The 48961-nt window shown below is 72.3% G+C and carries 50 protein-coding genes, 1 tRNA gene and 3 rRNA genes (1 of these 54 cut by a window edge); 35 read left to right on the top strand and 19 right to left on the bottom strand.

Translation table 11 applies throughout. The features are described from left to right. Positions 1–103 precede the first annotated feature (103 nt). The 5 genes from rrf to Ae331Ps2_RS12670 all read right to left on the bottom strand — a co-directional run bounded on the left by rrf (position 104) and on the right by Ae331Ps2_RS12670 (position 7758). Positions 104–220, bottom strand: a 5S ribosomal RNA gene (gene rrf, locus Ae331Ps2_RS12685). A gap of 104 nt (positions 221–324) precedes the next feature. Next, positions 325–3415 (bottom strand): 23S ribosomal RNA (locus Ae331Ps2_RS12680). Positions 3416–3730: 315 nt separating this feature from the next. Further along, positions 3731–5250: ribosomal RNA gene (locus Ae331Ps2_RS12675) — 16S ribosomal RNA — on the bottom strand. The 16S, 23S and 5S rRNA genes sit together here, the layout of an rRNA operon. Before the next feature lie 1204 nt (positions 5251–6454). After that, entirely contained in the window at positions 6455–7153 is a 699-nt protein-coding gene (locus Ae331Ps2_RS31975) for a hypothetical protein (protein ID WP_083695507.1), read from the bottom strand. 86 nt (positions 7154–7239) lie between these two features. Further along, positions 7240–7758, bottom strand: a complete 519-nt coding sequence (locus Ae331Ps2_RS12670) for a CvpA family protein (RefSeq protein ID WP_075308719.1) — start codon at positions 7756–7758, stop codon at positions 7240–7242. 136 nt (positions 7759–7894) lie between these two features. Between Ae331Ps2_RS12670 and Ae331Ps2_RS12665 the strand changes: the two genes are divergently transcribed. The 9 genes from Ae331Ps2_RS12665 to Ae331Ps2_RS12635 all read left to right on the top strand — a co-directional run bounded on the left by Ae331Ps2_RS12665 (position 7895) and on the right by Ae331Ps2_RS12635 (position 15428). After that, entirely contained in the window at positions 7895–8599 is a 705-nt protein-coding gene (locus tag Ae331Ps2_RS12665) for a response regulator transcription factor (protein ID WP_043276796.1), read from the top strand. After that, complete coding sequence (locus Ae331Ps2_RS12660) at positions 8596–10140, top strand: cell wall metabolism sensor histidine kinase WalK (protein ID WP_075308721.1); 1545 nt, start codon at positions 8596–8598, stop codon at positions 10138–10140. The genes Ae331Ps2_RS12665 and Ae331Ps2_RS12660 overlap by 4 nt, the downstream gene beginning before the upstream one ends. Positions 10141–10186: 46 nt before the next feature. Beyond that, positions 10187–11341, top strand: coding sequence for an AI-2E family transporter (locus Ae331Ps2_RS12655; protein WP_075308723.1), 1155 nt, complete (start codon positions 10187–10189; stop codon positions 11339–11341). A gap of 159 nt (positions 11342–11500) precedes the next feature. Next, entirely contained in the window at positions 11501–11701 is a 201-nt protein-coding gene (locus Ae331Ps2_RS34250) for a hypothetical protein (protein ID WP_337819616.1), read from the top strand. Between the two features lie 237 nt (positions 11702–11938). After that, complete coding sequence (locus Ae331Ps2_RS12650) at positions 11939–13150, top strand: PP2C family protein-serine/threonine phosphatase (RefSeq protein WP_337819617.1); 1212 nt, start codon at positions 11939–11941, stop codon at positions 13148–13150. Further along, complete coding sequence (locus Ae331Ps2_RS12645; protein WP_020621470.1) at positions 13147–14277, top strand: B12-binding domain-containing protein; 1131 nt, start codon at positions 13147–13149, stop codon at positions 14275–14277. Before Ae331Ps2_RS12650 ends, Ae331Ps2_RS12645 begins: the two co-directional genes overlap by 4 nt. Continuing rightward, the gene (locus Ae331Ps2_RS12640; RefSeq protein ID WP_020621471.1) at positions 14274–14636 is read left to right on the top strand and encodes an STAS domain-containing protein; all 363 of its coding nucleotides are present in this window, start codon (positions 14274–14276) and stop codon (positions 14634–14636) included. Before Ae331Ps2_RS12645 ends, Ae331Ps2_RS12640 begins: the two co-directional genes overlap by 4 nt. A gap of 62 nt (positions 14637–14698) precedes the next feature. Continuing rightward, positions 14699–14848: a hypothetical protein gene (locus tag Ae331Ps2_RS31970; protein ID WP_158071438.1), complete on the top strand. Its 150-nt coding sequence runs from the start codon at positions 14699–14701 to the stop codon at positions 14846–14848. Between the two features lie 34 nt (positions 14849–14882). Further along, positions 14883–15428 (top strand): Dps family protein, encoded by a 546-nt coding sequence (locus Ae331Ps2_RS12635; RefSeq protein ID WP_075308726.1) that lies wholly within the window; start codon positions 14883–14885, stop codon positions 15426–15428. A 64-nt stretch (positions 15429–15492) separates the two neighbouring features. Here the strand turns inward: Ae331Ps2_RS12635 and Ae331Ps2_RS12630 are convergent, their stop codons facing one another. Genes Ae331Ps2_RS12630 through Ae331Ps2_RS12620 form a run of 3 tightly spaced genes read right to left on the bottom strand, consistent with a single transcriptional unit; the run spans position 15493 to position 17117 of the window. Further along, positions 15493–16212 (bottom strand): metal-dependent transcriptional regulator, encoded by a 720-nt coding sequence (locus Ae331Ps2_RS12630; RefSeq protein ID WP_075308728.1) that lies wholly within the window; start codon positions 16210–16212, stop codon positions 15493–15495. A 28-nt stretch (positions 16213–16240) separates the two neighbouring features. Next, a complete protein-coding gene (locus Ae331Ps2_RS12625; protein ID WP_075308730.1) occupies positions 16241–16795 on the bottom strand; it encodes a TetR/AcrR family transcriptional regulator in 555 nt (184 codons plus the stop codon). Then, a complete protein-coding gene (locus tag Ae331Ps2_RS12620) occupies positions 16788–17117 on the bottom strand; it encodes a multidrug efflux SMR transporter (RefSeq protein ID WP_020621476.1) in 330 nt (109 codons plus the stop codon). The genes Ae331Ps2_RS12625 and Ae331Ps2_RS12620 overlap by 8 nt, the downstream gene beginning before the upstream one ends. 117 nt (positions 17118–17234) lie before the next feature. Between Ae331Ps2_RS12620 and Ae331Ps2_RS12615 the strand changes: the two genes are divergently transcribed. The 3 genes from Ae331Ps2_RS12615 (at position 17235) to Ae331Ps2_RS12605 (ending at position 19714) form a co-directional block, all read left to right on the top strand. Beyond that, positions 17235–18122, top strand: a complete 888-nt coding sequence (locus tag Ae331Ps2_RS12615; protein WP_198932116.1) for a nicotianamine synthase family protein — start codon at positions 17235–17237, stop codon at positions 18120–18122. Between the two features lie 102 nt (positions 18123–18224). After that, positions 18225–18650 (top strand): DUF4383 domain-containing protein, encoded by a 426-nt coding sequence (locus Ae331Ps2_RS12610; protein ID WP_075308732.1) that lies wholly within the window; start codon positions 18225–18227, stop codon positions 18648–18650. 317 nt (positions 18651–18967) lie between these two features. Further along, complete coding sequence (locus Ae331Ps2_RS12605; RefSeq protein WP_075308734.1) at positions 18968–19714, top strand: response regulator transcription factor; 747 nt, start codon at positions 18968–18970, stop codon at positions 19712–19714. 127 nt (positions 19715–19841) lie between these two features. Here the strand turns inward: Ae331Ps2_RS12605 and Ae331Ps2_RS12600 are convergent, their stop codons facing one another. Further along, positions 19842–20666, bottom strand: coding sequence for a transposase family protein (locus tag Ae331Ps2_RS12600; protein ID WP_075329690.1), 825 nt, complete (start codon positions 20664–20666; stop codon positions 19842–19844). A 663-nt stretch (positions 20667–21329) separates the two neighbouring features. Then, complete coding sequence (locus tag Ae331Ps2_RS12595; RefSeq protein WP_075329729.1) at positions 21330–21758, bottom strand: VOC family protein; 429 nt, start codon at positions 21756–21758, stop codon at positions 21330–21332. 276 nt (positions 21759–22034) lie between these two features. Here Ae331Ps2_RS12595 and Ae331Ps2_RS12590 point away from each other — a divergent pair, with 276 nt between their 5' ends. Both Ae331Ps2_RS12590 and Ae331Ps2_RS12585 read left to right on the top strand, forming a co-directional pair. Beyond that, on the top strand, positions 22035–22859 hold the full coding sequence (locus Ae331Ps2_RS12590; protein WP_075313495.1) for a transposase family protein: 825 nt from the start codon (positions 22035–22037) through the stop codon (positions 22857–22859). Between the two features lie 24 nt (positions 22860–22883). Then, positions 22884–23423: a class I SAM-dependent methyltransferase gene (locus tag Ae331Ps2_RS12585; protein ID WP_083695504.1), complete on the top strand. Its 540-nt coding sequence runs from the start codon at positions 22884–22886 to the stop codon at positions 23421–23423. A 190-nt stretch (positions 23424–23613) separates the two neighbouring features. Here Ae331Ps2_RS12585 and Ae331Ps2_RS12580 read toward each other — a convergent pair. After that, positions 23614–23686, bottom strand: a tRNA-Lys gene (locus tag Ae331Ps2_RS12580). A 227-nt stretch (positions 23687–23913) separates the two neighbouring features. Here Ae331Ps2_RS12580 and Ae331Ps2_RS12575 point away from each other — a divergent pair. The 7 genes from Ae331Ps2_RS12575 to Ae331Ps2_RS12545 all read left to right on the top strand — a co-directional run bounded on the left by Ae331Ps2_RS12575 (position 23914) and on the right by Ae331Ps2_RS12545 (position 30881). Beyond that, positions 23914–24465, top strand: a complete 552-nt coding sequence (locus tag Ae331Ps2_RS12575; protein ID WP_075308738.1) for a superoxide dismutase family protein — start codon at positions 23914–23916, stop codon at positions 24463–24465. Positions 24466–24573: 108 nt separating this feature from the next. Beyond that, positions 24574–25695 (top strand): tRNA dihydrouridine synthase DusB, encoded by a 1122-nt coding sequence (gene dusB / locus Ae331Ps2_RS12570; protein ID WP_075312469.1) that lies wholly within the window; start codon positions 24574–24576, stop codon positions 25693–25695. Positions 25696–25851: 156 nt separating this feature from the next. Further along, a complete protein-coding gene (locus Ae331Ps2_RS12565) occupies positions 25852–26742 on the top strand; it encodes a GGDEF domain-containing protein (protein ID WP_020625093.1) in 891 nt (296 codons plus the stop codon). A gap of 746 nt (positions 26743–27488) precedes the next feature. Then, positions 27489–29093, top strand: coding sequence for an LCP family protein (locus tag Ae331Ps2_RS12560; protein ID WP_139318850.1), 1605 nt, complete (start codon positions 27489–27491; stop codon positions 29091–29093). A gap of 98 nt (positions 29094–29191) precedes the next feature. Next, a complete protein-coding gene (phoU, locus tag Ae331Ps2_RS12555) occupies positions 29192–29848 on the top strand; it encodes a phosphate signaling complex protein PhoU (RefSeq protein WP_060713545.1) in 657 nt (218 codons plus the stop codon). Between the two features lie 98 nt (positions 29849–29946). Then, positions 29947–30147, top strand: a complete 201-nt coding sequence (locus Ae331Ps2_RS12550) for a dodecin domain-containing protein (protein WP_075308742.1) — start codon at positions 29947–29949, stop codon at positions 30145–30147. Positions 30148–30218: 71 nt separating this feature from the next. After that, the gene (locus Ae331Ps2_RS12545) at positions 30219–30881 is read left to right on the top strand and encodes a PhoU domain-containing protein (protein WP_020626046.1); all 663 of its coding nucleotides are present in this window, start codon (positions 30219–30221) and stop codon (positions 30879–30881) included. Positions 30882–30959: 78 nt separating this feature from the next. Here Ae331Ps2_RS12545 and pstB read toward each other — a convergent pair whose 3' ends face one another. The 6 genes from pstB to Ae331Ps2_RS12515 all read right to left on the bottom strand — a co-directional run bounded on the left by pstB (position 30960) and on the right by Ae331Ps2_RS12515 (position 36930). Next, entirely contained in the window at positions 30960–31739 is a 780-nt protein-coding gene (gene pstB, locus Ae331Ps2_RS12540) for a phosphate ABC transporter ATP-binding protein PstB (protein ID WP_060713548.1), read from the bottom strand. A 12-nt stretch (positions 31740–31751) separates the two neighbouring features. Continuing rightward, on the bottom strand, positions 31752–32870 hold the full coding sequence (gene pstA / locus Ae331Ps2_RS12535; RefSeq protein WP_020626044.1) for a phosphate ABC transporter permease PstA: 1119 nt from the start codon (positions 32868–32870) through the stop codon (positions 31752–31754). A gap of 1 nt (position 32871) precedes the next feature. Beyond that, positions 32872–33816, bottom strand: a complete 945-nt coding sequence (gene pstC / locus Ae331Ps2_RS12530; protein ID WP_043280504.1) for a phosphate ABC transporter permease subunit PstC — start codon at positions 33814–33816, stop codon at positions 32872–32874. Positions 33817–33936: 120 nt separating this feature from the next. Next, entirely contained in the window at positions 33937–35040 is a 1104-nt protein-coding gene (pstS, locus tag Ae331Ps2_RS12525; RefSeq protein WP_020626042.1) for a phosphate ABC transporter substrate-binding protein PstS, read from the bottom strand. A gap of 200 nt (positions 35041–35240) precedes the next feature. Further along, complete coding sequence (gene mshD, locus Ae331Ps2_RS12520; RefSeq protein ID WP_075312471.1) at positions 35241–36125, bottom strand: mycothiol synthase; 885 nt, start codon at positions 36123–36125, stop codon at positions 35241–35243. A 16-nt stretch (positions 36126–36141) separates the two neighbouring features. After that, complete coding sequence (locus tag Ae331Ps2_RS12515) at positions 36142–36930, bottom strand: response regulator transcription factor (protein WP_020626040.1); 789 nt, start codon at positions 36928–36930, stop codon at positions 36142–36144. Positions 36931–37132: 202 nt separating this feature from the next. On the opposite strand from Ae331Ps2_RS12515, the gene Ae331Ps2_RS12510 reads away from it, so the two are divergent. The 10 genes from Ae331Ps2_RS12510 to Ae331Ps2_RS12470 all read left to right on the top strand — a co-directional run bounded on the left by Ae331Ps2_RS12510 (position 37133) and on the right by Ae331Ps2_RS12470 (position 42692). Next, positions 37133–37963, top strand: coding sequence for a DUF2993 domain-containing protein (locus tag Ae331Ps2_RS12510; RefSeq protein ID WP_075308744.1), 831 nt, complete (start codon positions 37133–37135; stop codon positions 37961–37963). Positions 37964–37984: 21 nt separating this feature from the next. Continuing rightward, the gene (locus Ae331Ps2_RS12505; protein WP_075308746.1) at positions 37985–38416 is read left to right on the top strand and encodes a thioredoxin family protein; all 432 of its coding nucleotides are present in this window, start codon (positions 37985–37987) and stop codon (positions 38414–38416) included. A 71-nt stretch (positions 38417–38487) separates the two neighbouring features. Beyond that, on the top strand, positions 38488–38562 hold the full coding sequence (locus Ae331Ps2_RS34245; RefSeq protein WP_350662235.1) for a putative leader peptide: 75 nt from the start codon (positions 38488–38490) through the stop codon (positions 38560–38562). 63 nt (positions 38563–38625) lie between these two features. After that, on the top strand, positions 38626–39090 hold the full coding sequence (locus tag Ae331Ps2_RS12500) for a DUF4395 domain-containing protein (protein ID WP_060713556.1): 465 nt from the start codon (positions 38626–38628) through the stop codon (positions 39088–39090). A gap of 34 nt (positions 39091–39124) precedes the next feature. After that, positions 39125–39961, top strand: coding sequence for a sulfurtransferase (locus Ae331Ps2_RS12495; RefSeq protein ID WP_020626036.1), 837 nt, complete (start codon positions 39125–39127; stop codon positions 39959–39961). A 1-nt stretch (position 39962) separates the two neighbouring features. Continuing rightward, entirely contained in the window at positions 39963–40262 is a 300-nt protein-coding gene (locus tag Ae331Ps2_RS12490; protein WP_020626035.1) for a DUF1416 domain-containing protein, read from the top strand. Between the two features lie 80 nt (positions 40263–40342). Beyond that, on the top strand, positions 40343–40576 hold the full coding sequence (locus Ae331Ps2_RS31965) for a hypothetical protein (protein ID WP_020626034.1): 234 nt from the start codon (positions 40343–40345) through the stop codon (positions 40574–40576). Then, positions 40573–41217, top strand: coding sequence for an FABP family protein (locus Ae331Ps2_RS12480; RefSeq protein WP_371335639.1), 645 nt, complete (start codon positions 40573–40575; stop codon positions 41215–41217). Before Ae331Ps2_RS31965 ends, Ae331Ps2_RS12480 begins: the two co-directional genes overlap by 4 nt. 39 nt (positions 41218–41256) lie before the next feature. Next, positions 41257–41832 (top strand): allophanate hydrolase subunit 1, encoded by a 576-nt coding sequence (locus Ae331Ps2_RS12475; protein ID WP_043280506.1) that lies wholly within the window; start codon positions 41257–41259, stop codon positions 41830–41832. Further along, entirely contained in the window at positions 41829–42692 is an 864-nt protein-coding gene (locus Ae331Ps2_RS12470) for a biotin-dependent carboxyltransferase family protein (RefSeq protein WP_075308750.1), read from the top strand. The genes Ae331Ps2_RS12475 and Ae331Ps2_RS12470 overlap by 4 nt, the downstream gene beginning before the upstream one ends. Positions 42693–42695: 3 nt before the next feature. On the opposite strand, the gene Ae331Ps2_RS12465 is transcribed toward Ae331Ps2_RS12470, so the two are convergent. Then, positions 42696–44393: a hypothetical protein gene (locus Ae331Ps2_RS12465; RefSeq protein ID WP_075329728.1), complete on the bottom strand. Its 1698-nt coding sequence runs from the start codon at positions 44391–44393 to the stop codon at positions 42696–42698. A gap of 43 nt (positions 44394–44436) precedes the next feature. Further along, the gene (locus tag Ae331Ps2_RS12460) at positions 44437–46194 is read right to left on the bottom strand and encodes a hypothetical protein (RefSeq protein ID WP_075308754.1); all 1758 of its coding nucleotides are present in this window, start codon (positions 46192–46194) and stop codon (positions 44437–44439) included. 289 nt (positions 46195–46483) lie between these two features. Here Ae331Ps2_RS12460 and Ae331Ps2_RS12455 point away from each other — a divergent pair, with 289 nt between their 5' ends. From Ae331Ps2_RS12455 to Ae331Ps2_RS12440, 4 genes are all read left to right on the top strand, one after another. Continuing rightward, a complete protein-coding gene (locus Ae331Ps2_RS12455; protein WP_051050347.1) occupies positions 46484–46939 on the top strand; it encodes a Fur family transcriptional regulator in 456 nt (151 codons plus the stop codon). Beyond that, complete coding sequence (locus Ae331Ps2_RS12450) at positions 46936–48060, top strand: folate-binding protein YgfZ (protein WP_075308756.1); 1125 nt, start codon at positions 46936–46938, stop codon at positions 48058–48060. The genes Ae331Ps2_RS12455 and Ae331Ps2_RS12450 overlap by 4 nt, the downstream gene beginning before the upstream one ends. 221 nt (positions 48061–48281) lie before the next feature. Next, positions 48282–48488 carry a DUF3073 domain-containing protein gene (locus Ae331Ps2_RS12445; protein WP_043281081.1) on the top strand — a complete coding sequence of 69 codons (207 nt, stop codon included), beginning with the start codon at positions 48282–48284 and terminating at the stop codon, positions 48486–48488. A gap of 194 nt (positions 48489–48682) precedes the next feature. Beyond that, positions 48683–48961: the 5' end (the start) of an NUDIX domain-containing protein gene (locus Ae331Ps2_RS12440; protein WP_075308758.1), read on the top strand. The gene runs 462 nt beyond the window's last position; the window shows 279 of its 741 coding nt (coding positions 1–279); its start codon is at positions 48683–48685; the stop codon falls past the right edge of the window.

Here is a 48961-nt window from a genome sequence, read left to right as displayed (position 1 = left end):
CTGTCGTGCCCTGGCAGCCTACGGAGAGCCGACCGGAACAGAACCCAGAAAACAGGAAACGCCCCGGACAATGAAGTCCGGGGCGTTTCCTGATCATGTTGAATGTCGGCGGCGACCTACTCTCCCACACCCTGGCGAGTGCAGTACCATCGGCGCTGGAAGGCTTAGCTACCGGGTTCGGAATGGGACCGGGCGTTCCCCTACCGCAATGACCACCGACAACACTATTCAACAAACCCCCACACAAACATGGGGGGACCTACGAACACACAACCCGCACAGGGTTGTGGGCTCAGGGTCACACAGTGGATGCGAACAACTCGTTGTGGCAAGCCCTCGGCCTATTAGTACCGGTCAACTCCACCCCTCACAGGGCTTCCATCTCCGGCCTATCAACCCAGTCATCTCCTGGGAGCCTTACCCACTCAAAGGTGGTGGGAGACCTCATCTTGGAACAGGCTTCCCGCTTAGATGCCTTCAGCGGTTATCCCTCCCGAACATAGCCAACCAGCCGTGCCCCTGGCGGGACAACTGGCACACCAGAGGTTCGTCCGTCCCGGTCCTCTCGTACTAGGGACAGCCTTCCTCAAGTCTCCAACGCGCGCGGCGGATAGGGACCGAACTGTCTCACGACGTTCTAAACCCAGCTCGCGTACCGCTTTAATGGGCGAACAGCCCAACCCTTGGGACCTACTCCAGCCCCAGGATGCGACGAGCCGACATCGAGGTGCCAAACCATGCCGTCGATATGGACTCTTGGGCAAGATCAGCCTGTTATCCCCGGGGTACCTTTTATCCGTTGAGCGACACCCCTTCCACAAGGTGGTGCCGGATCACTAGTCCCGACTTTCGTCCCTGCTCGACCCGTCAGTCTCACAGTCAAGCTCCCTTGTGCACTTACACTCAACACCTGATTGCCAACCAGGCTGAGGGAACCTTTGGGCGCCTCCGTTACTCTTTGGGAGGCAACCGCCCCAGTTAAACTACCCACCAGGCACTGTCCCTGAACCAGATCATGGCCCGAGGTTAAGACACCCAATTCGACCAGAGTGGTATTTCAACAACGACTCCACCACCACTGGCGTGATAGCTTCACAGTCTCCCACCTATCCTACACAAGCCGAACCGAGCACCAATACCAAGCTATAGTAAAGGTCCCGGGGTCTTTCCGTCCTGCCGCGCGTAACGAGCATCTTTACTCGTAGTGCAATTTCGCCGAGTCTGTGGTCGAGACAGCGCCCAAGTCGTTACGCCATTCGTGCAGGTCGGAACTTACCCGACAAGGAATTTCGCTACCTTAGGATGGTTATAGTTACCACCGCCGTTTACTGGCGCTTAAATTCTCCGCTTCGCCCCACAAGGGGACTAACAGGTCCTCTTAACGTTCCAGCACCGGGCAGGCGTCAGTCCGTATACATCGTCTTGCGACTTCGCACGGACCTGTGTTTTTAGTAAACAGTCGCTTGGGCCTGGTCTCTGCGACCGGCCATCCCTAGCCCGCACGGGGCATCAAGACAACCGGCCCTCCTTCTCCCGAAGTTACGGAGGTATTTTGCCGAATTCCTTAACCACAGTTCGCTCGATCGCCTCGGTATTCTCTACCTGACCACCTGTGTCGGTTTGGGGTACGGGCCGCAACAGCACTCGCTAGAGGCTTTTCTCGACAGCATGGGATCACCCTCTTCGCCTCAATCGGCTACGCATCACCTCTCACCCTTCACGACCCCCCGGATTTACCTAGGAGATCAGGCTACAGGCTTACACCACGACAACCACCGCGTGGCGGAGCTACCCTCCTGCGTCACCCCATCACTTGCCTACTACCAGATCGGATCCCACGCTCCCCCACAAACAACACTCCCGAAGGAGCGAAGGTGGGTTCGGATGGTTAGCATCACCAGCCTCGGCATGGACGCACTATCACGAGCACGGGAATATCAACCCGTTGTCCATCGACTACGCCTGACGGCCTCGCCTTAGGTCCCGGCTCACCCTGGGCGGAACAACCTGGCCCAGGAACCCTTGGTCATCCGGCGGCAGAGATTCTCACTCTGCATTCGCTACTCATGCCTGCATTCTCACTCCCACACCCTCCACCCGTAAATCACTCCCGGGCTTCACCAGACGCAGGACGCTCCCCTACCCAACAACACCACAAAGATGTCATTGCCACGGCTTCGGCGGTGCGCTTGAGCCCCGCTACATTGTCGGCGCAGGACCACTTGACCAGTGAGCTATTACGCACTCTTTCAAGGGTGGCTGCTTCTAAGCCAACCTCCTGGTTGTCCGGGCGATCCCACATCCTTTCCCACTTAGCGCACGCTTAGGGGCCTTAGCCGGTGATCTGGGCTGTTTCCCTCTCGACCACGAAGCTTATCCCCCGCAGTCTCACTGCCGCGCTCTCACTCACCGGCATTCGGAGTTTAGCTGACTTCGGTAAGCTTGTCGGCCCCCTAGGCCATCCAGTGCTCTACCTCCGGCGAGAAACACACGACGCTGCACCTAAATGCATTTCGGGGAGAACCAGCTATCACGAAGTTTGATTGGCCTTTCACCCCTACCCACAGCTCATCCCCCAGGTTTTCAACCCTGGTGGGTTCGGGCCTCCACGACGTCTTACCGACGCTTCACCCTGGCCATGGGTAGATCACTCCGCTTCGGGTCTACACCCCGCGACTCAACCGCCCTATTCGGACTCGCTTTCGCTACGGCTACCCCACACAGGTTAACCTCGCCACGAAGCATAACTCGCAGGCTCATTCTTCAAAAGGCACGCCATCACCCCGCAAGGCTCTGACGGCTTGTAAGCACACGGTTTCAGGTACTATTTCACTCCCCTCCCGGGGTACTTTTCACCTTTCCCTCACGGTACTTGTCCGCTATCGGTCACCAGGTAGTATTTAGGCTTGACGGGTGGTCCCGCCAGATTCACAGCGAATTTCACGGGCTCGCTGCTACTCGAGAACAATGCCCACAACAGAACCAAACATTTTCGCGTACGGGGCTATCACCCACTACGGCCGACCATCCCAGAATCGTTCCGCTAACACCGGTTCATGCTGTCCCACCCTCGGCAGAAGATGAACGACACGCCTCACAACCCCGCACCCGCAACGCCTGCCGGCTTGACACGGACACGGTTTAGCCTCATCCGCTTTCGCTCGCCACTACTCACGGAATCACTATTGTTTTCTCTTCCTGTGGGTACTGAGATGTTTCACTTCCCCACGTTCCCTCCACGCACCCTATGAATTCAGGTACGGGTAACGCCCCATGACGGGCGCTGGGTTTCCCCATTCGGACACCCTCGGATCACAGCTCGGTTGACAGCTCCCCGAGGCCTATCGCGGCCTCCCACGTCCTTCATCGGCTCCTGATGCCCAGGCATCCACCATGTGCTCTTAACAACTTGACCACAACAAGATGCTCGCATCCACTATGCAACACTCAACCCACAACCACACCCAACCAAGAACAACCACCACCCACCACAAGCAGGCGTTAGGAAGCCCCCGACCAGAGCGGCCAAAGAAAACAACCCGTTCACCAGGTGTCTCCTCAGGACCCAACAGTGTGCCAAGCCAAACCGGTCCAACGAACTGCGTTCCACCCAACGCACCCAACCCACAGACGGAGCTGATGATGCGATTCAATGAAGGAACCACAGAAACCCACAGAGCAAAACCCTGCAGAGCCATGTGATGCCCCATCACATGATGGGACTCCTTAGAAAGGAGGTGATCCAGCCGCACCTTCCGGTACGGCTACCTTGTTACGACTTCGTCCCAATCGCCAGTCCCACCTTCGACAGCTCCCTCCACAAGGGTTGGGCCGCCGGCTTCGGGTGTTACCAACTTTCGTGACGTGACGGGCGGTGTGTACAAGGCCCGGGAACGTATTCACCGCAGCGTTGCTGATCTGCGATTACTAGCGACTCCAACTTCACGGGGTCGAGTTGCAGACCCCGATCCGAACTGAGACTCACTTTAAGGGATTCGCTCCACCTCACGGTCTCGCAGCCCTCTGTATGAGCCATTGTAGCATGTGTGAAGCCCTGGACATAAGGGGCATGATGACTTGACGTCATCCCCACCTTCCTCCGAGTTGACCCCGGCAGTCTCCCATGAGTCCCCACCATAACGTGCTGGCAACATGGAACAAGGGTTGCGCTCGTTGCGGGACTTAACCCAACATCTCACGACACGAGCTGACGACAGCCATGCACCACCTGCACACCAACCACAAGGGAAGCCCTATCTCTAGGGATGTCTGGTGCATGTCAAACCCAGGTAAGGTTCTTCGCGTTGCATCGAATTAATCCACATGCTCCGCCGCTTGTGCGGGCCCCCGTCAATTCCTTTGAGTTTTAGCCTTGCGGCCGTACTCCCCAGGCGGGGCGCTTAATGCGTTAGCTGCGGCACAGAAACCGTGGAATGGTCCCCACACCTAGCGCCCAACGTTTACGGCGTGGACTACCAGGGTATCTAATCCTGTTCGCTCCCCACGCTTTCGCTCCTCAGCGTCAGTATCGGCCCAGAGACCCGCCTTCGCCACCGGTGTTCCTCCTGATATCTGCGCATTTCACCGCTACACCAGGAATTCCAGTCTCCCCTGCCGAACTCAAGTGATGCCCGTATCGACCGCACGCTCAGAGTTAAGCCCCAAGTTTTCACGGCCGACGCGACACACCGCCTACGAGCTCTTTACGCCCAATAATTCCGGACAACGCTCGCACCCTACGTGTTACCGCGGCTGCTGGCACGTAGTTGGCCGGTGCTTCTTCTCCAGGTACCGTCAATCACTCTTCGTCCCTGGCGAAAGAGGTTTACAACCCGAAGGCCGTCATCCCCCACGCGGCGTCGCTGCGTCAGGCTTCCGCCCATTGCGCAATATTCCCCACTGCTGCCTCCCGTAGGAGTCTGGGCCGTGTCTCAGTCCCAGTGTGGCCGGTCGCCCTCTCAGGCCGGCTACCCGTCACCGCCTTGGTAGGCCATCACCCCACCAACAAGCTGATAGGCCGCGGGCCCATCCCCCACCGAAAAAACTTTCCACCACCAACCATGCAGCCAGTGGTCCTATCCGGTATTAGACCCAGTTTCCCAGGCTTATCCCAGAGTGGAGGGCAGGTCACCCACGTGTTACTCACCCGTTCGCCGCTCGTGTACCCCCGAAAGGGCCTTACCGCTCGACTTGCATGTGTTAAGCACGCCGCCAGCGTTCGTCCTGAGCCAGGATCAAACTCTCCAACAAAACCCTGACTTGCAACAAACAACTAGCCACAACACCCGACGGGATCGAATGCTGCAACCAAACAAACAATCTGGCACAAAACGCCAAACCGATTCAATATAGCTCGACACACTGTTGAGTTCTCAAAAGACACCCGCACCGCAATCACCCAACCCCCACACAAGGAAGCGGGATCCTGAAGACGGATCGCCTCGACCTACCAAGACAACCACACCGAGAAACTCGGCGAACCACCAGGGGGTCAGCTTGTCCGCGGGGCCTGTTGACCGAACCACTCAGGGCCCGTTCTGTCCGGCTCACTCGCTGACAGGAAGAAAGTTACGGCACGGTGTCCGGGGCCGTCAAACCGGGGGGTCCACGGGGCGAACATCAGGCGTCGTCGCAGGTCATCGCGGGACACGAGGGCGAACTCCGAGTTACCGACACCCACTCACCTGGCGATACCGACGATCACCGATCTGTGTGACGCCGACCACGGTCTCTTCGCGATGGGTTGTCGACGTGGTCTTCTCGGTGGTCGGGCCACCATCCGTTCAGGTCGTGAATCGGCCCGTGACCTGCGCAGTCAGGTCACCGTCGCAGTGTGCTGACACGTTCTTGTCCGGCGTCGCCGAGCCCGGTCGGCCGTCGACCGGGCGGCCCGACCCCGCACCTGCCCATAGGCCCCCTCGCGGGCGACGAGAGCGGGTTCCGGTCCTGCCCACCGCCGGCGATCGTCATCCACCTCGAGGCGGAACCGTCCGCTGCGGTCCCGTGGGCAACCGTCGGCCGACGTCCTGCGGAACGGGTCGATGAGGCCTCCGACGGGCGGTGGCCCGGGGGCGACCCCGGCGGCTGCGGGCCGGGCTCCTGAGCCCGACCGTCGCGGGCCTGTTCCGTGTCCCGGGAGCTCGCAGTGGACGGCACCGGTCTCTCGGTTCGGCGCGATCGATGCGCGGTGGCTCGCACGGCCCATGGATTTGTCGTCACGACGACAGGGGGACGACCCGTCTGACCTGCGAGGACGACCGATGGTGGTCTCCGGCGCGGCGTCTTCACCGCATCAGGGGGGTATCCGTGCCCGTTCCGGCGCGTTGGTCCGTCGAGTGCTCCTCGTCGGATCCTGCAGCGCGTCGGGGGCGAATGCGCGACGCGATCCGACGAGGAGCACTCCCTTTCCTTTCCCGTGCGGGTGACACCGGTCGGCGCCACCGCGCGCCCGGGGTCACGGAGCGGCAGGTGCCGCGGGAACAGCGGGCGCTCCGGGTGCCGAGGGAACAGCGGGCGCGCCCGGAGCAGCGGGTGCCGCGGGGGCAGGGGCGCGGCCCTGACCCGGGGCCGTGGCACCCGGTGCTGCCGGGACGGGCGGCACCGGAGCACCGGCCTGCGGCGCGGGCGGTGCTCCGCCGTCACGACCCGGTCCACCGGCCGGACCGCAGGCACTGGGACCGCCGGGACCGCCCGGGCCGGCACCGTCGGGCCCGCGGCCCGGACCGCCGCCCTCCCCACGGGGACCACCGGGGCCACCCTGCCCACCAGGGCCACCAGGGCCACCAGGGCCACCAGGGCCACCAGGGCCACCAGGGCCACGGTCGTCGGCGGCGATGGCCGTCCGGTCGGGGCGGTCGCCCGGACCGGCGAACGCGGTCCCGACGATCAGCCCGCTCGCGGTGGCCCCGACGACCAGGCCGATCACGCCGGCCGCGACCACGGGCAGCGCGGAACGGCGTCGCAGGGCGGCGAACCGGCGTCGTCGCGGAGGGGCACCCGCGTCGGAGGCGGCGGCCACCGGCTCCTCCCCGTGCGCGTCGTCGCCGACGTGCGGGGTCGGGGTCCGGGTGGTGGGGGTCTCGTCGGCGGGGACCGGGGGCTGCCGGTCGGTGGGGCGGTCGTCGTCGCCGGGGGTGCGGTTCTCGTCGTTCATGGTTCTCCTCGGAACGTGCCGGGCCCGGATCAGGGCAGCGGCGGGTGCGGACCGCCGGACGACGGACCGCTGGGAGTCGGGTGGGATCAGCCGGCGGGAGGCCGCGCGGCGTCGACGACGTCGCGGGCGGCGGACGTCGTCGCGGGCAGCAGCTCGGACACCGAGTCGACGACCCGGCTGCCGCCCTGGGACTGCACGACCGTCGTCACCGGGGCGAGTGCCTCGGCGCTCACGACCGCGGGGACCACCCACGAGACCAGCCAGATCACCAGGAGGGCGGTCACGGCGCCGGTGACGGCGCCGACGACGCGGTCCAGGAAGGACAGCTTGCCGCGGGCGAGCACCCGGCTGACCAGTCCGCCGAGGAACCCGCCGACCAGCGAGCCCAGCAGCAGGCCTGCTATCACCCCGGCCAGGCCCCACAGCCAGGCCGAGTCGGGGGTGTCCCCGTAGCGGGCCAGGTTCGAGCCCCAGGCGGCGCCGAGGCCGGCGCCGACCACGAGGCCGAGCAGGCGCCCGGCGCGGGCCACGCCGCCGAGGCGGCGGAACCCGCCGATCGCGGCGGCCAGCACGATGATCAGGACGATCACGTCGAGCAGGGTCATCTCTTCCTCTCCGTGCCGCGGGCCGGGTGGCCCGTCGTCTCGGTGTCCGGCTCGACAGTGCCCGCGGCACCTGAGACGGACCTGAATCCGGCGGGTCCTTCAGCTCCCCCTCAGCCTCACGGCGCACCCTTGTCCGGTGAGCACACGCCAGGACGACGACAGCCGTGGCCCCACGACCCGGGTCCTGGTGCTCGAGGACTCCGACGCCATCCGCGAGTCCGTCGTGGACGCGCTGGCCGACGCCGGGCACGTGGCCGAGGGCGTCGTCGACGGCGTCGCGTTCGAGGAGCGGCTCGCCGCGTTCCGGCCGGACCTCGTCGTCCTGGACGTGATGCTCCCCGGCGGGCGCGACGGATTCGAGCTGATCGACGTCGTGCGCGGGCACGGCGACGCCGGGATCGTCATGCTCACCGCGCGCGACGCGCTGGCCGACCGGCTCCGCGGGCTCGACGCCGGCGCCGACGACTACGTCCTCAAGCCGTTCGCGCTCGACGAACTCATCGCCCGGGTCGCGGCGGTGCTGCGTCGCCGGGGCAGGCTGCCGTCCGCGGTACAGGTGGGCGACCTCGTCCTCGACCCGGACGCCGCCGTCGCCGCCCGCGGGGGGACGGTGCTGGAGCTGTCCGCGACCGAGCTGCGGCTGCTCACCTACCTCGCCGAGCAGCGCGGACGCACCGTGTCCAAGGCGCAGATCCTGCGGTCGGTCTGGGGCTACGACGCCTACGACCCCAACCTCGTCGAGGTCCACGTGTCGGCGCTGCGTCGCAAGCTGGAGGCCCACGGTCCCCGGCTGCTGCACACCGTGCGGGGCCTCGGCTACTCGCTGCGCGGACCGGCATGAGCTCCGCCGCCGCGCCGGCCCGCCCCACAGCACGGGCCCGCACCGCGACGCCGTCGCTGCGCCGCCGGGTCACCGCCGCGGTGCTCGGGGTGGTGGCGGTGCTGCTGGTCCTGGTGGTGGTGCTCGTCGACGTGCTGCTCGGGGCCCGTCTGGAGTCCGATCTGGACTCCGAACTGCGGGACCGGGTGGTGCAGGCCCAGCAGCTGATCGCCGCGGGCGCCACCCCGGAGGAGCTGGTCACCAGCCTCTCCGGGCAGCAGATCCGGATCAAGGTGACCACCGCCGACGGGAAGGTCACGGGCGACCCCGGCCTGAGCCCACCCGGCACCCCGCCGCCCGGCGGTCGCCGGGACCGCGGCCCCGATGGGGACCGCACCGGGGGCGACGACACAGGGGGCGACACCACCGACCACGCCGGGGACGAGCACACCGACGACCCCGCCGTCGTGCCGGCCGCCCCGGTCCCGGGCGGGCGCCCACCCGTCCCGCCGGACATCGGCAGCCGCACCGTGACCCTCGACGCCACCGACGGGGCGGAGGTCGAGCTCGTCGCCGACGCCGCCGACGTCACCCAGGTCCGCAACGGCCTGCGCGCGGTGCTGGCCGGGTCGGTGCTGCTGACCCTGCTCGTCGCCCTCGGGGCGGTGTCGTTCGTCGTGCGGACCGCGCTGCGTCCCCTGGACCGGATGACCGCGCTCGCCGGGCGGATCACCGCCGGCGAACGCGACGCACGCCTGCGGCCCGACCGCCCGCACACCGACCTCGGCACCGCGGCCGCGGCGATAGACGGCATGCTCGACGCCCTCACCGACGCCGAGCGGCGCTCCCGGGAGGAGGCCGAGCGGACCCGGGTGTTCCTCGCCGACGCCGCGCACGAGCTGCGGACGCCGCTGTCCGGGATCACCGCCGTCGCCGAGACGCTGGAGCGGTCCGGGCTCGACGCCGACCCCGCGCGGCGGGCCCGACGCCTGGAGCTGCTGCTCGGCGAGACGCGCCGGGCCGGGCGGTTGGTCACCGACATGCTCGACCTCGCCCGCATCGACGGCGGCACCGCGGTGGCGCCCCGGGAGGTCGACGTCGCCGGGATCGCCCGCGCCGAGACCGAACGGGCCGCGGTGCTCGCGCCCGGCCTGACCGTCGACGGCCGCGGGGAGCCCGCCACGGTGCGCGCCGACCCGCAGGCGGTGTCGCGCATCCTCGCCAACCTGCTCGACAACGCCCGCAGGCACACCCCCGCCGGCGGACGGATCGACGTCGTCACCCGGGCCGACCCGGCGGCCGGGACCGTCTCGGTCTCGGTGCGCAACACCGGCACCCCGATCGCCGACGGCGACCGCGAGCGCGTCTTCGACCGGCTCGTCCGGCTGCAGGACGCCCGCGACCGGGACAGCGGGGGCGCCGGGCTCGGCCTGGCGATCGCCCGCGGCCTCGCCCGCGCGCACGGCGGCGACCTCACCTGCCCGCCCGACGACGACGGCGCCACCTTCGTCCTCACCCTGCCCGTGACGGGCCCGGACGAGGGCGGCGGACTACCGTCGTGACGTCACGCAAGCGCCAGCCCGACGACACCCGCTCCAGGAGGCCGCGGTGACCGAGGAACCGCGGATCCCCCGGGGTCTGGTCACCGCGTCGAGCCTGGCCTGGCGCGGTCTGCTCGTCGCGACCGCCGTCGCCGTCGTGCTGTGGCTGATCGCGCAGCTCGCGGTGCTCGTCGTACCGGTGGTGCTCGCGCTGATCCTGACCGCGCTGCTCGCGCCGGTGGCCCGGGTCGTGAACCGGGTGCCGCTGGTGCCCCGCGGCGTCGCGACGGGCGTCGTCGTCGCGGGCGGGCTGGCGGTGGCGGTCGGGGTGCTGTGGTGGGCGGTCGCGGCGTTCCTCGACGGGCTGCCGAGCCTGTCGGCGAGCATCGGGGAGACCGTCGTCGCACTGCGGGACCGGCTGGCCGGCCCGCCGTTCCGGCTCGACGACACCCAGCTCGCGGCCGTCTTCCAATCGGTGCTCGACACGCTGCAACGCAACCAGGCCGCGCTGGCGAACAACGTGATCGGCGCCCTGGGCACCGCGGGCGAGCTGGCCGCCGAGACCCTGCTCATGCTGTTCGTGCTGATCTTCCTGATCCACGACGGAGCGCGGATCTGGCGGTTCGTCCTCGGTGCGGTGCCGCAGCACGTGCGCCGCCGGGCCGACGTCGCGGGCCGGCGGGCGTTCGCGTCGCTGGTCGGTTACACCCGGGCGACGGTCGTCGTCGCCGCGGTCGACGCGGTGACCGCCGCGGTCGGCCTGTGGCTGATCGGGGTCCCGCTGGTCGTCCCGCTGGCGACGCTGATCTTCTTCGGCGCGTTCGTCCCGACCGTCGGCGCGGTCGTGACCGGGATCGTGGCGGTGCTGGTCGCGCTCGCCTCCGGCGGTTGGGTGGACGCGCTGCTCGTGATCGGTCTGCTCCTGATCGTGCAGAACGTCGAGGGCTACATCCTGCAGCCGTTGCTGCTGGGCCGGTCGGTGCGGCTGCACCCGCTCGCGGTGGTGCTGCCGATCAGCGCCGGTCTGATCGTCGGCGGGGTCCCCGGAGCGCTGCTCGCGGTGCCGCTGGTGACCCTCGCCGACGCCGGGGTCCGCTCACTGCGCCGGCCCGGCGACGGGACGCTGCGCGACGCGGGCACCGTCGACCCGTTGGACCCGCGGTCGGCGCGGCCGCTGCGCGGCGAGGGCCCCGGACCGGCCGCGCTCCCCGGCCCGGTCTGATCTGCGCCCCTGCCGATTCGCCCCTCCCGGGACTCGGGTGCCGGTGCGGGCTGCGCGCCACGGAGGGGCGCAGGGGGGATAAGGGGTACGGTGGGGCCGTTCCGCGTCCCGGGTCTCCCCGGGCGCCGACAAGCGGCCCGCACCGGGCCAGGAGTTGATGTGACCGAACTGGAGCCGACGACCGGCGACGCGACCGTACTTCCGGACGCGCCGGCCGTGGTCGATCGGCGCTGGACCAACGCCCCCTGTGCCGCACTCACCGTCGGGACCGACGGGACCGTGCTGCAGGCCAACGACGCCGCACGCCCGCTGCTGCCCCGGGTCCGCGTCGGGGACCCGGTGTCCCGGGTCGCCCCGTAGCTGGCGACCGCGGGCGGCGGCGACCAGAGCGTCCCCCGGGCGTTCTCCGACGTCGTCGACGGCCGCGCGCTGGAGGCACAGCCCGTCCGGCACGAGGACGGCTCGGTCACCTGGTGGCTGTTCGACGTCACCGACGTCCGGTCGATCCGCGACGAGCTGCACCTGGAGCAGGCCCGCGCCGCGTTCCTGTCCGAGGCCTCGGCCGCGCTGCTGGGCTCGCTGAACCTCCGTCGCTGCATGGAGGTCACCGCCCAGCTCGCCGTGACCCGGCTGGCCGACGGGGCGCTCGTGATGACCCCGGGCACCCGCGGGCAGTTCGAGGTCGTCGACGCCGTCGGCGGCGGCCCGCTGCGGCACCGGATGCTGCACGTCGACCCGGACGAGGTCCCCGGCCTGGCCGAGGCACTGCAGGGCTACCCGCCGGTGCCCTCGCGCTGGATCGACCCCGCCGTCGCTCCCGCCTGGGTGACACCGGAGGGGTTCGGCGACGTCGGCTCGATCGTCGTCACCCCGCTGCCGGGGCACGGCATCCCGGCCGGCGCCATCGTGCTCCTGCGCCGCGCCGACACCGGGCCGTTCAGCGAGGGCGAGGAGGCGACCGCCCGCGAGTTCGCCGCCCGGTCGGGACTCGCGATGTCCGCGGCCCGCATGTTCGCCCAGCAGGCCTCGATCACCGAGGTCCTCATGCGCGAGCTGCTGCCGCCGTCGCTGCAGCACGTCTGCGGCGTCGAGTACGCCGGCGGCTACCGGCCGGCGCAGGACTCCGAGCGGGTCGGCGGGGACTTCTACGACGTGCACTCCGGCGTGGACGGGGCCGAGGAGACCCTCGCCGTGCTGGGGGACGTGTGCGGCAAGGGCCTGGAGGCCGCCGTGCTCACCGGCAAGATCCGCAGCGCGGTGCACGCGCTGCTGCCGATGGCCGACGACCACCTGCGGCTGCTGCGCCTGCTCAACAACGCGCTGCTGTCCGACGACCACGCCCGTTTCGTGACGCTGGTGCTGGCGTCGGTGTCGCGCGCCGGGGCGGACGTCCGGCTGCGCCTGACCTGCGCGGGCCACCCGCCGCCGATGATCATCCGCGCCGACGGCCGCGTCGAGGACGCGGCGACGCTCGGCACGCTGATCGGGGCGCTGCCCGAGGTCCACGCGTCGACGCGGGAGACCCGGCTCGCGCCCGGCGAGACCTGTCTGCTGTACACCGACGGCATCACCGAGGCCCAGGGCGGCCCGCTGGGCCGCGAGCAGTTCGGCGAGGAGCGCCTGCGTCGCGCGGCGGCCGAGTGCGCCGGGATGCCGGCCGAGGCCGTCGTCGAGCGGGTGCAGATGCTCGCCACCGAGTGGGTGGGGCGCAACGCCCACGACGACATGGCCCTCCTCGCGGTCACCGCGCCGCGCGGCCGGCACCTCACCGCGGTGGGTGGTTCGAGCCGGGGCAGGTACACCGCATGACGGCCGGGCGCTACACCGACCTGCTGTGGGACGCGGTGCTGCGCAGCGACGAGTACACCGCGGTCGACGTCGTCGTGGACGCGCTGCGCGACGGCCTGGAGGCCGAGACGGTGCTGCTCGAGGTGATCGGCGCGGTACAGCGGCGGGTGGGGCGCGAGTGGGCGGCCAACCGCATCTCCGTGGCCCAGGAGCACGCCGCGACCGCGATCAACGAGCGTGTGATCAGCACCCTGGCGCTGTCCAGCGGGCGTCGCCGCGGCGACCTGGGCCGGATCACCGTCGCCTGCGTCGACGGCGAGTGGCACGCGCTGCCCGCCCGGCTGCTGGCCGAGGTGCTGCGGCTGCGCGGGTTCAGTGTCGACTACCTGGGTGCGCAGGTCCCCGCGGCGCACCTGGTCACCCACCTGCACCGCACCGGCCCGGACGCGGTGGCGCTGTCGTCGTCGATCGCGACCCGGCTGCCGACCGCGCACGCCACCATCACGGCCTGCCAGGCCGCAGGCGTCCCGGTGATCGTCGGTGGCGGGGCGTTCGGGCCGGACGGCCGCTACGCCCGGCTGCTCGGCGCCGACGCCTGGGCCCCGGACGCACGGGCCGCCGCACGGACCCTCGCCGACGGGCTGCCCGCCCCGGCGCACCCGCACGCCCAGCCGCTCGACGACCTGCCGCACCTGTCCGACCAGGAGTACACGCTGGTCACCCGTGGTGCGCCGCGGCTGGTCGCCGCGGTGCTGGACCGCCTGCCCGAGCGTGTCCCGGCGATGGCCGACTACGACGACGACCAGCGCCGGCACACCGCCGAGGACGTCCGGCACGTGGTCGACTTCCTCGCCGTCGCCCTCTACACCGGCGACGCCGAACTGTTCGAGCAGTTCCTCGGCTGGACCGCCGAGGTGCTCGAGGCCCGGTCGGTCCCGGTGGCCGTCCTGCGCCCGGTCCTGGACCTGCTCGGCGACGAGCTGCGCGACTTCACCCGGGCGGCGGCGCTGCTGCGGCACGCGGCCGCGTCCGCGGCGCTCACCCGCGGCCCGGGCTCCCCCGTCCCGACCGTCGCCGTCACCGAGGGCTCCGGCACCGACACAGACCCCGACGCCGTGACCCTGCACCGAACCGGAAGGCCCGCATGAGCGCCCCGCGAGAGCTGTCCCTCACCTGGACCAGCCCCGCGCCCGACGTCGTGACGGTCGCGCCGGACGGTGACCTCGACTACGCCACCTCCGACGCCCTGGCCGACGCCGTCGCCGCCCTGCTGGACGAGCGGCCCGGTATCCGCGAACTGCGGATCGACTGCGCCGGGATCGAGTACTGCGACTCCTACGGCCTGTCGTCGCTGCTGATGGTCCGCAGGCGGACCCACGCCGCGGGGGTCGCGCTGCACCTGGACAACCGCTCCGGTGCGCTGGAGCGGCTGCTGCGCGTCACCAGCACCCTGGAGCACCTCACCGGCGCCGGCGGGTCGGCGCGGGAGCAGAAGCTCGACACCTGAGCCGCCTCGGCCGGCGTGGCGACGGCGGACATGAAATCCCGCCGACCGGGTACCCGCCTGTCATGACGACGCCGGAGAAGGACCAGCACGACGAGAACCCGGTCCCGACCGAGCAGAGCGACACCCCGGTCGACGAGACCCCCGACGGCGACGGCGTCCATCTCGCCGCCCAGCCCGTCGAGGACGACGACCCCCGCACTGCGGCGTCCTGAGCAACGCACCCGTTACGGAAGGACTGCACAGACCATGGCCACGATCCGTTACACCGTCCCCGGCCTCGAGCGCGGCGACGCCGAGCAGGTCGTCGACATCCTGCAGCACCGCCTGCACGCCCTGAACGACCTCCAGCTCACGCTCAAGCACGTGCACTGGAACGTGATCGGCCCGAACTTCATCGCGGTGCACGAGATGCTCGACCCGCAGGTGGACGCGGTCCGCGGGTTCGTCGACGACGTCGCCGAGCGCATCGCGACCCTCGGCGGCTCGCCGAACGGCACCCCCGGCGCTCTGGTCAGGGACCGCACCTGGGACGACTACTCGATCGGCCGCGACCAGGCGATCGCCCACCTCGGCGCGCTCGACGTCGTCTGCACCGGGGTCATCTCCGACCACCGCACCCAGATCGAGAAGGTCGGCGCGCTCGACCCGGTGACCGAGGACATGCTCATCGCCCAGGCGGGCGAGCTGGAGCAGTACCAGTGGTTCGTCCGGGCGCACCTGGAGAACGCCGACGGTTCGCTGAACACGCAGGGCAGCAACGGTGAGGCGGGCGCGGCCGACGCCGCGCGCTGACCTTCCCGCCGCTCGATCCCGAGGCCCGGTCCCGCCGTCGTGCGGGGCCGGGCCTCCGTCGTGCTCAGCCCGAGCCGGCCCCCTCGACGGCGCCCACCCACAGGGCCATCGCCAGCGTCGGGCCCCACTCGTGCTCGACCTCGGCCGGTGCGGGACAGGTCTGTTCGCGGTCACGGCGCAGCCGCACCACGAACGGCCCTTCGAAGGGCTTGCGGGTCAGCAGGTCGACCCGGTCGCCGAGGCGCACGTCGTGCGCGTCGAGGAAGCGGAGCACCTCGGGGTCGGTGTCGTCGACGCGGACCAGGGTGCCGCCCTCGCCGTAGCGCAGGTCCGGCAGCCGGCGGGCGTGGACCACCGGCATCGTGCCGTCGCTCGCCGGGATGGGATCGCCGTGCGGGTCGAACCGGGGATGCCCGAGCCGGCTGTCGATCCGGTCGAGCAACCGGTCGGAGACCGCGTGCTCGAGCGCCTCCGCCTCCTCGTGGACCTCGTCCCACGCCAGGTCCAGCTCGGTGACCAGGAACATCTCCAGCAGCCGGTGCCTGCGCACCACGGCCAGCGCGGAGGCCCGCCCGGCCGGGGTGAGGGTGATCCCGGCGTAGCGGGCGTGGTCGACCAGCCCGGCGTCGACGAGCTTGCGCACCATCCCCGACGCCGACGGCGACGAGACCTGCAGCCGCTCGGCCAGCGCGGAGACCCCGACCGACCCCTCCCACCGCTCCGAGAGCAGGAAGATGGTCTTCAGGTAGTTCTCCACGGACTCCGAGAGGCGCTCGGCGCTCATGCCACCACGGTATCCCGGCGCGGGGGACTCAGGCGGTTCCGGCCGCGCAGAGCCGGGCCAGCAGACCGGCGTCGACCGGCGAGCCGAGCGCCCCGCCGAGGGTCAGCCCGTTGACCGCGGCGGCCAGCAGGGCGCGCCGGTCGGCGTCGTCGGGGAGGAGCCGGGCGGCGGCCGCGTCGAGCGCGGCGTCCCAGCGGTCCAGCTCTCCGCGCAGGTCCGGGCGCCGCGCGGCCAACAGGAACAGCTCGTACTCGGCGATCGCGGTGACCCGCTCCTGACGGGCGCAGTCCTCGACGAGCGCGACGAGGTCGTCGGGGGTCGTGACCGCGTCGAGCCGGGCGATCCAGCGGTCGTTCACCGCGGTGAGGGTCGCGACCAGCAGCGCGTCGACGCTGGGGTGGTAGTAGAAGACCGCGCTGGGCGGCACCCCCGCCTCCGCCGCGACCGCCCGCTGGCTGACCGCGGCGACCCCACCCGCGCCGACCAGCCGCAGCGTGGCCTCGACCAGCTCGCGACGGCGCCGGTCCCCCCGACGGCGGCGGCCGTCGCCCCCGGGGGTGTCCGGTCCCGCCGGATCAGGCATGCGAGGTCGCACCACCCAGCTCCAGGGCGAGCACCCCGGCGATCACCAGCCCGATCCCGCCGAGCTGGACCCAGGTCAGCGACTCACCGAGGAAGAACACCCCGATCAGGGCGACGAGCGCCACCCCCGCCGCGGCCCAGGTGCCGTAGGCGACCCCGAGCGACATCCCGCGGCCGAGCGCCTGGGACAGCGACCAGAACGCCAGCCCGTAGCCGACCACCGTGATCATCGACGGCACCAGCCTGCTGAAACCCTGCGAGAACCGCAGCGCCACCGTTCCGGTGACCTCGGCGCCGATCGCGAGCGCGAGCCATCCCCACATCGCCGGGCTCCTCCCCATCCGTCCGTTACCGGCCACATTGTAGAGCGATCGCTCAGGTTTTCTGCCACCCGGACGAACGAGCCCGACATGATTGTCATTGGCTTACGGTGGATCATCGTGACCACGCAGAGCAGTCGGACGACCGCGCCCGGTTTCCCCGCACCCCGCCGTCCGCGCGACGACGGCTCCGTCGCCGACGTCGCGTCCCGCCTCGTGGCCCTGCGACGACGACTGGAGCGCACCGACCTGCGGCCCGCCCCGGACACCGACGACGCGTTCGGCGAGCTCGTCGGGCTCTGTTGTTTTCCGCCCGCGGGCTGTACCGAGGGCGTCCTGGCGCGGGTCGCCCCGCACTTGGACGCCCTGCGGACCCTCGCCGCGACCGGCGAGGGCCACATGGAGAGCCACTGGGCGAACCGGATCGCCGCCGCCCCCGACGCCCGGGCCGAGCTGGAACGGTTCCCCTACCTGGGCAACTATCACGACCTCGTCCGGCTGGAGCTCGCCGCGCTGACCGCCGTCGGCCTGCCGGCGCCGCGCCGCGTCGTCGTGCTCGGGTCGGGGCCGCTGCCCCTGACCGGTCTGGTGCTGGCCACCGAGCACGACGCGCAGGTGCTGCACGTCGACCGGGACCGGGCTGCCGCCGCCGCGGGGGACGCGGTCGCCGCCGCCCTCGGGACCGACGGGCGGGTCCGCAGTCTGGTCGCCGACCTCGACGATCCGCGGCTGTCCCCCGCCCTCGCCGACGAGCTGGGCCGGGCCGACCTCGTGCTCGTCGGGGCACTCGTCGGTGCCGACGCCGATGCCAAGGCCGCGATCACCGCCCGGCTGGTCACGGCGACCGGCCCGGACGCGACCCTGCTCGTCCGGTCCGCCGCGGGGCTGCGGACGCTGCTCTACCCCGAGATCGTCCCGGCCGACCTGCCCGCGCTCGACGTGCTCCTCGAGGTGCACCCGCGCACCGACGTCGTCAACTCCGTCCTGGTGGCCCGCGCCGCCACGTGAGGTGCGTCGCTCCCGGGGTTGGGAGCGGGTCCGGCCGGGCAACCGCCGTCCGACAGGGCGCAGCGGCGCGCCGGAGGACGACGGACCGAGGAGGTCGGGTCGATGATGCGCACGACGGGCGGGTTCTCCCGGCCCTTCACCCCGGTACAGCCGGTCGCGGCGGCGTTCGCCGTGGCGTTCCTGCTGGTCGGAGCCCTGGGATTCGTCCCGGGAGTGACCTCGGGCGAACTCGCCGTGCTGCCCGGTGGCGGCACCGCGGTGCTCGCCGGGCTGCTGCCGGTGTCGGTGCTGCAGAACGTTCTGCACCTGGCCACCGGGCTGGCCGGACTGGTCTGCGCGCGCTCCCGTGTCGCGTCGCGGGTGCTGCTCGCGGCCGGCGGCGTCATCGCGCTGCTGAGCGCCGCCGTCGCCCCGGACGTCGTGGGTGCGGCCCTGGTGGTCGTCGCCGTCGCGATGATCGGTTGCGCGACGCTGCTGCGTGGCCGCCCCGTGGTGCGCCCGCCCCGCCGCGGAGCCGCCGCGGCCTGATACCTGGACGGGGCGTGACCCCCGTGGTCCGATGGCGGTGTGTCCGACACACCGTCCGCCGGGACCCCGGTCACCGGACGACACCCCGACCACGGCCACGAGGCCGAGGTCGGCGACCCGGTGTGCTGGCTGGACCGGCTATGCACGGACTGCGGGGCGATGCCCTCCCCCACCGGCGACGGCGGGCCGCCGCAGACCTGCTGGCGCTGCGGCGCCGCCGTCACGCACCCGTCCGGCTTGCGATCGCCTGACGATCGTCTCCGGCCCGGCGCCCGAGTCGACGGGACCGGCCCGGATCCGGTGGAATCGCCGTCATCATGAGCGAACACGGCCGGACCCGGGTGCTGCTGGTCGACGACGACGTCCGGATCGGGCGTGCCCTCGGTCTCGCCCTGGGCGACGAGGGCGTCGACGTCGAGGCGGTGCACACCGGCGAGCAGGCCCTGGTCAGTGCCGCCCGGCCGGACGTCGACGTGGTGCTGCTGGACCTCATGTTGCCCGGCATCGACGGCCTCACGGTCTGCCGGCGGCTGCGGGAGACCGGTGACCTGCCCATCATCATGGTGACCGCGCGCTCGGACTCCGCCGACGTCATCGCCGGGCTGGAGGCGGGCGCCGACGACTACGTGACCAAGCCGCTGGTGGCCGGGGAGCTGGCCGCCCGCATCCGGGCGCTGCTGCGTCGCCGGCGTCCGGCACCGGCGGCACCACGCCGGATCACCGTCGGGGACGTGGAGCTGCGCCCGGACGAGGGCACCGTGCTCCGCGACGGCGTCCCGGTGCACCTGACCCGCACCGAGTTCCGGCTGTTCGCCGAGCTCGCCGCGGCGGGCGGGCGGATCGTGACCCGCGACGAGCTGCTGTCGCGGGTGTGGGGCTACGAGTACCACGGCGACACCCGGCTGCTGGACGTCCACGTGCGACGGCTGCGGCGCAAGGTCGAGCTCGACCCGGACCGGCCCGTCCTCGTGCTGACCGTGCGCGGCGCCGGGTACAAGATCGGCGACGCCGGACCGGACGCCGCGCTGCCGGGCGTCGTCCCGGTGTCGGGCCGCGGCGGGTGAGCGTGCGCGGCAGGATGCGGTCCGTGCTGGACCGACTGCCGCTGGACCGACTGCCGCTGGACCGACTGCCACTGGATCGACTGCCACTGGATCGACTGCCACTGAGGTGTTCTCAGTAGCGGGTTGATCATGTCGTGCGGTCGTACTCGGTGTGGAGTAGTACGAGCGCAGCTGCGGTGATCGCGCCGGTGCGCCAGGGACATAGCGTGACTCGCCGCAACGCGGCGAAGGTGGTCTTGAGCAGGGCGTTTCCGCGTTCGGCCAGAGCACGAAGGGCTGAGTGCAGGGTGTTGACGGTGCGCTGGTTGACCGTCTGCCCGCGGCCGGGGGCGGGTTTGATGGGCACGGTGAGCCGGTCGGCTTCGCCTTCGTAGCCGAGGTCGCCCAGCGCGGCGTGGGTGTCGTCGGTGAACGCGGCCAGGCCCTCGAGCAGCCCGGGGTGGGTACGGGCGCAGCGGGTGTCGTGCTCGCGGCCCGGCCGCACGTCGCTGGTCCATAGCGGCCATCCATCAGGTGCGGTGAGGACCTGGATGTTCCCGCCGTGGCGGCGGTGCTTGCCCGACCACCACAGGTCGACCCCGGGGGTGAGGCCGAGCGCGCGGCACCGGTCGGTGGCGATCAGGGTGCCGTCGAGATTCACGTGGGTGTGCCCGGCTGTGCGGGCGGCGAGCAGGGCTCCGTGCAGGCCGGGTGCGGCCGCGGCGAGGACGTCGATGCCTTCGTGCAGGTAACGGTAGGCCGTTGCAGTGCTGATCGCGTTGTCACCGGCCAAACATCGGACCCGGGTAGCATCACAGAACCAGCGGATCACCAGCACTGCCTGGGCGAACGGGGTCAACGCCCGCCGCCGGGTGCCACGTCGACGGCGTTGAAGGACCAGGAGCCGCGCCAGATAGGCCACGGTGCGCTCCCCGATCGGGAGGACAGCGGTGTAGGTGACAGGATCAGACATGCAGGACCTCGGTGACGGTGTCGATCTGTGCTGGACCGAACCGATCTACCGGGGTCCTGCCCCGTTCCCGCTCATCTCACCACCCTCGGCGTGTCGCCACGACCTGCCACCCCGCTACTGAGAACACCTCAATACCTTGCACCCCACCCCTCGGCCCGGCAGGGACGAGCCCGCGCCGTGAGGAGATCACCACCAGAACCCGGCCGTGCGGGAGCATAGAGCGACCGTCACGGACTATGCACGGACGCAGACCACGGGACCGGGGCTCCATCGCAGGCCAGAGCGGATATGGCAGTTCTCTGTAGATCCGTCGCCTCCGGCGGCCGGGCTCCGCCCGAACTCGACACCGCTCGGAGATCAGGGAAGTGCGGCAGGGCTGGTGACCACCTCATGGCGCGCCGAGACGGCAGCCAGACCGAAGGGTGGGGCGCAAGGCTCGAACCCGTACTTTGCACCCCACCTCTCCTCATCCCACCCCTCGGCCCGGCTGGGGTGAACCCGCGCCGCGAGGACATCACCAGCAGGCCGTGCGCGTGGGGGAAAGCCCCCGCGTGGGACGCTTCTGGGACACGAAATGACCTGACAAGGGCCGGAGCCGACCCTGAACGACCACCAGGCCGGGGGTTGGAATCCCCAGTTCACAGCGTCGCCGATCTGTGCCGATCAAGATCGAGGGATTCTTGGGTCACTTTTCGTGCTCGGTGCTGTCGGTGGGGTCGATGCTGCGGCCGATGTGGCGATGCAGAACGGATGTCCGGCGGGGTCGATCAGGACCCGGAACCGTGCGGGGTCGGGCTGGACGGTCGCAGGGACGGCGCCCAGTGCGGACAGCCGCCGCTCAGCGTGATCGAGATCGTCGACTGCAATGTCCAGATGCGCTCGGAGAATCTGGCCGTCCGGCCACCGGCTGGGGCGGTGGTGAGGGACGCGCTGGAAGTCCAGGCGTGTTGTGCCGTCGCAGATGAGCACGACGAAGTCCTCGTTGGATGCGCGGAGCTGTCCGCCGAGGACATGTCGGTAGAACTCGGCCAGTTCGTGCGGATCGGGGCAGTCGAGAGTGACGGCGACCAGCCGGCCCAGAACGTGAGACATCAGCTCTCCTGCTCGCTCTTCGGGTTGCCGAACAATCCTTTTAAGACCCCTGCCGGCCGCCGACCCGTTGAGCGACGTCCGCGGTAGCAGTCCTGGGTCATGCCGATCTTCGAGTGCCTGAGCTGATGACTGATCTTTCAGACAGTGAGGTGTTCTCAGTAGCGGGGTGGCAGGTCGTGGCGACACGCCGAGGGTGGTGAGATGAGCGGGAACGGGGCAGGACCCCGGTAGATCGGTTCGGTCCAGCACAGATCGACACCGTCACCGAGGTCCTGCATGTCTGATCCTGTCACCTACACCGCTGTCCTCCCGATCGGGGAGCGCACCGTGGCCTATCTGGCGCGGCTCCTGGTCCTTCAACGCCGTCGACGTGGCACCCGGCGGCGGGCGTTGACCCCGTTCGCCCAGGCAGTGCTGGTGATCCGCTGGTTCTGTGATGCTACCCGGGTCCGATGTTTGGCCGGTGACAACGCGATCAGCACTGCAACGGCCTACCGTTACCTGCACGAAGGCATCGACGTCCTCGCCGCGGCCGCACCCGGCCTGCACGGAGCCCTGCTCGCCGCCCGCACAGCCGGGCACACCCACGTGAATCTCGACGGCACCCTGATCGCCACCGACCGGTGCCGCGCGCTCGGCCTCACCCCCGGGGTCGACCTGTGGTGGTCGGGCAAGCACCGCCGCCACGGCGGGAACATCCAGGTCCTCACCGCACCTGATGGATGGCCGCTATGGACCAGCGACGTGCGGCCGGGCCGCGAGCACGACACCCGCTGCGCCCGTACCCACCCCGGGCTGCTCGAGGGCCTGGCCGCGTTCACCGACGACACCCACGCCGCGCTGGGCGACCTCGGCTACGAAGGCGAAGCCGACCGGCTCACCGTGCCCATCAAACCCGCCCCCGGCCGCGGGCAGACGGTCAACCAGCGCACCGTCAACACCCTGCACTCAGCCCTTCGTGCTCTGACCGAACGCGGAAACGCCCTGCTCAAGACCACCTTCGCCGCGTTGCGGCGAGTCACGCTATGTCCCTGGCGCACCGGCGCGATCACCGCAGCTGCGCTCGTACTACTCCACACCGAGTACGACCGCACGACATGATCAACCCGCTACTGAGAACACCTCATTGAGCGCGGCGCCGCCGTGATCGCCCTGGACCGAGAGCCACGCCTTGTCGAGCTGGCGCGGCAGCGAACGAGCGGGCAGGCCACAGTCTCCGTGGCGGACCTCGAAGAGCCGTTGGACAGCGTAGGGACTGGCTCAATCGACCTCGTGATCGCTTCGCTCGTGCTCCACTACCTTCCCGACTGGCGTCCGTTACTGGCCGAACTCAGCCGCTGCCTGGCTCCCGGTGGCGCACTGCTGTTCTCTGTTCACCACCCGATCAACGGCTGGGCGCTGTGCGACAAGGCCGACTACCACCGGACCGAGCAAGTCCACGAGACGTGGGACCTGGACGGCCAGGAGGTCACCGCCACGCTGTACCGGCGCCCGGTTTCAGCGATCTTCGGGCCGCTTCTGGACGCGGGCTACATCGTCGACGCTGTCGAGGAGCCACAGCCGGTTGCTGATGCTCCACTGCCCGAGGGACTGAGAACGACACTTCGAACGGCCCCCGTCTTCCTCTTCGTCCGAGCCCGGCGCCCTGCTCGCAGCCTCGCGTAAGGGCAGCCGCAGCGGCTCGCGGCCGGGTAACCGGCACCGACGGCCACGCCCGGGGCCGGAGGTAGAGGGTCGGACGGCGGGACCGGCGTGGCCGGCCCCGCGCTGCCGAAGGCGGCGCCTTGACGACTCGCACGTCACTGTCAGGAAGATCAGTGACCAGCTCGGGCGACTCTGAGACCTGCGGATTGTGTGGGCCCCCGGGGGATCGAACCCCGAACCCGCGGATTAAAAGTCCGCTGCTCTGCCGATTGAGCTAGAGGCCCCGGCCCTCCCCCGCGCCCCGTGCTCGCCCGGCGGAACCTGAGGAAATCCTACAGTCCGTGAGCATCGCCGCCCGCGCTCCACACCCCATGTCGCACAGGATCGTGAGGACGAACGGTCGACGGGCGTCGAGCGCCCCGTGAGGCCCCTTCCCGACCACGACACCCGTCCGGGCGAACCGGCCCACGACGACGCGCCCCGAAACCTCACATCTCCGACACTGACGATCATGAAGCGTCCCGTGCTCCTGCTCATGACCGCGCTCCTGCTCACCGCCTGCAGCGGCGGGCAGCCACCGGCCGCGGAGCCCCAGGTGTCCGCGAGTTTCGCCCAGGGCGGCGAGGGGCCCGCGTTCACCTACGACCCGGCGCTCGTCCCGGTCGGTTCGACCGTCGCGGTCACCCACGCCGAGCAGGACGGTGCCACCGTCGCCACCCTCCGGGTGACCGGGCTGCTGCCGAACCGGACCTATGGCGCGCACGCGCACACGCGGCCCTGCACCGCGGCCTCCGGTGCCGACGCGGGGCCGCACTACCAGTTCTCCGAGGACCCGGTGACACCGAGCGTCGACCCGTCCTACGCCAACCCGATGAACGAGATCTGGCTCGACGTCACCACCGACGCGAACGGCGCAGGCGAGTCGACCGCCACCGTCCCGTGGGTCTTCCCGGACGACCGGCGGGCGGAGTCCGTCGTCCTGCACGAGAAGCCGACCGCCTCCCACGCCGGGCACGCGGGCACCGCGGGCGGACGCCCCGCCTGCGTCACCGTCGACTTCTGAGCGACGCCGAGGTCGGCGCCCGTCCGCGCGCCTGGGACACTGGTAGGCGTGACCGTGTTGGACAGCGTCCGCGACGCGCGGACGGACACCCCCGCCCGCCGTGACCGCGTGCTGCCGCCGTTGCGCATCGGCCCGTTCGAGGTCGACACCCCCGTGGTGCTCGCGCCGATGGCCGGCATCACCAACCCCGGGTTCCGTCGCCTGTGCCGCGAGCAGGGCGCCGGCTACTACGTCTGCGAGATGATCACCGCTCGCGGGCTGGTCGAGAAGAACCCGCTGACGTTCCGCATGATCGCCTTCGACGCGGACGAGCACCCCCGCTCGATGCAGCTGTACGGCGTCGACCCGGCGTCGATGCAGCGGGCCGCGGAGATGATCGTCGAGCGCGACCTCGCCGACCACATCGACATGAACTTCGGCTGCCCGGTCCCCAAGGTCACCCGGAAGGGCGGCGGGGCGGCACTGCCGTTCAAGCGGGAGCTGTTCCGGCGGATCGTGCGGGCCGCGGTCGCCGGCGCCGGCGACCGACCGGTCACCGTCAAGATGCGGATCGGCATCGACGACGAGCACCACACCCACCTCGAGGCCGCGCGGATCGCCGTGGACGAGGGTGCGGTCGCCGTCGCGCTGCACGCGCGCACCGCCGCGCAGCGCTACTCGGGCACGGCGGACTGGGACGAGATCGCCCGGCTGCGCGACGCCGTCCCGGCGCACGTCCCGGTGCTGGGCAACGGCGACATCTTCTCCGCGCAGGACGCGCTGGACATGGTCGCCCGGACCGGCTGCGACGGCGTCGTGGTCGGCCGGGGCTGCCTGGGGCGGCCGTGGCTGTTCGGGGACCTGGAGGCCGCGTTCGCCGGCCGCGAGCTGCCGGCACCCCCGAACCTCGGCCAGGTCGCGGCGACGCTGCGCCGGCACGCCGTCCTGCTGTGCGAGCACATGGGCGACCACAAGGGCATCCGCGACGTCCGCAAGCACATCGCGTGGTACCTCAAGGGCTTCCCGGTCGGCCCGGAGCTGCGGCGCAGCCTCGGCATGGTGGAGTCGATCGACCACCTCGACGAGCTGCTGTCCGGGCTGGACCCGGACGAGCCGTTCCCGGCCGAGGCCGACGGGCCGCGGGGGCGTCAGGGCTCACCCGGTCGCGTCGTGCTGCCCGAGCACTGGCTCGACGACCCGGACGACCCGTCGATCCCCTTCGGGGCGGACGTGGAGCACTCCGGAGGTTGATCGCGGCGACCCCGGGGCGAAACGCGTTACCCCGACCCGGGGGAACCACGGCGCCGAACGGGTGCCGACGACCCCGTACGCCTCAAGCGTCCCAGGGGTGTCACCGATGAACAGTCCCAGTGGCGCCGGAACGGCACGACGACGGGGAGGTGGATCATGACCGACACCGCATGGACGGTGCGCAGGCTCGTGCGGTCCGCCCGCCGCGTCGGCCCGACGCCGCCCGCCCAGGGGCCCGACGCCCCGGACGACGACGACCTCGCCCCCGCCTCACCCGCGGCCCGCGCGGCCCTGCACACCGCGGCCGCCGAGCGGCTCGCCGAGCACCACCGCTACGAGCAGGCCTACCTGCACCTGCGCGAGGCCGTCCGGCTCCTGCACGGCCTCAGCGCGCCGAGCCCGGCCGACGAGCTCGACCGGCTCCGCCGCGAGCACGCCGAGGCCCGGGAGCAGAGCCGCCGCGACAGCCTGACGGCGTCGTACAACCGCCGTTACCTCGACGAGCGGCTGATCGACCTGCTCGCCGCGGGCACCGACCTGCCCGTCTGCCTGGCGCTCGCCGACATCGACCACTTCAAACTGGTCAACGACACCCACGGGCACCCGTTCGGGGACCGGGTCCTGCAGCGGATGGTGCTGGAGCTCGGCCGGGCCCTGCCGCCCGGCGCGTTCTGCGCCCGCTACGGCGGCGAGGAGTTCGCGCTGGTGCTGCCCGGGCTGACCGCCGAGGAGGGCGTCGCGGCCTGCGAGACCGCCCGCGAGCGCGTCGCCGCGCACGACTGGACCGACCTGCACCCCGACCTGCGGATGACGATCAGCATCGGCGTCGCCCGGTCCCGTCCGGGCGACGACGACGTCGAGGCCCTCGTCACCGAGGCCGACGTGCTCCTCTACACGGCCAAGCAGGCGGGACGGAACGCCGTCGCCCACCGCGACGCCGACGGCCGGGTGACCTTGGCCGGGGCGGCAGCCGGACGCAGGTCGATCCCCCAACCGGAGCAGGGCGCGTCGCGCCCCGCGCCACCCGCGTCGGTCCGAGCCGAATAAGATCGGCCGTGCGGTCCCCGCGGCCGCACGATCCGGAAGGGCGCGCCCCCCACCCCGCGCCCCGTCACGCGCGTCCGCTCCGGCGGTCGCGACGAGGAGGCCCGGTGCAGGACGGCGACGACGAGGTGCGCCGGTCCCGGCGTACGCGTCGGCGCCCGGACGACGCGGGCCCGCCCGCGCCCCCCGCACCGCAGGGCCCTCCCGGACCGCCCGTCCCGCCACCCGGGGCGCACCCGTCGGGCCCGCAGCGGCGCCCCGGTGCGCACCCGTCCGGGGCCCAGCCGTCCGGGGCCCAGCCGTCCTCAGCCCAGCCCTCCGGGGCCCAGCCGCGCCCCGGCTCCGGGCCGCATCCGTCCGGGCCACAGCCGCGCCCGGCGACCGGCGCACACCCGTCGCAGCCGCAGCCGCGACCTGCCGACGCCCCGCCGGGGCCGGTCCCCCCGACCGGCGTGCGACGCGTGCGCGGCGGTCCCGTACCGCGCCGTCCCGGTGAGCCGCCCGCGCCGCAGCGTCCACGTCCGCGTGACGGCGCCGCGCCCGCCCCGTCGCGTCCCACCCCGGTGCCACCCCCGGGCGGCGCCCCGCGCCCGCCGGCGCCCATCGCTCCCGGTGGCGCCGGCACCCGGCCCGCCCGCACCCCCGCGGAGGCGCCGGAGACCGCGCGTCCCGCCACCCCGACCACCGGAACCGGCCCGGGAACCCGGGCGACCCCGGCCGCCACAGCGCGCCCGGGCTCCGGGAGCGGAGTGGCCACCGGGAGCACCGGGGTCGCCGCCACCGCGGAGGCCGGACGGGCCGGGGCGGGCGCGGCGCCGTCCCGCCCCGCACGCCGCGGCGCCGCGGACTCGCGCGTCACCGAGGTCGTCGACGCGCTGGTGCCGCGCCGCCGCCGTCGTCGCTACCGGGACGACCCGCCCGCCACGGACGCCTCCACGGCGGAGGAGGCCGCGCCGGACGAGGCCGTCCCCGGCTCCGCGGAGCCGGAACCGGCAGGCACCCCGCCACCGGCCCGGCCCGACCCCCGCGCCCGTGCGCTGCGGATCGGCGCGGCGGCGGCCGCGGTGCTCGTCCTGGTCACCACCGCCTTCGGGTTCGCCGGGCGCAGCGAGGTCCACGCCGGTGTCCGCGACGTCGTCGCCCTCGCCCCGGACACCGACGCGATCCTCGATGCCGACACCCAGGCCGATGACCAGAACGTCCTGGTGCTGGGTCTGCAGGCCGACCGCGCGAGCACCGCGGAGTCCGCGCGCACCGACACGGCAGTGCTGGTCCACCGGCCCGCGGGCGGTGGACCGGCCGTCACCCTGTCGATCCCCGCGACGCTGGAGGTCTCCCGGCCGCCGTGCCGGCGCTTCGACGCCGCGACCGGCACCTACGGCGACACCGTGCCCGCGGAGTCCCGGACCGCCTTCGCCACCGCCTACGACGTCGGCGGCCCCGCCTGCAGCGTCGGCGTCGTCCAGCAGCTCACCGGCATGCCGGTGAGCGGTTTCGTCGCACTCGACCTGGCCGGGACCCCGGAGCTCGTCGACGCCGTCGGCGGGATCGAGGTCTGCACCGAGCGCCCGGTCGTGGACCCGGTGCTCGGCCCGGTCGTGGAGGGCTCGGGCACCGTGGAGCTCGATGGGGCCACCGCGGTCCGCTTCGCCTCCGCCGCGGGCACCGCGGACAGCTCCCCGGCCAACCGGGTCCGGCGCCAGCAACGCGTGCTCGCCGCGGCGCTGGGCGATGCGCTCTCGACCACCTCGCTGCTGACCCCTGGTGCGCCGGGCCGCTCCGCGGCGGGGGTGTCGTCGGCGCTGTCGGCGGACGGGGTCGACGCCGGCGAGATCCTCACCCTCGCCCGCGGACTCGCCCGGTCGGGTGCCGCGGGCGACGGGGAAGCCCCGCTGTTCCTGTCCGTCCCGGTCAGCGACGCCCCGAACACCCGGGGCCAGCTGGAGCTGCGCCGCTCCGAGGCACGCGCGCTGTTCTCCGCGCTGCGCGAGCACGGACCGCTGCCCGAGAGCGCGACAGCGCCGGCCTCCCGCTCCGCGGGTGCTCCGGGGCCGGGCACCGTCGTGAACCTGGTCGACGCGACCGGTCGCCCCGGTGCCGTCGACCGGATCGCCGCGGACCTGCGCGACCGCGGCTACGAGATCGGCAGCGTCACCCCCGGAACGGCCGCACCGGGCGCGCAGGTCCGCTACTCCCCCGACAACACCGACGCCGCGGGCACCCTCGTGGAGGCGCTGCCGGGTGCCCGCCCCGTCCCGGACCCGACCGCGAGCCGGGTGCTGGAGCTCGTCGTCGGTGCCGGTGATGCGGCTCCGGTGCAGGCCGTCCCCTCCGACGACGCCGACTGCGACTGAACCGCCCGTATCCCCCGAACGGGGTATGTCGTCCAGCGTTCACGGCGGGTTCACCCGCCGCGGCTGAACGTTGCCGCTCGGGGGCCTAGGCTCGGGACATGCGCGACACCTATCAGGAGCAGCTGGACGAGCTGGCCTCCGGCCTGGCAGACATGTGCGACGACGTCGCACGTGCCATGGCGCGCGCCACGACCGCACTGCTCGAGGCCGACCTCCAGCTCGCCGAGCAGGTCATCTCCGAGGACGTCAAGATCGACGACGTCCGTGCCGCCGCAGAGCACCGGGCCTTCGGCCTGCTCGCGCTGCAGGCGCCGGTCGCGACCGACCTGCGGGTCGTCGTCGCCGCGATCCACGGTGCCGGTGACATCGAGCGCATGGGTGACCTCGCCCTGCACGTCGCCCAGGCCGCCCGTCGCAGGCACCCGCAGTCCGTGCTGCCCGACGAGGTGAAGTCCTACTTCGCCGAGATGGGCCGGGTCGGCGTCGAGCTCGCGGAGAAGGCCGGGCGGGTCATCCGAACCCGGGACCTCGACGCGGCGAACGAGCTCGAGGCCGACGACGACGCCGTCGACGACATCCACCAGCACATGTTCACCGTGCTGATGGACCGCAACTGGACCCACGGGGTGTCCGCCGCGGTCGACGTCGCGCTCCTCGCGCGGTTCTACGAGCGGTACGCCGACCACGCCGTCGCCGTCGCTCGCCGGATCGTGTACGTCGTCACCGGCCAGATGCCCGGTCCCCTCGCCGTCTGAGAGCATCGTTGGCCCGTTCGGGGCAGTCGATACACCCCACTCGGCGAACGGTCGACCGATCGGGTTTGACGGTGAGATGCCGGGGGCACGTCTGCTGCATGGAACACGCGAGCTGCGTCGTCACCGAGGTCGTCGGGACCTCGGACGAGAGCGTCGAAGCTGCGATCCGGGACGCCATGAGCCGCGCCGGACACGCCCTCGAGTGGTTCAAGGTGACCGGGGTCCAGTCGACCGTCCTCGGCTCCACCGAGCGCTTCCGTGTCGGCCTGCGGGTCGGCCTGCGTGCCCGCGCCGCCTGACCCCGCCGTTCACCGAGCGTTCACCGGTCCCGGGCCGAAGCCGACGCGAACTCCGATCTAAGGTCGTCGCCATGCGCAGGGAGACGCTCGACGACAACCTCGCGCAGCTCCGGTCCATGCTCGACGAGATGGGTCCGCTCGTCGCAGCCGCGTTCCGCGACGCGTCCGAAGCGTTGCTGTCCGACCGGACCCGGCTCGCCGAGCAGGTCGTCTCCCGCGATCCCGTCATCGACGGTTACCGCGACGCGATCGAGCTCCTCGCCGTCGAGACCATGAACATCCACCAGCCGATGGCCGCTCCGCTGCGAGCGGTGATCACCGCTCTGCGGTGCGCCCAGCAGCTGGAGCGGATGGGCGACCTGGCCCGGCACATCGCCGCCACCGTCGTCCGGAGCGGGGACCACGTGGTGCTCGCCGAGCAGGCCCACCCGCTGTTCGCCGACTACGGCGCCCGGGTCGCGGCCATGGGCGACAAGGCCGTCGAGGTGCTCCGCACCCACAACGTCGTCCTCGCCGCCGAGCTGCGCGAGGACGACGACGTCGTCGACGCGCTGCACCGCCAGGTCTTCGAGCTGATGTTCGGCCCGGACTGGACGGCGGGCGTGCCGGCCGCCGTCCACGCCGCGCTGCTGGCCCGCTTCCACGAGCGCTACGCCGACCACTGCGTGCACCTGGCCGACCACGTCGTCTACGCCGTCACCGGCGGCACCGTGGACGAGCTCCCGGTCCTCTGACCCGGCCCGCGACGACGAACGCCCCCGGCCCCCCGCGAGGGGTCGAGGGCGTTCGCGCCGTGCGGACGTACTGCGAGGTCAGCCGAAGCGGCCGGACACGTAGTCCTCGGTCGCCTTCTGCTTCGGCTGGGAGAAGATCGTCTTCGTCTCGTCGAGCTCGACCAGCTTGCCGGGCTTGCCGGTGCCCTCGATGTTGAAGAAGCCGGTGAAGTCGCTGACCCGCGCCGCCTGCTGCATGTTGTGGGTCACGATGACGATCGTGTAGTCGTTCTTCAGCTCGTTGATCAGGTCCTCGATCGCGAGCGTGGAGATCGGGTCCAGCGCCGAGCACGGCTCGTCCATCAGCAGCACGTCGGGCCGCACCGCGATCGCGCGGGCGATGCAGAGCCGCTGCTGCTGACCACCGGAGAGGCCCGAACCCGGCTTCTCGAGCCGGTCCTTGACCTCGTTCCAGAGGTTCGCGCCGCGCAGCGACCGCTCGACGGTGTCGTCGAACTCGGCCTTCGACGCCCGCTTGTTGTTCAGCTTCATCCCCGCGATGACGTTGTCGTAGATCGACATCGTCGGGAACGGGTTGGGCCGCTGGAAGACCATGCCGATCTGGCGGCGGACGCCGACCGGGTCGACGTTCGCCCCGTAGAGGTCCTGGCCGTCGAGCTCGAGCCGGCCCTCGACGCGGGCGCCGGGGATGTTCTCGTGCATCCGGTTGATCGACCGCAGGAAGGTCGACTTGCCGCAGCCGGACGGACCGATCAGGGCCGTCACCGTCTTCGGCTTGATCGTCATGTTGACGCCCTCGACGGCGAGGAACGACCCGTAGTAGATGTTCAGGTCCTTGGCTTCGACACTCTTGCCCATGTCGCGGATTCCTTATCGGGTCTTCGGGGCGAAAATGCGGGAGATGATGCGGGCGACGATGTTCAGCACCATGACGACGAGCATCAGGACCAGCGCAGCGGTCCAGGCCCGGTCGAGGAACGCCTCACGCGGGATGCCGGGAACGGCGTAGGAGTAGTACGAGAACACCGGCAGCGTGGCCATCGGCCCCGAGAACGGGTTCAGGTTGACGCCGAGCGCGAGACCCGTGGTGACCAGCAGCGGGGCGGTCTCACCGATGACGCGGGCGACGGCGAGCATGACGCCGGTCGCGATACCGCCGGCCGTCGTGGGAATGACGACCTTGAGGATCGTCCGCCACTTCGGCACACCGAGCGCGTACGCGGCCTCGCGCAGCTCGTTCGGGACGATCTTGAGCATCTCCTCGGTGGAGCGCACCACGATCGGGATCATGAGGACGGTCAGGGCGACCGCGCCGGCGAAGCCGAACCGCACCGCCGGGCCGACGAACAGCGCGAACAATGCGAACGCGAACAGACCGGCGACGATCGACGGGATGCCCGTCATGACGTCGACGAAGAACGTGATCGCCCGCGCCAGCCGTGACCGGTTGCCGTACTCGACCAGGTAGATCGCGGTGAGCACACCCACCGGGATGGACATGATCGCGGCGAGCGCCGTGATGATGAGCGTGCCCTGGATGGCGTGCAGCGCACCGCCGCCGACCCCGACGACGCCGCGCATCGAGCTGTTGAAGAACGTCGGGTCGAACCGTGCCCAGCCGTTCGAGACGACGGTCCACAGCACCGACACCAGCGGGATCATCGCGAGCAGGAACGCACCCGTGACGATCGCCGTCACCAACCGGTCGGCGGCCTTGCGGGCGCCCTCCACCGCGCGGGACACCACGTAGGTGGCGACCAGGTACACCACCACGGTCAGGAAGACCCACAGCCCGATGCCGAAGCCGCCCGCCAGGGCGGTCGCACCGGCCGCCACCACGGCCGATCCGGCGACCAGGGCCCACGGCGACCACTTCGGGAGGGAGCCCTTGCGACGCGGCAGAGCCGTCGTCGTGGCCGGGGCCTGCAGCGTGCTTCCGGTCACGGTCGCCTCGGTGTCGGTGCGGTTTCGTTCGGTCCCGGTGGACATCTCAGTTCGCTCCCGAGAACTCGCGGCGGCGCTCGACGATGTAGCGAGCGATCATGTTGACCAGCAGGGTGATCAGGAAGAGCACCAGACCGGACGCGATGAGGACGTTGACGTCGATGCCGGACGCCTCGGGGAACTGCAGCGCGATGTTCGCGGCGATCGTCGACGGGTTGCCGGAGCCGATCAGGTTGAACGTGATCCCGCCGGAGACCGACAGGATGATCGCCACCGCCATGGTCTCGCCGAGCGCGCGGCCGAGGCCGAGCATCGCGCCCGAGACGATCCCGGAGCGGCCGAACGGCAGCACCGCGAGCCGGATCATCTCCCAGCGGGTGGCCCCCAGGGCGAGCGCGGCCTCCTCGTGCAGCTTCGGCGCCTGGAGGAAGACCTCACGGGCGACGGCGGTGATGATCGGCAGGATCATCACCGCGAGGACGAGGCCGACGACCAGCATCGTGCGGCCGGTGGCCGACGGCGGACCGGCGAAGAACGGCAGCCAGCCGAGGTAGGTGTTCAGCCACACCATCAGCCCGACGGTCGCCGGGGCCAGGGTCGCCATGCCCCACAGGCCGTACACGATGGACGGCACCGCGGCCAGCAGGTCGACGACGTAGCTGAGCGTCTGTGCGAGCCGGCGCGGGGCGTAGTGGCTGATGAACAGCGCGACCGCGATCGCCAGCGGCGTCGCCACGATCAACGCGATGACCGCGCTGACCAGCGTGCCGAAGATGAGCGGCGCGATGTAGAGGGCGAGTCCTCCGTGCACCTCGGACGCAGGGGCCACGACGGCAGGGAACGCCTCGCTGACGAGGAAGGCCGCGACGCCCGCAAGGACGACGAGGATGAGGATGCCTGCACCCTTGGCCGACCCGGCGAAGATCCGGTCCCCGAGCTGGGTCACCGGCTTCGCGGGAGCGGGCGCGGGCGAGTTTTCCGTGGTGGTCACTGTGATCCCTGGGGGTGCGGAACGCGCTGGGCAGGGGACTCGAGCGGCCGGGAACCCCGGGCGGTCACCATGATGACGACCGCCCGGGGTTCCTGGCTAGATGACATCCGACTCAGACGCTCAGCCCTGGGCCTTGATCTGGTCGATGACCGGCGTGATCTGGCCGCGCAGGGTGTCCGACAGCGGCGCCGAGCCGGCGTTCTGAGCGGCGGTCTGCTGCCCCTCCGGGCTGACCACGTAGTTCAGGAACGCCTTGGTCGTGTCGGCCTGGGCGGCGTCCGGGTACTGCGGGCAGGCCAGCAGGTAGGACACCAGCACGACCGGGTAGGCACCGCCGGTGGCGGTCCGGTTGAGGTCGAAGGCGAACGAGGTGTCGCCCTGGCCCTCGACGCGCTTCGACTCCTCGAGGATCTTGGCGGCGGCCTCGGCGGTCGGCTCGACCGCCTGGTCGCCCAGCTTGACCTTGGCCTTGCCGAGGTCCTTGGCCTGGCTGGCGTCGGCGTAGCCGATGGTGCCGTCGCCGCCGCCGACGGCGGTCACGACACCGGAGGTGCCCTGAGCGGCCTCGCCACCCTGGACCGGCCAGGTCTGCGCGGCCTTGTCGGTCCACACCGCCGGGGCGGCCTTGTTCAGGAAGTCGGTGAAGTTCTGGGTGGTGCCCGACTCGTCGGATCGGTGCACCGGGGTGACGCGGGTGGCCGGGAGCTGGACGCCCGGGTTGTCCGCGGCGATCTTCGGGTCGTTCCAGGTGGTGATCTGGCCCTTGAAGAGACCGGCGATGGTGGCCGGGGACAGGGTCAGGTCGTTGACTCCGTTCAGCTTGAAGACGACGGCGATCGGCGAGACGTAGCTCGGCACCTCGATGACCGACCCACCGCAGCGCTCACGCGCCTTGGTCAGCTCGTCGTCCTTGAGGTAGGCGTCGGTACCGGCGAACTGGACACCGCCCTGGATGAACTGGGTACGACCTCCGCCGGAGCCGACCGGCTGATAGTTGACGGTGGCACCCGGGTTCGCGCCGCCGAAGCCGGCGATCCAGGCCTGCATGGCCGCCTGCTGGGAGCTCGCGCCCGCACCGGAGATCTGGCCGGTGACGCCCGAGCCCTGGGCGTCCGAGCCGCCGCCCTCGTTCGCCGCACCGCAGCCGGCGACGAACAACGCACAGGACGTGGCGATACCGACGGCAGCCAGGCGCGCCCGGGGCGCACGCCGCTTGGTCTTCACTGCAGTTTCCTCCGAGTCGGCAACGAGCCGGTTGCGGTACGGCGGTCTGGGGTGACCACCCGGCCGCAGACGCTAGGAGCCGCCGTTGGACGCCACCCCCACGGAAGATGAACGTGGGATGAACAGGGTCGGCGACCGGGTGGACCTGCATCACACGTTCGACGGAACATGGTCACCCGTAGTCGAACGGTGACAGGGTCTCACCGGGCGTAGTTGACGTCCGCGGCGTGCACGGCGAACCCGAGGCGCTCGTAGACGCGCACGGCCGGGGCGTTGTCGGCCTCGACGTAGAGCAGCACGGTGTCCAGCCCGCGGTCGTGCAGGTGGTGCAGCCCGGCGAGGGTCAGGACCTTCCCGAGCCCTCGTCCGTGGCTGGCCGGGTCCACACCGAGGACGTAGACCTCGCCCATCGCGCGCTCGTCGCCGGTCGCCGGGTGGACCTTGGTCCAGTGGTAGCCGAGCAGGGTGCCGCCGTCGTCGACCGCGAGCAGGAACCCGGCCGGGTCGAACCAGTCCTCGGCCTCCCGGGCGGCGAGCTCGGCGCCGGTCCAGCCGCCCTGCTCCGGGTGCCAGTCGAAGGCCGCGTTGTTGACGCGGAGGAACTCGTCGTCGTCGCGGCCGGGCTCGAAGGCGCGGATCGTGACGCCGTCGGGGACGGTCAGGGCGGGCAGCGGGCCCGCCTCGGTGGTGCGGCGCATCTGCCACAGCACGCGGTCCCGGCGGTAGCCGCGGCCCGCGGCGAGCTCCTTCGCGGCGTCGAGGTCGCCGTGCGCCCACACGTGCGGGTCGGCGGTGACCTTCTCCACCGCGGTGACGAGCGCGCCGCCGATCCCCCGCCGTCGCGCGTCGGGGTGCACCACCAGCTCGGCGTAGGTGCCGTCGACCTGGGCGTAGCCGGCCACCGCGCCGTCGTCACCGGCGACGACGAGGTGCGTCACGCCGTCGGCGGGGGTGTCCGGGCGCAGGTGCATCAGGTACTGCTCGGAGAGCGGTTCGGCGCCGTCGGCAGCGGTCGCCGCCCTCAGCAGATCCTGCACCGCGGAGACGGTGGCGGCGTCGAGACGGGAGTGCTGCTGCGGGTCCACGAGCGCCGACCCTAGGTCACCGCGGTGCCCACGCTCCACGTCCCGGGCCGGCCGAGGGCCGGGCGCCGGGCAACGGCCGACGGTCCGGGACGGGCTCGGGGTCCGCGTCGTCCTGGTCGGGCGGCGCCGACAGCCCGCCGCGCGACGGCCGGACGAACTTGTAGCCGACGTTGCGCACGGTGCCGATCATCTGCTCGTGCTCGCCGCCGAGCTTGGCGCGCAGCCGCCGGACGTGGACGTCGACGGTGCGGGTGCCGCCGAAGAAGTCGTAGCCCCAGACCTCCTGCAGCAGCTGGGCCCGGGTGAACACCCGGCCCGCGTGCTGCGCGAGGTACTTGAGCAGCTCGAACTCCTTGTAGGTGAGTTCCAGCAGCCGGCCCTTGAGCCGAGCCGAGTACGTCGCCTCGTCGATGACGAGCTCACCGAGGACGAGCGCGCCACCTCCGGACGCGGACTCGGCGCCGGGGCGCGACCGCAGCAGCCTCAGCCGCGCGTCCACCTCCGCCGGGCCGGTGTCGGGGAGCAGGATCTCGTCGACCACCCACTCGCCGGACACGGCGACCAGACCGCCCTCGTTCAGCACGGCGATCACCGGCGCGTCGGTCCCGGCGCTGCCCAGCAGCCGGCACAGGCTGCGCGCGGCGACCAGGTCCGAGCGGGCGTCCACCAGGACGGCGTCGTGCGGACCGGCGTCGAGCAGTGCTGCCACCTCGGGCGCCGCGGTCCGCACGTTGTGCGGCAGCAACGACAGGGCGGGCAGTACGGCTGCCGCATCCGGAGCCGTGGTCAGCAGGAGCAGTTCCATGGACTCCCCCCTTCTCGCGATACGCAGACGATACCGGGACGTCACCCCACGGTCAGCCGCAGAGCGACGGGTTTCACGCCGCGATCTGGATCGTTCTCACCACCGATCGGGTCCGATCCGGGGTCCCGGGGCCGCCCATCGGGCCGGCAGCGGGGCTCTCTACCCTGGTCAGGACGTATTCCGATCCTGTGGAGGCCCGGTCGTGGGACGCCCCGTCCGTCGCGTGCTCGTCGCCGTCCTGGCGGTGGCCGCCGTGCTCGTCGTGGGTGATCTCGCCACCGGCGCGGCCGTCGAGTCGGGCATCTCGCGCGCGTTGCGGGACCGGCTCGACCTCCCCGAGGACCCCCGTGTGCAGGTGCACGGCTTCTCGGTGCTGGCCCAGGCCGCGACCGGCCGCTACGACCACGTCGAGATGACGCTGCAGCGGGTCCCGGTCGGGCCGCTGCGCACCCCCGAGCTCCAGGTGCAGCTGTACGGCCTGCGCGGAGACCTCTCCGATCTCGCCGGTCCCGGGCCGGCCCGGTTCCGTGCGGCGGCGGCCGAGGGGATCGTCCAGATCAGCCCGAACGACGTCCGCCGGATGGTCGTCGACGCCGGGGGGCCCGCCGCCGGGGTGACGCGACTGTCGGTCGAGGCCGTCGACGCGAACGCGATCGACTCGGTGATCCTGGCCGGCGGCGACCCGACGCTGCGCGGGCTCGACCCGCGCAACGCCGCACGGTTCGTCGCGGAGATGCCGGTGGACGGGGCCGACGCGCGGGTGGCCGTGCTGGCCGCGCTCGTCGTCGACCACGGCACCATGCGGGTCGTCCCGCGCGACGTCCGGCTCGACGGCTCGGACGAGCCGGTGCCGGACGCGGTGCGCACCTCGATGCTGCGCGCGCTCGCCGTGGACATCGACCCGGGTCCGCTGCCACTGGGCGTCACCGCGACGTCGGCGAGCGTTCCGGAGTACAACGTGCTGCAGGTCGCCGGTTCGATGCGCGACCTGAGTGTGGGCGCCGGACCGGGTACGTCCCGCTCCGCGGGCTGAGCGGGCCGAGAGGAGGCGTCGGTGGACGTCACGGGTGCAGTGGTGCTGGTCGTCGTCCTGGTGGTGGCGACGCTCGCGGGGCTGGTGCTGCGCAACCGGTCCGGGCGGCTCCGGCCCACCGGCGACGACCGCGGCGCGACCGACGGCGCCGGGCCGGGCTGGGACCTGGCCGGAACCGGTCCGGACGGGCGCCGGGCCCTGCTGCTGCAGCTGTCCTCGCCGGTCTGCGCGCCGTGCCGGCAGACCGCGCGCGTCCTCGGTGACCTGGCCGCGGCGGACCCGGGCCTGGCGCACGTGGAGGTCGACGTGGCCGAGCACGTCGACGTCGCCCGGGCACTGGGCGTGCTGCGGACCCCGACGACGGTCGTCTTCGACGCCCGCGGCGCGGAGGTCCTGCGGGTCTCCGGTGTCCCGCGCGTCGACGAGCTCGTCGCCGCCCTTCCCACCGGCTGAGAACGTGTGTGTGATGTCCGGTCGGCGCCGACCGCTGGGCTCCGCGCCGAACGTGAGCTAGGCTCGGTGACGTGAACTGGCCGCTGACCCGACGCCGCACGGTTGATCTGTGCCGCCTCGCCGGCTGCCTGTGTCTGGACTCCTGACCCGCGTGTCCTGAGCCCGGCGTCCCGCGACGCCGAGGTTCCCACCCCGGTTACTGGAGTCCCATGTCCGCCACGGACCACGGATCCGCGCACTCCGAGCCCCGGCTCGACCCGCGCGGGGTCCGCTTCTCCGCCGCGATCACCACCGTCGTGCTGGCGTTGGTGCTGCTGTCCGGCAGCGGCGTGCTCGTCACCGCACAGGCCGTCGTGTTCGCCGTCGCCTCGTTCGCCGGCATGCGGTTCGCGCCGTACGGCGTGGTCTACCGGCACCTCGTCGCGCCCCGGCTGGGTCCGCCCGCCGAGCGCGAGGACGCCGCCCCGGTCCGCTTCTCGCAGACCGTCGGGCTGGTGTTCACCGCCGTCGCGGCGGTCGGCTACCTGTCCGGACTGACCGTGCTGGGTGTCGTCGCCACGGCGGCGGCACTCGTGGCGGCCTTCCTCAACGCGGCCTTCGGCTTCTGCCTGGGCTGCGAGATGTACGGGCTCCTCGCCCGCCTGCGCGGTGGCGCCGCCGCCGCGCGTTCCTGACCCACCCTCGACACGACTCGGGAGAGAAACGAACATGAGCCGCGAGGACGTCCTCGTCACCGCCGACTGGGCGGAGCAGAACCTGGAGACCGACGGGGTGGTGTTCCTCGAGGTCGACGAGGACACCACCGCCTACGACGGGGGCCACATCCCCGGTGCGGTCAAGGTCAACTGGACCGACGAGCTGCAGGACGCGGTCCGTCGTGACATCCCCACCAAGGAGCAGTTCGAGCAGCTGCTCTCGGCCAAGGGCGTCGCCAACGACGACCTGGTCGTGCTCTACGGCGGCAACAACAACTGGTTCGCCGCGTACGCGTACTGGGAGTTCAAGCTCTACGGCCACGACAAGGTCGTGCTGCTCGACGGCGGCCGCAAGAAGTGGGAGCTCGACGGCCGGACCCTGACCACCGACGTCAAGGACCGCCCCGCGACCTCCTACACCGCGAAGGAGGCCGACACCTCGATCCGCGCTTTCCGCGACGAGGTCGTCGACGCGATCGACACCAAGAACCTGGTCGACGTCCGGTCACCCGACGAGTTCTCCGGCAAGATCCTGGCCCCGGCCCACCTCCCGCAGGAGCAGAGCCAGCGTCCGGGCCACGTGCCGAGCGCGATCAACATCCCGTGGTCGAAGGCGGCCAACGAGGACGGCACGTTCAAGTCGAACGAGGAGCTCGCCTCCCTCTACAAGGAGGCCGGCTTCGACGAGGGCAAGGCGACCATCGCCTACTGCCGCATCGGCGAGCGCTCCAGCCACACCTGGGTCGTGCTGCACGAGCTCCTGGGCCACTCCGACGTCAAGAACTACGACGGCAGCTGGACCGAGTACGGCTCGCTGATCGGCGTGCCGATCGAGCTGGGAGCGAAGTGACATGTGTGCCGCACCTGACCAGAACCTGACCCTGCCCCCGAACACGGACCTCTCCAAGGAGACCGTGCTCGCCGGCCGCGTCATCGCCGGTGGCGACCCGGTGGCCGGGGCCTTCGTCCGGCTGCTGGACGGCACCGGGGAGTTCACCGCGGAGGTCGTGTCCTCGGCCTCGGGTGACTTCCGGTTCTTCGCCGCCCCGGGCACCTGGACCGTCCGGGCGCTGTCGCGCTCGGGCAACGGCCAGTCCGAGCTCGTTGCCGACGGGCCGGGCCTGCACAGCGCGGAGATCGCCGTCGCCTGACCGGTCCGCGGGGCCGCCGCCCCCGACCGCACGAACGGGCCCCTCGTACGAGAGCTTTCGTACGAGGGGTCCGTTCGTGCGTGGACAGGGGCATCGGCACGGCACTCGGTGCCCGGACCGGGGCGGCGGTAGAGTGGCCGGTCGTGCACTGGTTCTCCACCGGGCTGTTGATCGCCCTGTCCGCGGGAACCGCCGCCTGGGCCGGATGGTTGCTCCGTCGCCTGTTCGTCGTCGAGCCCGCCGCCGCGCCCGGGCCGGGTCCCGATCCCGAACGGGACCCCGACGACCACCACACCGAGGAGCAGACCCCGTGACCGACCCCGAGCCCGCCGCAGCCGCCGACGAGGAGTTGCAGACCACCATCACCGGACCGGAGAACGCGGCCCCGGACTCCCCGCAGCGCAACCGGCCGCAGTGGCCCGACCTGCCCGTCGACGACGACACCGCCAACCTGCGGCAGGGCCCCGACCTGCACGAGGCCTGCCTCGGCCTGCTCCCGCTCGTCGGGACCTGGCGGGGCACCGGCGAGGTCGTCTACCCGACGATCGAGGGCCCGTTCCACCTCGGCCAGCAGATCACCTGGGCGCACGACGGCCGCCCGTTCCTGTCCTACGAGGCACGCTCCTGGCTGCTCGACGACGACGGCGGCATCATCCGCCAGGCCGCGCGCGAGACCGGGTTCTGGCGTCCCCAGGAGGACGGCTCGATCGAGGTGCTGATCGCGCACAACACCGGCATCGTCGAGGTCTACTACGGCCCCCGGGGCGACATGCGGTCCTGGCAGATCGAGACCGACGCCGTCGCCCGGACGCCGTCGGCCAAGGAGGTCACCGCGGCGAAGCGGCTCTACGGCCTGGTCAACCAGGGCGACCTCGCCTACGTCGACGAGCGCGCGATGGTCGGGCAGCCGATGCAGCCGCACATCTCGGCCGTCCTGCACCGGGTGGTCGGCTAGTTGGTCGCGGTCCGGGTCCGCCCCTGCGGCGGACACGCGGTGCTGCTGGAGGTCGACGACGCCGCCGGGGTGGCGGCCGTCGTCGCCGCCGTGCGGGACGCCGGGCTGCCCGAGGTGCGGGAGCTGGTCCCGGCCGCCCGGACCGTGCTCGTCGAGGTGGCGCCCGGGGCCACCACCGAGCGGGTCGTGCAGGTGGCGCGGGCCGCGGACGCCGACGCCGGCGAGGCGGGCACCGGCACGGTCCACACGCTGGCCGTGACCTACGACGGCGAGGACCTCGCACTCGTCGCCGGGACCGCGGGCCTGTCCGTCGACGAGGTGGTCGCGCTGCACAGCGGCGCCGAGTACCGGGTGGACTTCTGCGGCTTCGCGCCGGGCTTCGGCTATCTGTCGGGCCTCCCCGAGCCGCTGCAGCAGCCGCGGCTGGAGAGCTCGCGGACCGCGGTGCCCGCCGGCTCGGTCGGGATCGCCGACGTCTACAGCTGCGTCTACCCGCGTCGCTCCCCCGGCGGCTGGCGGCTGATCGGCCGCACCGACGCCGTCCTGTTCGACCCCGTCGCCGACCCGCCGGCGCTGTTCACCCCCGGCGACCGCGTCCGGTTCGAGCCCCGGTGAACGCGCTGCTGGTGGTGCGGGCCGGACCGCAGGCGCTGGTGACCGACCGCGGTCGTCCCGGGCATGCGCACCTGGGGGTCCCGCCGTCGGGTGCGCTGGACCGGCCGGCCTACGAGCTGGGGAACCGCCTGGTCGGCAACGACGACGGCGCCGCCGGCCTGGAGCTGCTCGGCGGCGGGCTGCGGGTGCGCGCCAGGGGCGGCCGGACCGTCGCCGTCACCGGGGCGCCCGCGCCGGTGCTCGTCGACGGCCGGCCTGCCGGGTCCCACCGGGCGCTGCACCTGCCCGACGGCGCCGAGCTCGCGGTCGGGACGCCGGTCGGCGGGCTGCGGTGCTACCTCGCCGTCGCGGGCGGGGTGGACGCTCCGGTCGCGCTGGGCAGCCGCAGCACGGATCTGCTGTCGGGGCTGGGCCCCGACCCCGTCGCCGACGGCGACGAGCTGCCGGTCGGCCCGTGGTCGGGCCGGGTCCCGGTGTCCGGGCCGGTCCCGGTGTCGGTGCCCGGTGCCGTGGTCGGGCTGCGGGTGCGTCCCGGCCCCCGCGACGACTGGTTCACCGACCCGCACGGCGCCCTCGCCGGTCCGCTGTGGACGGTGACGGCGGACGGGAACCGGATCGGGGTCCGCCTCGACGGGCCGTCCCCGGGGCGGCGTCCGGAGTGGAGCGACCGGGAGCTCCCGAGCGAGGGGATGGTGACCGGCGCGGTGCAGGTCCCGCCGGACGGGCCGCCGGTGGTGTTCCTCGCCGACCACCCGACGACCGGCGGCTACCCGGTGATCGGCGTCGTCGACCCCGCCGACCTGCCGCTGCTCGCCCAGGCCCCGCCGGGGACGGGCGTGCGGTTCACCGTGCTGCGCTGAGGCTCAGCGCTCGGCGTCCTCGCCATCGAGGATGGTGCGGACCTCGTCGACGGCCATCCCGGAGAGCCGGCCGATCTGCGCCGGGTCGAGCCCGCACTCGTGCAGGCGCCGGACGGCGCCGGCCAGGTCGTCACGGCGGCGGCGCAGGACCTCGTCGAGCTCGGCGATGCGGTCGCGGGTGTCGTCGAGCCGTTCGGTCGCGTCGACGGCGCGGGCCGGGTCCTCGATGAGCACTCCGAGCAGCCGGTCCTTCGCGTCGCCGGCCGTCGGAGTGCGGGCCCCCGCGGGCGGGACGACGGCGAGCGGCAGCTCCTGCTGCTCCCCTCCGGGGAGATCGGGCTGCGGGTCGACGACCGCGTCGGCGCCGCGCAGACGCGCCCGCTGCACGGCCCGGGCGGCGAGGGCCTGCTGCACGGCCCGGGAGACCGGCTCGGGCGTCGGTCGGGACGCGGCCCCGGTGGGCGGGGTCGGTACGGCGGGTGGGACCGGTGTGGCCGGCATCGCGGACGTCGCGGGGAGGTCCTCGGACGCCGGTTCGGTGCGCTCGGCCGACCAGGGCGGCAGCGGACCGGTCGCGGTGTCCTGCCGGTCGACCGGGGTCCGCTCCGTCGCCGGGGTCGCGGTGTCGTCTCCGGCCGGGGTCTGCTCGGCCGCGGCGGGCGTGGCGTCCGGGCCGGGCGCGACGACGTCGGTGAGGTCGTCGACGACGCGCAGCCGCGCGACCGGCCACTCCGGGGCCGACGGCGTCGCCGGGTGGTCCGAGGTCCCCGCCGCATCCTGGTGCGTGGTGCTCTGGTCCGCTGCGTCCTGGTCAGCGGCGCCCTGGTTCGTCGTGTCCTGGTCAGCGGCGCCCTGGTTCGTCGTGTCCTGGTCAGCGGCGCCCTGGTTCGTCGTGTCCTGGTCCGCGGCGTCCTGGTCCGCGGCGTTCCGGTCCGGCGCGTTCTGGCCCGGCACGTTCCGGTCCGGCACGTTCCGGTCCGCCGCGTCCTGGACCGGCACGTTCTGGTCCGCGGCGGCCCGGTCAGCGGTGCCCCGGTCAGCGGCGGCATCGGTCAGGGCGGCGGCATCGGTGTGCCGGGCCGTTCGCAGACCGGTCGACCGGGAACGCGGGGTCGGTCGTGGCCGGGGCAGCGGCTCCCCCGCGGCACCCGACGCACCTCCACCCGACGCTCCGGCACCCGGCGCACCGGCACCGGACACCCCGGCACCCGACGCCGGCGGAACCGCGGCGAGCGACACGGCGGCCGTCGCCTCCGGGGCACGGCCCCGGGCGAGGGTGGCCGCGTCGGGCAGCTCGTCGGCCGGGGCGAACAGTGCCTCCAGCGAGCCGTCGCCCCCGTCGTCCCCGTCGTCGTCGGGAGCGGCGTGCCGCGCCGCACCGGACGCGACGGCCGCGCCGGCGTACGCGGGCACCCGCGGCAGCGGACCCGTGTCCGCGCCGCGCTCGGCGACCACGTCGGCGACGGTCCGTACACGCGCCGGGGGCGGCGGGTCGGCCGGACCACCGGCCGCCTCACCGGTCCAGTCCGCATAGGACGGCTGCGGGTCCGCGACCGTGCGCGGGGGCTCGAGCGGCAGCGGCACGGGCGCGGAGGTGCGGCGCGCACGCCACACCCCCCACAGGACCAGTACCACGAGCACGCCCGCGCCCAGCACCGCCACGAGGGGCAGGACCGGGACCGTGAACGAGCCGAGCTGCATGGGCCCGGACCTTATTGGGGTCCCGGGCCCCGCGCGGGGAACCTCAGCTGCTGCGCGTCCCCGTCGAGGGCTGCGCCGCGTCCGTCCGGCCCTTGTCCCCGGTGGCCGTGCCGGAACCGTTGCGGGTCGCGCCGTTGCCCTTCCCGCCGCCCTGCGACGACGGCTCGGACCCCGACGACGCACCGTTACGACCGTTCTGACCGTGGCCGGCCTGGCCGGAGCCGTTGCGCGCGCCCTCCGGACCTGGTCGTGCCGGGCCGCGCCCGGGAGCCGGGTTCGCGGTCGTCGGCGGCTCCACGTCGGCCTTCGCGCCCTCGGCCGCGGTGCCCTTGTCCCCTGCCGGCGGCTTCTGCGAACCATCCGTTGGGGTGTCACCGGAACGGCGGACGGCGCCGACCGCGACCGTGCGCTCGGCGTCGCCGCCGGACTTCGGACGCGGGTCCTGGACCGGCACCACCGACGTCTTCGGCTCCGCCTCGGCAGGCCGGGAGCCCGACGCGGGCCGGAACAGCTCGGCGGGCTCGGGCTCGTCACCGGGGCGGGCCGCGGTGGCACGCTCGGCACCACCCTGCTGCCCGGTGGGGGCCGGCGACGGGCGCGGGCCCGGTGCGGGCCGCGGGCCCGGGCGCGGACCGGAGCTCTTGTCCGCCTCGGTCTTGTCCCCGTCGGTACCACCCGGCCGCTGTCCCGCGCCGTCGGCCCGGGCGGGCTGCGGCGCGCCGGCCGGACGGCCACCGCCCGACCCACCGGAGCCGGGCGAGACCGGACCCGAGGCCGGCCGGGGCTGGGACCCGGAGTCCTGGCGGCCCGGGCCGGGGCCCGGCTGCGGACGCGGACCGGGACGCGGTGCCGCGTCGGCCGACGGCGACGCCTGAGCGGCCGCCGGTCGGGCGCCGTTCACCCCGGCACCGTTGACACCCGCCGCGGGTGCCTGCGGGCGGCCGTTCGGGGAACTCTGCGGACGCGCAGAGCCCTGCTCCTTCTGACCGGGACGCTCCTGCTGACCGGGCCGCTGCTCGGCCCCCGGACGCTCCTCGGCGCCGGACCGGGAGCCGGGACGCTGCGGCTCCGGGGCACCCGGGCGCGGGCCGGGACGACCGGGCCGCTGGTCCGCGGAGTCGGGACGGGCCTTGGGCTGGTCGGAGCGGCCCTGGTCGGAGCGGCCCTGGGCGGAACGGTCGTCGGACGACGCCGCCTCGCCGGCCGGTCCACCGGGCTTCTGCGCCGGACCGGGGACCGGTCGGACCTCGTGGCGGGCCTTGTCCCCCGCGGCCGGGTCCTTCCCGACCTCGGCGCGCAGCTCGTCGCGACGACGGGTCAGCTCGCTGACCTCCGTGCGGAGCTTGTCGCCCTGCTCACGGGCACGGTCGGCGTCGGCGCGGGCGCGGTCGACCTGCTTGCGGGCCTCCGCGACGACGCGCTCGGCGTCGGCACGGGCCTTGTTGCGGATCTCCTCCGCCTCCTCCTCGGCCTTCTGCAGGATCGCCTGCATGCGGTCGGAGAAGCTGTCGACGGCACCGTGTCGGTCGGAGTCCGACGGCCCCGGGACGGGGCGTGGGCCGGGACGCGGCACCGGGCGGGGTGGCCCACCCGCCGGCCCGACGGCGAACCCGCCGGGCGGCGGCACCGGCATGGGCGGCGGGATCGGCCTGCTCCGCAGCGCCTCGAGGTCCGCCCGCATCCGGCCCATCACCCGCTGCATCCCGACGATGTGCTCGTCGACCTGCCGCCGGTCGTAGCCGCGGAGAACGACGTCGAACCGCGGGGAACCGCCCGGGCGGTCCGCCCCGTCTGCCGTCATCGCCTCTCCTCAGGTCGTCGACATGGGTGCCCTCGACGGGCACGTTCGAGGTCGGCGGACCGACGGTCCGGCGCGACCTCGCCGGTCAGGGTAGTCACGACGACGGGGTCGCGGCGAACCACGCAGCGTGCACCGGTCGTCCGTCGGCGTGGCGGGCCCCGCGACGGACGGTTCCGTGACACGATGTTCGGTCACCGTCCTCGTGACCCGATCCTACCGGGCCACACCGAATACCATCGGCGGTGTGGACAGCACACTGAAGGGCACGTTGCACCGGCGTGGGCTCCGGATGACCCCTCAACGCCAGCTCGTGCTGGACGCGGTCAGGGAGCTGGGGCACGCGACACCCGAGCAGGTGTGCACCCGGGTCCAGGCGACGGCACCGGCGGTGAACATCACGACCGTGTACCGGACGCTGGACCTGCTCGAGGAGCTCGGCGTCGTCCGGCACGCCCATCTCGGGCACGGGGCGCCGACCTACTCCGAGCACCAGCACCGCCACGTCCACCTCGTCTGCCACCACTGCGGCCGGGTGGACGAGGCGCCGACCGAGCTGCTCTCCGATGTGGCGAGTCGCACGCTCGCCGACCTGGGATTCCGCCTGGACGCGACGCACGTGGCCCTGTCCGGCACGTGTGTCGACTGTGCGCACGACGACGAGGACTCCACAGAAGAGGACTCCGCCGAAGGAGCCCCCCAGCAGGACGACACGGCGCCCCCCGAGGGCGCGGAGGGAGACCGGTGACCGTTCCCGGATCCGAGCAGACCCCGGACACCACCGACGCCGAAGGCTCGACCCCCGACCCGGACGACGCCGTCGCCGCGCACCACGGCGACCCGCCGGCCGAGCAGCGGGCGATGGCCCGCTCGGCGGCCGTCGTCGACCGCGGGCACCGCGAGGTGCTGGCGGTGACCGGCGAGGAGCGGCTGTCTTGGCTGCACCTGCTGCTCACCCAGCACGTCAGCGAGCTGCCGCCCGGCACCGGCACCGAGGCCCTGGTGCTCGACGCGCAGGGCCGGGTGCTGCACCACATGGCCGTCGCGTCGTCGGCGGACACGGTCTGGCTCGACACCGAGCCCGGTGAGGGCGCCGCCCTGCTCGACTACCTGTCCAAGATGGTCTTCTGGTCGAAGGTCGAGCCGCGCGACGTCACCGCCGAGCTGGCCGTGCTGTCCGTCGTCGGCCCCGAGACCCCCGCCGTGCTCGCCGCGGCCGGGCTCCCGGTGCCCGATGCGCCGAACGGCGTCGCGGCCCTGCCGGACGGCGGGTTCGTGCGACGGATGCCGTGGCCGGGCCGGGACGCGGCGGACGTCGTCGTCCCCCGCGGCACGAAGGACACCCGCTGGGCGGACCTCACCGCCGCCGGGGCGCGGGCCGCCGGGACGATCGCGTTCGAGGCGCTGCGGGTGGAGTCGCGCGCGCCGCGCCTGCACCGCGACACCGACGACCGCACCATCCCGCACGAGGTCGGCTGGATCGGCTCCGCCGTGCACCTCACCAAGGGCTGCTACCGGGGGCAGGAGACCGTCGCCCGGGTGGCGAACCTGGGCCGCCCCCCGCGGCGCACGGTGCTGCTGATGCTCGACGCGGGCGACGAGGACCTGCCCCGCACCGGCGACCCGGTGGTGCGCGACGGCCGCACGGTCGGCCGGGTGGGCACGGTCGTCCAGCACCACGAGCTGGGCCCGGTGGCGCTCGCGCTGCTCAAGCGGTCGGTCCCGGTCGACGCCGAGCTGACCGCGGGCGTCGACGACCGGGTCTCCCCGGCCACGATCGACCCGGACTCCTACGAGCCGGACCCGGACACCCCGCCGCCGGGCCGTGCCGCCCGGGAACGGACGGGCGGCGCCGCGCGCCGGGGGTGACGCGCGGCCCGGCCGGACCACCGTGGGACGGCCACCGGGTGAACACCCGGGTGTCCCGCACCGGTCCGCGCCCGGGTCCGCCTGTGACGACGGCGGTGCCGCGTCGCATGTTCCGGGGTGAGCAGGGTACGGTTGGTCCCACGACATTGATGAGACGAGAGGGGCCGCCGGGTCGTGCGCAATGACCGGCCGCCCCTTCCCTGTTGTAAGGGGGACCTGCCATGGGGCGTGGACGAGCCAAGGCCAAGCAGACGAAGGTGGCCCGTGAGCTCAAGTACAGCTCCCCTTCTATGGATCTCGACGCCTTGCAGCGGGAGATCGGTAGTGCGACGGCGGTGACGACGACGGACAGCCGCGAGGACGACTACGGCGAGTACGACGACCTCGCCGCCAAGTACAACGACGAGGACGACGACCCTCGGCGTTGACGGCCACTTCGGCGCCCGGCCCCCGTCGTGTTGCGACGGTCCGGGCGCCGTGGCACGTGCCGACCCGGTGAGCCCGCTCGCCGGACCGGTCGCACCGGCCGGTTTCCCCTGGCCGCTCGGATAGGGCAAGATCACGACCTGTCTCCCGTGGGAGGCGTGGTCACCGGTCCCGTCACGTCCGAGGTGTTCAGCAGATGCGCGGCAACCTGTTCGCGGTCGCCGTCAACCTGGTCGTGCTGACCGTACGGTCGGACCGCCTGCACGTGCTGCTCATCGAACGGGGCGAGCCCCCGTTCCTCGGGCACTGGGCGCTGCCCGGTGGTTTCGTGCGCCCTGAGGAGGATCTGGTCCACACCGCCAGTCGGCGGTTGGACGAGGAGACCGGGACCGACACCGGCAACGCCGTCTGCGGGCACCTCGAGCAGCTGGCGAGCTACGCCGCCCCCGACCGCGATCCTCGCGGCCGGGTCCTG

It is taken from the genome of Pseudonocardia sp. Ae331_Ps2 (assembly GCF_001932405.1).
Taxonomy (GTDB): domain Bacteria; phylum Actinomycetota; class Actinomycetes; order Mycobacteriales; family Pseudonocardiaceae; genus Pseudonocardia.
This window is presented reverse-complemented; position numbering and strand designations above follow the sequence as displayed.

Coding starts and splice junctions, on each gene's coding strand:
- Ae331Ps2_RS12445 (WP_043281081.1), top strand. CDS start 48,282: ATGGGGCGTGGACGAGCCAAGGCCAAGCAGACGAAGGTGGCCCGTGAG.
- Ae331Ps2_RS12635 (WP_075308726.1), top strand. CDS start 14,883: ATGGCCACGATCCGTTACACCGTCCCCGGCCTCGAGCGCGGCGACGCC.
- pstB (WP_060713548.1), bottom strand. CDS start 31,739: ATGGGCAAGAGTGTCGAAGCCAAGGACCTGAACATCTACTACGGGTCG.
- Ae331Ps2_RS12670 (WP_075308719.1), bottom strand. CDS start 7,758: ATGACCCTGCTCGACGTGATCGTCCTGATCATCGTGCTGGCCGCCGCG.
- Ae331Ps2_RS12515 (WP_020626040.1), bottom strand. CDS start 36,930: ATGGAACTGCTCCTGCTGACCACGGCTCCGGATGCGGCAGCCGTACTG.
- phoU (WP_060713545.1), top strand. CDS start 29,192: ATGCGCGACACCTATCAGGAGCAGCTGGACGAGCTGGCCTCCGGCCTG.
- Ae331Ps2_RS12660 (WP_075308721.1), top strand. CDS start 8,596: ATGAGCTCCGCCGCCGCGCCGGCCCGCCCCACAGCACGGGCCCGCACC.
- Ae331Ps2_RS12650 (WP_337819617.1), top strand. CDS start 11,939: ATGGAGGTCACCGCCCAGCTCGCCGTGACCCGGCTGGCCGACGGGGCG.
- pstA (WP_020626044.1), bottom strand. CDS start 32,870: ATGTCCACCGGGACCGAACGAAACCGCACCGACACCGAGGCGACCGTG.
- Ae331Ps2_RS12600 (WP_075329690.1), bottom strand. CDS start 20,666: ATGTCTGATCCTGTCACCTACACCGCTGTCCTCCCGATCGGGGAGCGC.
- Ae331Ps2_RS31975 (WP_083695507.1), bottom strand. CDS start 7,153: ATGAACGACGAGAACCGCACCCCCGGCGACGACGACCGCCCCACCGAC.
- Ae331Ps2_RS12590 (WP_075313495.1), top strand. CDS start 22,035: ATGTCTGATCCTGTCACCTACACCGCTGTCCTCCCGATCGGGGAGCGC.
- Ae331Ps2_RS12500 (WP_060713556.1), top strand. CDS start 38,626: ATGTCCGCCACGGACCACGGATCCGCGCACTCCGAGCCCCGGCTCGAC.
- Ae331Ps2_RS12565 (WP_020625093.1), top strand. CDS start 25,852: ATGACCGACACCGCATGGACGGTGCGCAGGCTCGTGCGGTCCGCCCGC.
- Ae331Ps2_RS12630 (WP_075308728.1), bottom strand. CDS start 16,212: ATGAGCGCCGAGCGCCTCTCGGAGTCCGTGGAGAACTACCTGAAGACC.
- Ae331Ps2_RS12490 (WP_020626035.1), top strand. CDS start 39,963: ATGTGTGCCGCACCTGACCAGAACCTGACCCTGCCCCCGAACACGGAC.
- Ae331Ps2_RS12645 (WP_020621470.1), top strand. CDS start 13,147: ATGACGGCCGGGCGCTACACCGACCTGCTGTGGGACGCGGTGCTGCGC.
- Ae331Ps2_RS31970 (WP_158071438.1), top strand. CDS start 14,699: ATGACGACGCCGGAGAAGGACCAGCACGACGAGAACCCGGTCCCGACC.
- Ae331Ps2_RS12605 (WP_075308734.1), top strand. CDS start 18,968: ATGAGCGAACACGGCCGGACCCGGGTGCTGCTGGTCGACGACGACGTC.
- Ae331Ps2_RS12545 (WP_020626046.1), top strand. CDS start 30,219: ATGCGCAGGGAGACGCTCGACGACAACCTCGCGCAGCTCCGGTCCATG.
- Ae331Ps2_RS12460 (WP_075308754.1), bottom strand. CDS start 46,194: ATGACGGCAGACGGGGCGGACCGCCCGGGCGGTTCCCCGCGGTTCGAC.
- Ae331Ps2_RS12620 (WP_020621476.1), bottom strand. CDS start 17,117: ATGTGGGGATGGCTCGCGCTCGCGATCGGCGCCGAGGTCACCGGAACG.
- Ae331Ps2_RS12610 (WP_075308732.1), top strand. CDS start 18,225: ATGATGCGCACGACGGGCGGGTTCTCCCGGCCCTTCACCCCGGTACAG.
- Ae331Ps2_RS12465 (WP_075329728.1), bottom strand. CDS start 44,393: ATGCAGCTCGGCTCGTTCACGGTCCCGGTCCTGCCCCTCGTGGCGGTG.
- Ae331Ps2_RS12455 (WP_051050347.1), top strand. CDS start 46,484: ATGACCCCTCAACGCCAGCTCGTGCTGGACGCGGTCAGGGAGCTGGGG.
- Ae331Ps2_RS12595 (WP_075329729.1), bottom strand. CDS start 21,758: ATGTCTCACGTTCTGGGCCGGCTGGTCGCCGTCACTCTCGACTGCCCC.
- Ae331Ps2_RS12495 (WP_020626036.1), top strand. CDS start 39,125: ATGAGCCGCGAGGACGTCCTCGTCACCGCCGACTGGGCGGAGCAGAAC.
- Ae331Ps2_RS12640 (WP_020621471.1), top strand. CDS start 14,274: ATGAGCGCCCCGCGAGAGCTGTCCCTCACCTGGACCAGCCCCGCGCCC.
- Ae331Ps2_RS12575 (WP_075308738.1), top strand. CDS start 23,914: ATGAAGCGTCCCGTGCTCCTGCTCATGACCGCGCTCCTGCTCACCGCC.
- Ae331Ps2_RS12625 (WP_075308730.1), bottom strand. CDS start 16,795: ATGCCTGATCCGGCGGGACCGGACACCCCCGGGGGCGACGGCCGCCGC.
- Ae331Ps2_RS12550 (WP_075308742.1), top strand. CDS start 29,947: ATGGAACACGCGAGCTGCGTCGTCACCGAGGTCGTCGGGACCTCGGAC.